The 56,214-nt window shown below is 68.2% G+C and carries 51 protein-coding genes and 1 tRNA gene (1 of these 52 cut by a window edge); 33 read left to right on the plus strand and 19 right to left on the minus strand.

Annotation, left to right across the window (positions count from 1 at the left end; all coding sequences use genetic code 11):
* Positions 1-44: 44 nt before the first annotated feature.
* A complete protein-coding gene (locus GGQ61_RS05280) occupies positions 45-995 on the plus strand; it encodes a bifunctional helix-turn-helix transcriptional regulator/GNAT family N-acetyltransferase (protein WP_183770325.1) in 951 nt (316 codons plus the stop codon).
* 11 nt (positions 996-1,006) lie between these two features.
* Here the strand turns inward: GGQ61_RS05280 and hrpB are convergent, their stop codons facing one another.
* The gene (gene hrpB / locus GGQ61_RS05285; protein WP_183770328.1) at positions 1,007-3,442 is read right to left on the minus strand and encodes an ATP-dependent helicase HrpB; all 2,436 of its coding nucleotides are present in this window, start codon (positions 3,440-3,442) and stop codon (positions 1,007-1,009) included.
* A 175-nt stretch (positions 3,443-3,617) separates the two neighbouring features.
* On the opposite strand from hrpB, the gene GGQ61_RS05290 reads away from it, so the two are divergent.
* The 5 genes from GGQ61_RS05290 to GGQ61_RS05310 all read left to right on the plus strand — a co-directional run bounded on the left by GGQ61_RS05290 (position 3,618) and on the right by GGQ61_RS05310 (position 8,483).
* Positions 3,618-5,165 (plus strand): amino acid permease, encoded by a 1,548-nt coding sequence (locus GGQ61_RS05290; protein ID WP_183770331.1) that lies wholly within the window; start codon positions 3,618-3,620, stop codon positions 5,163-5,165.
* Between the two features lie 64 nt (positions 5,166-5,229).
* Positions 5,230-5,898, plus strand: coding sequence for an MBL fold metallo-hydrolase (locus tag GGQ61_RS05295; RefSeq protein WP_183770334.1), 669 nt, complete (start codon positions 5,230-5,232; stop codon positions 5,896-5,898).
* 43 nt (positions 5,899-5,941) lie between these two features.
* A complete protein-coding gene (locus tag GGQ61_RS05300) occupies positions 5,942-6,691 on the plus strand; it encodes a response regulator (RefSeq protein ID WP_183770336.1) in 750 nt (249 codons plus the stop codon).
* Positions 6,688-8,037, plus strand: coding sequence for an ATP-binding protein (locus tag GGQ61_RS05305; protein ID WP_183770339.1), 1,350 nt, complete (start codon positions 6,688-6,690; stop codon positions 8,035-8,037). Before GGQ61_RS05300 ends, GGQ61_RS05305 begins: the two co-directional genes overlap by 4 nt.
* A 227-nt stretch (positions 8,038-8,264) precedes the next feature.
* Complete coding sequence (locus GGQ61_RS05310) at positions 8,265-8,483, plus strand: con-10 family general stress protein (RefSeq protein ID WP_056018305.1); 219 nt, start codon at positions 8,265-8,267, stop codon at positions 8,481-8,483.
* Between the two features lie 32 nt (positions 8,484-8,515).
* Here GGQ61_RS05310 and egtB read toward each other — a convergent pair whose 3' ends face one another.
* Entirely contained in the window at positions 8,516-10,732 is a 2,217-nt protein-coding gene (gene egtB, locus GGQ61_RS05315; RefSeq protein WP_183770342.1) for an ergothioneine biosynthesis protein EgtB, read from the minus strand.
* A 212-nt stretch (positions 10,733-10,944) separates the two neighbouring features.
* On the opposite strand from egtB, the gene GGQ61_RS05320 reads away from it, so the two are divergent.
* Positions 10,945-11,481 (plus strand): sigma-70 family RNA polymerase sigma factor, encoded by a 537-nt coding sequence (locus GGQ61_RS05320; RefSeq protein WP_183770346.1) that lies wholly within the window; start codon positions 10,945-10,947, stop codon positions 11,479-11,481.
* Positions 11,482-11,536: 55 nt separating this feature from the next.
* Positions 11,537-12,826, plus strand: a complete 1,290-nt coding sequence (locus GGQ61_RS05325) for a M20/M25/M40 family metallo-hydrolase (protein WP_183770348.1) — start codon at positions 11,537-11,539, stop codon at positions 12,824-12,826.
* Here the strand turns inward: GGQ61_RS05325 and GGQ61_RS05330 are convergent.
* The gene (locus GGQ61_RS05330; protein WP_183770351.1) at positions 12,823-13,446 is read right to left on the minus strand and encodes a hypothetical protein; all 624 of its coding nucleotides are present in this window, start codon (positions 13,444-13,446) and stop codon (positions 12,823-12,825) included. The genes GGQ61_RS05325 and GGQ61_RS05330 overlap by 4 nt on opposite strands.
* A 149-nt stretch (positions 13,447-13,595) precedes the next feature.
* Between GGQ61_RS05330 and GGQ61_RS05335 the strand changes: the two genes are divergently transcribed.
* The 4 genes from GGQ61_RS05335 (at position 13,596) to GGQ61_RS05350 (ending at position 18,748) form a co-directional block, all read left to right on the plus strand.
* Positions 13,596-14,333 carry a hypothetical protein gene (locus GGQ61_RS05335; RefSeq protein ID WP_183770354.1) on the plus strand — a complete coding sequence of 246 codons (738 nt, stop codon included), beginning with the start codon at positions 13,596-13,598 and terminating at the stop codon, positions 14,331-14,333.
* 180 nt (positions 14,334-14,513) lie between these two features.
* On the plus strand, positions 14,514-15,131 hold the full coding sequence (locus GGQ61_RS05340) for a helix-turn-helix transcriptional regulator (protein ID WP_183770356.1): 618 nt from the start codon (positions 14,514-14,516) through the stop codon (positions 15,129-15,131).
* A 145-nt stretch (positions 15,132-15,276) separates the two neighbouring features.
* Positions 15,277-16,818, plus strand: coding sequence for a methyl-accepting chemotaxis protein (locus GGQ61_RS22440; protein ID WP_221220830.1), 1,542 nt, complete (start codon positions 15,277-15,279; stop codon positions 16,816-16,818).
* Positions 16,811-18,748, plus strand: a complete 1,938-nt coding sequence (locus GGQ61_RS05350; RefSeq protein ID WP_183770359.1) for a hybrid sensor histidine kinase/response regulator — start codon at positions 16,811-16,813, stop codon at positions 18,746-18,748. Before GGQ61_RS22440 ends, GGQ61_RS05350 begins: the two co-directional genes overlap by 8 nt.
* Before the next feature lie 41 nt (positions 18,749-18,789).
* On the opposite strand, the gene GGQ61_RS05355 is transcribed toward GGQ61_RS05350, so the two are convergent.
* From GGQ61_RS05355 to GGQ61_RS05370, 4 genes are all read right to left on the minus strand, one after another.
* Positions 18,790-19,887: a DNA methyltransferase gene (locus GGQ61_RS05355; RefSeq protein WP_183770362.1), complete on the minus strand. Its 1,098-nt coding sequence runs from the start codon at positions 19,885-19,887 to the stop codon at positions 18,790-18,792.
* A complete protein-coding gene (locus GGQ61_RS05360) occupies positions 19,887-21,002 on the minus strand; it encodes a hypothetical protein (protein ID WP_183770365.1) in 1,116 nt (371 codons plus the stop codon). Before GGQ61_RS05360 ends, GGQ61_RS05355 begins: the two co-directional genes overlap by 1 nt.
* A complete protein-coding gene (locus tag GGQ61_RS05365; protein ID WP_183770368.1) occupies positions 20,968-22,086 on the minus strand; it encodes a hypothetical protein in 1,119 nt (372 codons plus the stop codon). The genes GGQ61_RS05360 and GGQ61_RS05365 overlap by 35 nt, the downstream gene beginning before the upstream one ends.
* Before the next feature lie 205 nt (positions 22,087-22,291).
* Positions 22,292-22,381 (minus strand) — tRNA-Ser (locus GGQ61_RS05370).
* Positions 22,382-22,572: 191 nt separating this feature from the next.
* On the opposite strand from GGQ61_RS05370, the gene GGQ61_RS05375 reads away from it, so the two are divergent.
* Positions 22,573-22,833, plus strand: coding sequence for a hypothetical protein (locus tag GGQ61_RS05375; RefSeq protein ID WP_183770371.1), 261 nt, complete (start codon positions 22,573-22,575; stop codon positions 22,831-22,833).
* A gap of 160 nt (positions 22,834-22,993) precedes the next feature.
* Here the strand turns inward: GGQ61_RS05375 and GGQ61_RS05380 are convergent, their stop codons facing one another.
* Positions 22,994-23,203 (minus strand): hypothetical protein, encoded by a 210-nt coding sequence (locus GGQ61_RS05380; protein ID WP_183770374.1) that lies wholly within the window; start codon positions 23,201-23,203, stop codon positions 22,994-22,996.
* A gap of 139 nt (positions 23,204-23,342) precedes the next feature.
* Here GGQ61_RS05380 and GGQ61_RS05385 point away from each other — a divergent pair, with 139 nt between their 5' ends.
* The 5 genes from GGQ61_RS05385 (at position 23,343) to hfsH (ending at position 29,339) form a co-directional block, all read left to right on the plus strand.
* A complete protein-coding gene (locus GGQ61_RS05385) occupies positions 23,343-24,329 on the plus strand; it encodes an alpha/beta fold hydrolase (protein ID WP_183770377.1) in 987 nt (328 codons plus the stop codon).
* A 233-nt stretch (positions 24,330-24,562) separates the two neighbouring features.
* Positions 24,563-26,092 carry a polysaccharide biosynthesis protein HfsE gene (gene hfsE / locus GGQ61_RS05390; RefSeq protein ID WP_183770380.1) on the plus strand — a complete coding sequence of 510 codons (1,530 nt, stop codon included), beginning with the start codon at positions 24,563-24,565 and terminating at the stop codon, positions 26,090-26,092.
* Positions 26,093-26,203: 111 nt separating this feature from the next.
* Complete coding sequence (gene hfsF / locus GGQ61_RS05395) at positions 26,204-27,649, plus strand: polysaccharide biosynthesis protein HfsF (protein WP_183770383.1); 1,446 nt, start codon at positions 26,204-26,206, stop codon at positions 27,647-27,649.
* Positions 27,646-28,578 carry a polysaccharide biosynthesis protein HfsG gene (gene hfsG / locus GGQ61_RS05400; protein ID WP_183770387.1) on the plus strand — a complete coding sequence of 311 codons (933 nt, stop codon included), beginning with the start codon at positions 27,646-27,648 and terminating at the stop codon, positions 28,576-28,578. Before hfsF ends, hfsG begins: the two co-directional genes overlap by 4 nt.
* A complete protein-coding gene (gene hfsH, locus GGQ61_RS05405) occupies positions 28,578-29,339 on the plus strand; it encodes an oligosaccharide deacetylase HfsH (protein ID WP_183770390.1) in 762 nt (253 codons plus the stop codon). The genes hfsG and hfsH overlap by 1 nt, the downstream gene beginning before the upstream one ends.
* Positions 29,340-29,403: 64 nt before the next feature.
* Here the strand turns inward: hfsH and GGQ61_RS05410 are convergent, their stop codons facing one another.
* Genes GGQ61_RS05410 through GGQ61_RS05420 form a run of 3 tightly spaced genes read right to left on the minus strand, consistent with a single transcriptional unit; the run spans position 29,404 to position 32,909 of the window.
* Positions 29,404-30,663: an O-antigen ligase family protein gene (locus tag GGQ61_RS05410; RefSeq protein WP_343056039.1), complete on the minus strand. Its 1,260-nt coding sequence runs from the start codon at positions 30,661-30,663 to the stop codon at positions 29,404-29,406.
* Entirely contained in the window at positions 30,660-31,361 is a 702-nt protein-coding gene (locus GGQ61_RS05415) for a P-loop NTPase family protein (RefSeq protein WP_183770393.1), read from the minus strand. The genes GGQ61_RS05410 and GGQ61_RS05415 overlap by 4 nt, the downstream gene beginning before the upstream one ends.
* Before the next feature lie 48 nt (positions 31,362-31,409).
* On the minus strand, positions 31,410-32,909 hold the full coding sequence (locus GGQ61_RS05420; RefSeq protein ID WP_183770396.1) for a GumC family protein: 1,500 nt from the start codon (positions 32,907-32,909) through the stop codon (positions 31,410-31,412).
* An 87-nt stretch (positions 32,910-32,996) separates the two neighbouring features.
* Between GGQ61_RS05420 and GGQ61_RS05425 the strand changes: the two genes are divergently transcribed.
* Positions 32,997-33,752, plus strand: a complete 756-nt coding sequence (locus GGQ61_RS05425) for a polysaccharide biosynthesis/export family protein (protein ID WP_246370450.1) — start codon at positions 32,997-32,999, stop codon at positions 33,750-33,752.
* Positions 33,753-33,777: 25 nt separating this feature from the next.
* On the opposite strand, the gene GGQ61_RS05430 is transcribed toward GGQ61_RS05425, so the two are convergent.
* Positions 33,778-36,642 (minus strand): beta strand repeat-containing protein, encoded by a 2,865-nt coding sequence (locus GGQ61_RS05430; RefSeq protein ID WP_183770399.1) that lies wholly within the window; start codon positions 36,640-36,642, stop codon positions 33,778-33,780.
* Positions 36,643-36,738: 96 nt separating this feature from the next.
* Positions 36,739-37,416: a glutathione S-transferase family protein gene (locus tag GGQ61_RS05435; RefSeq protein ID WP_183770402.1), complete on the minus strand. Its 678-nt coding sequence runs from the start codon at positions 37,414-37,416 to the stop codon at positions 36,739-36,741.
* Positions 37,417-38,296: 880 nt separating this feature from the next.
* Between GGQ61_RS05435 and GGQ61_RS05440 the strand changes: the two genes are divergently transcribed.
* Both GGQ61_RS05440 and GGQ61_RS05445 read left to right on the plus strand, forming a co-directional pair.
* Positions 38,297-39,415, plus strand: a complete 1,119-nt coding sequence (locus GGQ61_RS05440; protein WP_183770404.1) for an acyltransferase family protein — start codon at positions 38,297-38,299, stop codon at positions 39,413-39,415.
* A gap of 26 nt (positions 39,416-39,441) precedes the next feature.
* Positions 39,442-39,831, plus strand: a complete 390-nt coding sequence (locus tag GGQ61_RS05445; protein WP_183770406.1) for a hypothetical protein — start codon at positions 39,442-39,444, stop codon at positions 39,829-39,831.
* Between the two features lie 291 nt (positions 39,832-40,122).
* On the opposite strand, the gene GGQ61_RS05450 is transcribed toward GGQ61_RS05445, so the two are convergent.
* Together GGQ61_RS05450 and GGQ61_RS05455 are read right to left on the minus strand one after the other, a co-directional pair.
* Positions 40,123-40,371: a hypothetical protein gene (locus GGQ61_RS05450; protein ID WP_183770408.1), complete on the minus strand. Its 249-nt coding sequence runs from the start codon at positions 40,369-40,371 to the stop codon at positions 40,123-40,125.
* A 156-nt stretch (positions 40,372-40,527) separates the two neighbouring features.
* Positions 40,528-40,794 (minus strand): sel1 repeat family protein, encoded by a 267-nt coding sequence (locus GGQ61_RS05455; RefSeq protein WP_183770410.1) that lies wholly within the window; start codon positions 40,792-40,794, stop codon positions 40,528-40,530.
* A gap of 380 nt (positions 40,795-41,174) precedes the next feature.
* Between GGQ61_RS05455 and GGQ61_RS05460 the strand changes: the two genes are divergently transcribed.
* Entirely contained in the window at positions 41,175-41,690 is a 516-nt protein-coding gene (locus tag GGQ61_RS05460) for an RcnB family protein (protein WP_183770412.1), read from the plus strand.
* Positions 41,691-41,735: 45 nt separating this feature from the next.
* On the opposite strand, the gene gatB is transcribed toward GGQ61_RS05460, so the two are convergent.
* A complete protein-coding gene (gatB, locus tag GGQ61_RS05465) occupies positions 41,736-43,232 on the minus strand; it encodes an Asp-tRNA(Asn)/Glu-tRNA(Gln) amidotransferase subunit GatB (protein ID WP_183770414.1) in 1,497 nt (498 codons plus the stop codon).
* A 123-nt stretch (positions 43,233-43,355) separates the two neighbouring features.
* Between gatB and GGQ61_RS05470 the strand changes: the two genes are divergently transcribed.
* Positions 43,356-43,670 (plus strand): hypothetical protein, encoded by a 315-nt coding sequence (locus tag GGQ61_RS05470; RefSeq protein WP_183770416.1) that lies wholly within the window; start codon positions 43,356-43,358, stop codon positions 43,668-43,670.
* Between the two features lie 81 nt (positions 43,671-43,751).
* On the opposite strand, the gene gatA is transcribed toward GGQ61_RS05470, so the two are convergent.
* Together gatA and gatC are read right to left on the minus strand one after the other, a co-directional pair.
* A complete protein-coding gene (gatA, locus tag GGQ61_RS05475) occupies positions 43,752-45,224 on the minus strand; it encodes an Asp-tRNA(Asn)/Glu-tRNA(Gln) amidotransferase subunit GatA (RefSeq protein ID WP_183770418.1) in 1,473 nt (490 codons plus the stop codon).
* Positions 45,224-45,511 (minus strand): Asp-tRNA(Asn)/Glu-tRNA(Gln) amidotransferase subunit GatC, encoded by a 288-nt coding sequence (gene gatC, locus GGQ61_RS05480; RefSeq protein WP_183770420.1) that lies wholly within the window; start codon positions 45,509-45,511, stop codon positions 45,224-45,226. The genes gatA and gatC overlap by 1 nt, the downstream gene beginning before the upstream one ends.
* Positions 45,512-45,589: 78 nt before the next feature.
* Here gatC and ruvX point away from each other — a divergent pair, with 78 nt between their 5' ends.
* Complete coding sequence (ruvX, locus tag GGQ61_RS05485) at positions 45,590-46,063, plus strand: Holliday junction resolvase RuvX (protein WP_183770422.1); 474 nt, start codon at positions 45,590-45,592, stop codon at positions 46,061-46,063.
* Here the strand turns inward: ruvX and GGQ61_RS05490 are convergent.
* On the minus strand, positions 46,060-46,434 hold the full coding sequence (locus tag GGQ61_RS05490; protein ID WP_183770424.1) for a PilZ domain-containing protein: 375 nt from the start codon (positions 46,432-46,434) through the stop codon (positions 46,060-46,062). The genes ruvX and GGQ61_RS05490 overlap by 4 nt on opposite strands.
* Positions 46,435-46,549: 115 nt before the next feature.
* Between GGQ61_RS05490 and GGQ61_RS05495 the strand changes: the two genes are divergently transcribed.
* The 9 genes from GGQ61_RS05495 to rnr form a co-directional block, all read left to right on the plus strand.
* Entirely contained in the window at positions 46,550-47,527 is a 978-nt protein-coding gene (locus tag GGQ61_RS05495; RefSeq protein WP_183770426.1) for an aspartate carbamoyltransferase catalytic subunit, read from the plus strand.
* Positions 47,527-48,117 carry an LOG family protein gene (locus GGQ61_RS05500; protein ID WP_183770429.1) on the plus strand — a complete coding sequence of 197 codons (591 nt, stop codon included), beginning with the start codon at positions 47,527-47,529 and terminating at the stop codon, positions 48,115-48,117. Before GGQ61_RS05495 ends, GGQ61_RS05500 begins: the two co-directional genes overlap by 1 nt.
* Complete coding sequence (gene pyrC / locus GGQ61_RS05505; protein WP_183770431.1) at positions 48,114-49,400, plus strand: dihydroorotase; 1,287 nt, start codon at positions 48,114-48,116, stop codon at positions 49,398-49,400. The genes GGQ61_RS05500 and pyrC overlap by 4 nt, the downstream gene beginning before the upstream one ends.
* Positions 49,401-49,465: 65 nt before the next feature.
* Positions 49,466-50,041 carry a hypothetical protein gene (locus tag GGQ61_RS05510; protein WP_183770433.1) on the plus strand — a complete coding sequence of 192 codons (576 nt, stop codon included), beginning with the start codon at positions 49,466-49,468 and terminating at the stop codon, positions 50,039-50,041.
* A gap of 131 nt (positions 50,042-50,172) precedes the next feature.
* A complete protein-coding gene (locus GGQ61_RS05515) occupies positions 50,173-50,772 on the plus strand; it encodes a hypothetical protein (protein WP_183770435.1) in 600 nt (199 codons plus the stop codon).
* 57 nt (positions 50,773-50,829) lie between these two features.
* Positions 50,830-51,468, plus strand: coding sequence for a glycerol-3-phosphate 1-O-acyltransferase PlsY (gene plsY / locus GGQ61_RS05520; RefSeq protein ID WP_183770437.1), 639 nt, complete (start codon positions 50,830-50,832; stop codon positions 51,466-51,468).
* Positions 51,465-52,556, plus strand: a complete 1,092-nt coding sequence (gene dprA / locus GGQ61_RS05525; RefSeq protein WP_183770439.1) for a DNA-processing protein DprA — start codon at positions 51,465-51,467, stop codon at positions 52,554-52,556. Before plsY ends, dprA begins: the two co-directional genes overlap by 4 nt.
* A gap of 88 nt (positions 52,557-52,644) precedes the next feature.
* A complete protein-coding gene (gene topA, locus GGQ61_RS05530; protein WP_183770441.1) occupies positions 52,645-55,308 on the plus strand; it encodes a type I DNA topoisomerase in 2,664 nt (887 codons plus the stop codon).
* Positions 55,309-55,362: 54 nt separating this feature from the next.
* Positions 55,363-56,214 carry the 5' portion of a ribonuclease R gene (rnr, locus tag GGQ61_RS05535; protein ID WP_183770443.1) on the plus strand. The gene runs 1,455 nt beyond the window's last position, so only the first 852 of its 2,307 coding nucleotides appear in the window; its start codon is at positions 55,363-55,365; its stop codon lies off the right edge, out of view.

Below are 56,214 nucleotides of genomic sequence, written 5' to 3' on the forward strand. Positions count from 1 at the left end.
AGCTCGCTATATATCTAGCTATGATATCTCTGGCGGAGCGGCAGATGACCCCCGACACCCTCTCCGATCTCGGCGTCATGTTCCTGGGCAGCCGCCTGAAACGTCTCGGCGACCGACTGCTGACCGAGGCCGCCGCCATCCTGCAGGCCATGGACCTGCCGGTGCAGCCGGCTCAGCAGCCGCTGCTGGCGGTGCTCCGCCGCGAAGGCTCGCTCACCGTCGGCGCCGTCGCCCAGCACCTGCGGCTCAGCCAGCCTACAACCACCCGCGCCCTCCAGGCGCTGATCGAGCAAGGTCTGGTCGAGGTCGCCAAGGACGGCCGCGACCAGCGTCAGAAGCTGCTCTCGCTCACCCCCGCGGGCGAGGCGCTCATGGTTCGGCTCGAAACCGACCTCTGGCCGCGGGTCGAGGCCGCCGCGATCTCGCTCTGCGACGGCCGCCATCAGGAGCTCATGGACGCCATCTCCCTGGTCGAGGCCGCCCTCGACCGGCGGTCGCTGACAGAACGGACCCTGGCGCCCGACATTGCTGTTCGCGACTTCACCGACGAGTTGGCCGACGCCTTCTACGCGATCAACGCCGAGTGGATCGAAGAGATGTTCTCGCTGGAGCCGAACGATATCGACCTGATGTCCAACCCCAGATCGCGCATCGTCGACCAGGGGGGCGCGATCCTGTTCGCCGAGGCCGAGGGCCTGGGGATCGTCGGAACCTGTGCGATCATGAAGGCCAAGGATGGCTGGTACGAACTCACCAAGATGGGCGTCTCCAAGTCCGCCCGCGGCCGCAAGGTCGGCGAGTTCCTGCTGGCCAAGGCGATCGAGCGCGCCCGCGCCATGGGCGCCGCCGATCAGCTCTACCTGCTGACCAACACCAAGTGCGGCCCGGCCATCCACCTCTACGAAAAGCTCGGCTTCGAGCACGACGCCGAGGTGATGGCCCTGTTCGGCGCCCGCTATGAGCGCTGCGACGTCGCCATGCGCTTCCGCGGCTAGGTCCCGCGCGGCTAGGTCCCGCGCGGCTTGGCCCGGGCCGTCGGCGCGGCGTTGGCCGGGTCCTCTGGCCAGACGTGCTTGGGATAACGTCCGCGCATGTCCGACCTGACGTCCTTCCACGACCCGCCCCAGAACCCCGGCAGGTCCTTGGTGGTCTGGATCGGCCCATGCCCCGGCGACAGCAGCGACAGGGTCAGCGGTACGCCGGCGACGCGCGGATGCTCCTTCAGCCCGAACACCTCCTGCACGCGCACGTCGACCCGCGGCCCGCCCTCGGCGGCGTAGTCGATGGAAAAGCTGTTGCCGGTCGGCGCCGTCCAGCGCGCCGGCGCGCTGGCCTCCAGCTTGCGCTGCAGCTCCCAAGGCACCAGCGCCCGCACCGCCCCGTCCAGCGCGTCCGCGCGAACGGCGGCCAAGGAACGCACCCCCAGCAGCAGCGGCGTCAGCCAGTCGTCCATCTGCTCGATCAGGGCCGCGTCGCTCAGGTCGGGCCAGTCCTGCCCCTGGGCGCGCAGGAACGCACCACGCTCGCGGAATGACCGCGCCGCCTCGCCCCAGGGCAGCTTCGAAAGTCCTTCGGCCCGCACCCGCCCCACCAGCGCCGCGGCGATCAACGCCGGGTCGGGGTTCTCGTCGATCTCCTCGCGCACCGTCACGCGGCCAAGCCGCATCAGCCGCTTGGCGCGCAGCCGCCCGCCGCCGCTCTCGTCGAGCCGGTACTCGGTCTCCATCTGATCTTTGAAGGCGGCGACCAGTTCGCCCTCCTCCACCGGCGCGGCCAGCAGGATGCGGTCGCGGCGCTCGCCGCCGCCCATCTCGGCGATCGCCAGCCACTTCTCGCGCGCCAGGGCGTCGGTCGGCTCGACGAACGCGCCGCGGCCGCTGACCAGCTGGAACTCGCCGCTGCCGCCGCGCGCCTTGGCGATCCGCTCCGGATAGGCGAAGGCCAGCAGCAGGCCATCGTCCAGCGGCTCGCCCTTCCCCGGCTTGCCGGCCAGCCGCGCCCAGCGCTCGGCCAGGGCACGCGCGTCGCGGGCTCGCGGCGAGCGGTCCCGTCCCAGCGCCTCGAGCCGGTGGCGCAGGTCGGCGTCTCGGCCGCCCAGGCCGCGCTCGGTCACCAGGGCGGCGATCTGCGCGGCCCGCTCGGCCTGCCCGGTCTCCCCGGCCTTCAGCACCATGTGCGCCAACCGCGGAGCCAGCGGAAACTCGCTCAGCGCCTCGCCATGCGCGGTCAGCACGCCGTCGTCGCTCAGGGCCTCCAGCCGCCGCAGCAGCGTGCGGGCCTCGTTGAACGCGGCGGCCGGCGGCGGATCAAGGAACGCCAGGTCGCTGGGATCGCGCGCGCCCCAGCGCGCCAGGTCCAGCGCCAGCCCCGACAGTTCAGCGTCGAGGATCTCCGGATCGGCGAAGGCCGGCAGGGCCCGGGTCTCGGCCTCGTCCCACAGCCGGTAGCCGACGCCAGGTTCGGTCCGCCCCGCCCGGCCACGCCGCTGGTCGGCGGCCGCGCGGCTGACCCGCACCGTCGCCAGCCGGGTCAGCCCGCTGGCCGGATCGAACCGCGGCACGCGCGCCAGCCCGCAGTCGATCACCACCCGCACGCCCTCGATGGTCAGGCTGGTCTCGGCGATCGAGGTCGCCAGCACCACCTTGCGCACGCCCGCCGGCGCCGGACTGATCGCCGCGTCCTGCTCAGCCGGATCCAGCGCCCCATAGAGCGGCGCAATCCGCACGTCGGGCCGACGCACGCGTTCGGCCAGCAGCTCGGCCGTCCGCCGGATTTCGCCCTGACCCGGCAGGAACACCAGGATGCTGCCGCTCTCCTCGGCCAATGCCCGCTCCACGGCGCGAACCACCCGGTCCTCCAGACGCAGGCGCTCGTCGCGGCCGAGGTAGCGAGTATCCACAGGAAAGCTGCGCCCCTGGCTCTCGATCACCGGCGCTTGATCGAGCAGCCGCCCGACCGCCGCCCCGTCGAGGGTGGCCGACATCACCAGGATGCGCAGGTCCTCGCGCAGCACTCCCTGCGCGTCCCGCGCCAGGGCCAGTCCCAGGTCCGCGTCCAGGCTGCGCTCGTGAAATTCGTCGAAGATCACCGCGCCGACGCCGTCCAGGCTCGGATCGGTCAGGATCATCCGGCTGAAGACGCCCTCGGTGACCACCTCGATGCGGGTGCGGGCCGACACCTTCGACTGCATCCGGACGCGATAACCGACTGTTTCTCCGACCTTTTCACCCAGGGTCTTGGCCATGCGCTCGGCCGCTGCGCGGGCAGCCAGCCGCCGCGGCTCCAGCATCACGATCTTACGGCGCTCCAGCCAGGCGGCGTCCAGCAGGCGCAGGGGGACCAGCGTCGTCTTGCCCGCGCCAGGCGGCGCCACCAGCACCGCCGAGGTCCGCGACTCGAGCGCCGCCTGCAGGGCGGGCAAAATTTCCTCTACCGGAAGCATGCTGTGCTCTAGCCGCGCCTGCGCGCCGGGCCAAGACGGACGCTCATCCTGCGGGTGCCCGCTTTGGCGCAAAGGCAGGCGACGGCTTGGCGCTTGACCGCAAGGTTACGAAGAGGCCACGTAACGCCCAATCAGACCGCGCGGCGGGGGCCGCACGGGTTTTCCTGGAGGAAATATGTGGCGAGTTAAATCGCTCGACGCGATTCTCGCGACCGCGGAGAAAAAGTCTCTGCACCGGTCGCTGGGCGCGTTTCAGCTTACCATGCTTGGCATCGGGGCCATTATCGGCACGGGGATTTTCGTACTGACCGCCGAGGCGGCCCAGAAGGCTGGCCCCGGCATGATCGCCAGCTTTATCATCGCTGGCTTCGTCTGCGCGGTCGCCGCGCTCTGTTACGCCGAAATGTCTTCCATGGTCCCGGTTTCCGGGTCCGCTTACACCTATAGCTACGCCGTCATGGGCGAACTGCTGGCCTGGATGGTCGGCTGGGCGCTGATCCTGGAATACGCCGTCGCCGCGGGCGCGGTGTCGGTCGGCTGGTCCGGCTACGTGGTCGGCCTGATCGAGCACGCCTTCCACATCGACATACCGAACGCGCTTGTGCTGGGGCCTATGGACGGCGGGATCGTGAACCTGCCCGCGGCGCTGATCGCCCTCGCCGTCACCGGCCTGCTGGTCATCGGCACCAAGGAATCGGCCACCGTCAACGCCATCCTGGTGGCGGTGAAGGTCTCGGCGCTCACCCTGTTCATCTTCCTGGCCGTGCCGGTGATGAACATGGAGAACTTCCACCCGTTCGCCCCGCTCGGCATGGCCGGGATCTCGGCGGCGGCGGCTTCGATCTTCTTCGCCTATGTCGGCTTCGATGCGGTCTCCACCGCCGCCGAAGAGACCAAGAACCCGCAGCGCAACATGCCCATCGGCCTCATCGGCTCGCTCGGCATCTGCACCATCTTCTACATTCTGGTCGCCTCGGGCGTGATCGGCACCGTCGGCGCCCAGCCGATGACCGACGCCAGCGGCGCGGGCCTGCGCCCGGGCAGCCCCGAGCTCACCGCTGCCTGTAAGGCCGCTGGCGACGCCGCCGTGGTCTGCTCGAAGGAAGCCCTCGCCTGGACCCTGCGCTCGATCGGCTGGCCCCAGGTCGGCAACCTGATCGGCCTCGCGGCCGGCCTGGCCCTGCCCTCGGTCATCCTGATGATGATGTTCGGCCAGACCCGCATCTTCTTCGTGATGAGCCGCGACGGCCTGCTTCCGGCGGTGCTGTCCAAGGTCCACCCGAAGTACCACACCCCGCACGTGATCACCGTGATCACCGGCGTGTTCGTGTCGCTGTTCGCCGCCTTCTTCCCGGTCGGCGTGCTGGCGGACATCTCGAACTCCGGCACCCTGTTCGCGTTCGCGATGGTGGCGATCGCCGTGCTGGTGCTGCGCAAGACCGATCCGAACCGCAAGCGCCCGTTCCGCGCGCCGGCGATCATGATCGTCGCGCCGCTGGCCGCGGTCGGCTGCGTCTATCTGTTCTTCAGCCTGTCGACCGAGACCAAGCTGCTGTTCCTGGGCTGGGCGCTGGTCGGCCTGGTCGTCTACTACCTCTACGGCTACCGCAAGAGCCACGTGGGCCGGGGCATCATCGATGTCCCCGAACTGTCGCCCGACGCGCCTCCCGGACCCGTCGCGCCGATGCCCGGCGCGCCGGCGCCGGGCGATCGCCAGCACTAAGATGGAAAGGCCCGGGTTCGTCCCGGGCCTTTTCTTATGGCGCGACAGGCCCGATGTTAGGGCCATGAACGCCGAGCCCGCCATCCGCGCCCTGATCGCCCCGGTCACCCCGCTGCAGCAGAACTGCACCATCGTCTGGTGCGCAAAGACCCTGAAGGCCGCCATCATCGATCCGGGCGGCGAGGTTCCGCGCCTGCTCGAAGCGCTGAAGGCGCATGGACTGACGCTGGAAAAGATCTGGATCACCCACGGCCACCTCGACCACGCTGGCGGAACCGCCGCCCTGCAGGAGGCGACGGGCGCGCCGATCGAAGGCCCGCACCCCGACGACTCGTTCTGGATCGACGAGATCACTGCTTCGGGCGCCAAGTGGGGCATGCCAGACGCCCGCTCCTTCACCCCTGACCGCTGGCTTTCGGACGGCGACACGGTGACGCTCGGCGAGACGCAGTTCGAGGTCTACCACTGCCCCGGCCACACCCCCGGCCATGTGGTGTTCTTCCATCGCCAGGCGCGCTTCGCCCAGGTCGGCGACGTGCTGTTCCAGGGCTCGATCGGCCGCACCGACTTCCCGCGCGGCGACCATCAGCAGTTGATCGACTCGATCACCGGCAAGCTCTGGCCGCTGGGCGACGACGTCGCCTTCGTGCCCGGTCACGGCCCGATGTCGACCTTCGGACAGGAGCGGCGCACCAACCCGTTCGTCGCCGACGAGGTCCTGGCCGGCGCCTAATGCTTTCAGTGATGAAATCTGCGCGTTACGCGGGCGCGTGAAAATGCCGGGGATGGATACACGCAGCGAACAGTCCGGGGCGGGCTCCAGCGCCCGCATTCTGATGGTCGACGACGATCCGGGCATCCGGGACGTCGTGTCCGACTTCCTGGGCAGGCACGGCTATCAGGTCGAAACCGCTGGCGATTCCCGCGAGATGGAGCAGGCGCTGGAACGCGGCCCCATCGACCTGATCGTGCTCGACGTCATGCTGCCGGGCGAAGACGGCCTGGCCATCTGCCGCCGGCTGGCGGTCGGCGAGGGCCCGCCGATCATCATGCTCTCGGCCATGGGCGAGGACACCGACCGCATCGTCGGCCTGGAGCTCGGCGCCGACGACTACCTCTCCAAGCCGTGCAACCCGCGCGAACTGCTGGCCCGCGTCCGCGCGGTGCTGCGCCGCGCCGAGCTGCGCGGCCAGGCCTCGACCGCCAGCGCCGGCTGCGAGTTCGCCGGCTGGCGCTTCGATCTGGTCCGCCGCGAGCTGCGCTCGCCGCAGGGCGTGGTGGTCAACCTCTCCTCGGGCGAGTTCTCGCTGCTGCGCACCTTCGTCGAGCGCCCCCAACGCGTGCTGACCCGCGACCAGTTGCTGGAATTCGCCCGCGGCCCGGATTCCGACGCCTTCGACCGTGCGATCGACGTCCAGATCAGTCGCCTGCGCCGCAAGCTCGACGACGGCGGGGGCGGCCAGGACCTGATCCGCACGATCCGTAACGAGGGCTATATGTTCACCGCCAAGGTGAAGCGTCTGTGACCGCCCCCTGGGCCGGGCGGCCGACCGCATCTCTGTTCGGTCAACTGCTGGCCCTCATCGGGCTCAGCCTGGTCGCCGCCCAGGCGATCAGCCTGTTTCTGCTGTTCAACCTGCCGCCGCCGGCCCCGGACTTCTACCGGATCGGCGAAATCGTCCAGACCCTGCGCGGGTCTCCGCCGACCTTCACCGAACGCCACCCCCTGTCGGTCACCATCGCCAAGGCCCCGCCGCACCTGGTGATGGAAGGGCGGATGACGCCGAAGATCCGCGCCCAGATCGCCCAGGGGCTTGGCGTGCCGGTCGAGCGGGTGCTGGTGGCCTCGACCTCGCGCTTCCCGTTCTCCGACCGTCGCGTCTTCCGGGTCATCCGTGATCGGATGGCGCGCGAGGGCGGCGAGGTCGAAGACCACTTCATGATCGCCCCCTTCCAGGTCGCCGTGCAGCAGGCCGACGGGCGCTGGAAGGTGCTGGAGCCCGAGCGCGGCATCGGCCTGGACGCATGGCAGCAGCGGATCGTCCTGCTGTTCCTGCTCTCGGCCCTGGCCATGACCCCGGTCGCCTTTGTCTTCGCCCGGCGGCTCTCCGCGCCCATCAGGCTTTTCACCGACGCCGCCGAACGGCTCGGCCGCGACCCGCGCGCTCCGCCGCTCTCGCTCAAGGGCTCGGCCGAGATCAGCGTCGCAGTGAAGGCCTTCAACGACATGCAGGAGCGCTTGCGGCGCTATGTGGAAGACCGCACCGCAATGGTCGGCGCCATCGCGCACGACCTGCGCACGCCCCTGACCCGCCTTCGGTTCCGCATCGAGAACGTGCCTGAGGACGTGCGCGTGAAGATGGCCGCCGACATCGACCAGATGGAGGAGATGATCTCGGCCGCCCTAACCTTCGTGCGCGACACCAGCCGCCCCGGCGAGCGGACCCTGCTTGAGCTCTCCTCGCTCCTGGAAAGCGTCTGCGACGAGATGGCCGACACCGGCGCCGACACTCAGGTCGAACGGGGGGAGAAGGTGGTCCTGGAGGGCGATCCCCTGGCCTTGCGCCGGCTGTTCGCCAACCTGCTCGAAAATGCGATGAAGTTCGGCGACCGCGCACGGGCCCGCGTCTATCGCGACGGCGCCAGCGCCATCGTCGAGATCGAGGACGACGGCCCTGGCATCCCGCCCGAGGAGTTCGAGCGGGTGTTCGAGCCCTTCTACCGGCGTGAGCCGTCGCGCAGCCGCCAGACCGGCGGCATCGGCCTGGGGCTGGCGGTGGTCCGCTCGGTCGCGCGCGGCCACGGCGGCGACGTGGTGCTGGTCAATCGCCCCGCCGGCGGCCTCACCGCCCGCGTCCAGTTGCCGATCTGACCGCTCCGTAAAAATTTAACGCCGGCGGCGCGGCGCGCAGCCGTCCCGCTATCCCCTGCCAGTGCACGGACCCCGTGTGCGGGCAAAGCTTTGCGGTACGAAACGTCGCAGGCGCCAAACGCATTTTGCGCGCAACCTCCTTCGCCCTTGGCGAGTTTGCTTGACCGTAAGGACAGCGAGGCGTCGACCGCCCTCCCCCCGACGGTCGCCGCGCAGAGGAGCCGCTCATGGATCTTGAACCCACCGCCAAGCCGAAATCCCGCCGCGGATTTGCAGCAATGAATCCCGAACGCCGCCGCGAGATCGCGCGCAAGGGCGGCGCGAGCGTGCCGGGCGAGAAACGCAGTTTCGCCAAGGACCGCGACCTGGCCGCCTCCGCGGGGCGCAAGGGTGGTGAGTCCTCGCGCGGCGGCGGCCGCAGCCGCGGCGACCGACTCGAAAGCTGAAAGCCTGAGGCGCCTGCCGGGTCCAAGCTCGGTCAGGCCCTCAGCAGCACCACTGCGAAGCTCGGAGCGGAGCTGACCCAGGTCCGCTCCAGCTTCCAGCCGGCTTCCGCAGCCAGGCGCGCAAATCCCTCAAGGGTGAACTTGTAAGAGTTCTCGGTGTGGATGCTCTCTCCCGCCGCAAAGCGGAATGAACGCCCCGCGGCCGTGACGAACTGGTCGCGCTGGCTCACCAGATGCATCTCCATCCGGCCTTGCTCGGCATTCCACACCGCCTGATGGCGGAAAGCGGCCAGGTCGAAATCGCCTCCAAGCTCGCGGTTGATCCGCGTCAGCAGGTTCAGGTTGAACGCCGCCGTCACGCCCTGCGCGTCGTCATAGGCCGCCGTCAGCGTGGCCTCATCCTTGGCCAGGTCGATGCCGACCAGGAAACGGGCGTCGTCCCCCAGCAGCCGCCGCGCCCCTGACAGGAAGGCGACCACCTCGTCCGGCGTGAAGTTGCCGATCGTCGAGCCCGGGAAGTACCCCACCCGCGGGTGCGTCGCCGCAGCTGGCAGATCCAGCGCCTTGGTGAAGTCCTCGACCAGCGGCGCGACCTTCAACTTCGGATAGTCCTGGCTGATCGCCGCGGCCGCGGCGTCCAGCGCCGAGGCGCTGATGTCGATGGGGGCGTAGACCGCCAGTTGCGGGGCCGCGTCCAGCAGCAGCCGGGTCTTGGTGCTCGCCCCGCTGCCGAACTCGACCAGGGTGGCGCCTGCCGGTATCGCCGTCGCCATCTCGCCCGCCTTCGCGCGCATCAGCGCCAGTTCGGTGCGGGTCGGATAGTACTCGGGCAGTTCGGTGATCGCCTCGAACAGGTCCGATCCGGTCGCATCATAGAAGTACTTGGCCGGCAGCGCCTTCTGCGGCTTGGACAGCCCCGCGACCACGTCGCGCGCGAACTCGCCGTCCTGCGCAGGCTGGGCCGGGCCGTCCCACGCGAGCCGCACGCCGGAGAACATCCACCGCTGATGCGGATAGAAGAAGTTGCGGTAGCTCGCCCGCACATGCCCGGTCGGCGTCGCGCAGCAGCCGCCGCGCAGCACCATCTGGCCGATCATGAACTTGCCGTTGTACTCGCCGACCGCCCCGCCCGCGGGATGGAAACCCGGATAGGGCGAATACGCGCTGCGGGTCCATTCCCAGACGTCGCCGAACATCTGGCGCAGGCCCGGCGCGGACTTCGCCGCCGCCGGCCCAAACTGCAGTTGCTCGCGCATGTTGCCGTTCGCCGCCAGCCCCTGCGCGGCGTGCTCCCACTCCGCTTCGGTCGGCAGCCTCGCTCCGGCCCAGGTCGCATAGGCGTCGGCTTCGTAGAAGCTGACATGCGTGACCGGCGCGTGCGGCGCGATCGCCCGCAGCCCCTGCAGGGTCATGGCGAGCCAGCCGCGGTCGCCCTGCTCCCAGTAGAGCGGCGCCTCCCAGCCTTCGGCCTGGACCTGCGCCCAGCCTTCCGACAGCCACAGCTCCGGGCGCCGATAGCCGCCGTCGGCCATGAAGGCCAGCCACTCGCCATTGGTCACCAGCCGGTCGGCCAGCCGGTAGGGCTGCAGGTAGACCTTGTGCCGCGGGCCTTCGTTGTCGAAGGCGAACCCCTCGCCGTTGTGACCGATCTCGACCACTCCGCCGTCGAAGCCGATCTCGCCCGCCGGCCCGGGATCGCGTCCGACCGGCAGGGCCGGCGCCGGCACATAGGCCGGCTTCAGCGGCGATTGGGCGAACAGGTGCAGCACATCCATCAGGATCAGCTCCTGATGTTGCTCCTCATGCGCCAGGCCCAGTTCCACCAGTTCGGCCATGCCCTCGAACGGCGCGGCCAGCAGCCGGCCCATCGCCTCGTCCACGTGGGCCCGGTAGGCCAGCACTTGGGCCAGCGAGGGACGGGTCAGCAGCCCACGCTGCGGGCGCGGCTGCCGCGGGCCCAACGCCTCATAGTACGAGTTGAACAGGTAGCCGAAGGCCGGATCGAATGCCCGGTAGCCCGGCAGATGCGGGATCAACAGGAACGTCTCGAAGAACCACGTCGTATGCGCCAAGTGCCATTTCACCGGGCTCGCATCGGGCATCGACTGGGCGACCTGGTCCTCGGCCGACAGGTGCGCGGTGAGCGCCAGACTGGCGTCGCGCACCTTGCGATAGGGGTCGGGGGCGCCCTTCGCCCGCGCGGCCCGGGCTGGCGCGGGGGCGAGTCTAGCCTTGTCGAATGACGCCATCGTCCCGCTCCACCCTGCCTTAGATTGTGCCGGAAATCGCTGAGGCCCGGCGAAGCCGTGCTCGCCTCGCCAAACGTCGGACCTGCAACGCAGTTCCTTGCATTTGGGGCCTCCGGGCGATCCCGCAACCCGGAACGGTTGCCAGAAGGAGGCGTTGAGTTGCCACGAAAGTGCGATGCCCAAGGAGGGGCGCCGGGCGTTCCGAGGACAGCATGGGCGGTGACACCGAGTGGCGCAACGAGGTGGTGGCGATGATCCCCGCTCTGCGCGCTTTCGCTTGGTCGCTCAGCCACAACGGGTCCGACGCCGACGACCTGGTGCAGGACACCCTGATCAAGGCATGGTCAAATCGCGACAAGTTCGAGCCCGGCACCAACCTGCGAGCCTGGCTGTTCACGATCCTGCGCAACACCTACTACACCCAGGTCATCCGTCGCCGGCGCGAGGTCCGCGACGAGACCGGCGAGTACGCCAACAACATGCGCACCCCGCCGACCCAGGACTGGAGCATCGCGATGCGCGCGCTCCAGGCCGGCCTGGCTCAGTTGCCCGACGAGCACCGCGAGGCGCTGATCCTGGTGGGGGCCGCCGGCCTTTCCTACGAGGAAGCCGCCGAGATCTGCGGCTGCGCGCTCGGCACCATCAAGAGCCGCGTCAACCGTGCCCGCGCCCGCCTGCTCAAGATCATGGACGCCCAGGAGGCCGCCGACGTCATGGCCCTCGACCACGTCGAGGCCAGCCGGGCCTAGCCGCAAGGCAAGCCGCCGCTACTATGCCGGGCGACTCGTTCCGCCTGGAGTATCCATGTCCCGTCCCCTGCCCGCCGCCGCGTTCGCGCTGTCCGTCCTGATCGCCGCGCCGGCGCTCGCCGCGCCCCAGGGCGCCGCGCCAAAGGACGATGCGGCCAGGATCGTCGCGAGTCCGGCCTTCAGGGCCGCGACCGCGGTCCTCGACCGGGAGCATGACCGCACCGTGCAGGACATCATCACCCTGACCGAAATCCCGGCCCCGCCCTTCAAGGAAGAGGCGCGCGGCAAGGCCTACAAGGCGATGTTGGAGGCCCACGGTCTGACCGACGTGGAGGTCGACGCCGAGGGCAACGTAATGGGCCTGCGCAAGGGGACGAGGCCCGGTCCGCTGGTCGTGGTCTCGGCCCACCTCGACACGGTCTTCCCGGAAGGCACCGACGTGAAGGTTCGCCGCGAGGGGACCAAGCTGTTCGCTCCCGGGGTCGCCGACGACACCCACAACCTCGCGGTCCTGCTGGCCTGGATCCGCGCCCTCGACGCGGCCAAGATCAAGACCCAGAGCGACATTCTCTTCGTCGGCACCGTCGGCGAAGAAGGCGCTGGCGACCTGCGCGGCGTCCGCTACTTCTTCAATCAAGGCAAGTACAAGGACCGCACCAAGGCGTTCTTCTCGGTCGACGGCCTGGACCCCAGCGGCATCACCCATGTCGGGGTCGGCTCCAAGCGCTACCGAGTCACCTTCAACGGTCCAGGCGGCCACAGCTACGGCTCTTTCGGCATCGTCAATCCGATAGCCGCCATGGGCAAGGCGATCGCCGACTTCTACGAGGTCCAGGTCCCGACCAGCCCGAAAGTCACCTATTCGGCCTCGGTCACCGGAGGCGGCACCTCGGTCAACGCCATTCCTAACAAGGTCTTCACCGAGTTCGACATGCGCTCGGCCGACGCCGGCGAGCTCGCCAAGCTCGACACGCGCTTCAAGGAGATCATGCAGGCCGCCGTCGAGCACGAGAACAAGGCCCGCTCGACTCGCGTCGGGCAGGTCAGCATCGAGATCAAGCCGATCGGCGACCGCCCGGCTGGCCAGACCGCCAAGGACACGCCCCTGGTCGCCGGGACCGCTGCGGCGATCACCGCCCTCGGCTACACGCCGCAGTACGACGCATCCTCGACCGACGCCAACGCGCCGATGGCGCTCGGCATCCCGGCCATCACCATCGGCGGCGGCGGCTCGGGCGGCCGCGCCCACTCGCTCGACGAATGGATCGATGTCGAGAAATCCAACAGCGTCCGCGGCATGAGCGTCGGCCTCGCCGCCGTCCTCGTCGCCGCCGGCGTGAACTAGCGGCCGAACACGGCGAACAGACTCTTTAGCCAGTCCACGAGCCCCTGCCAGAGCCCGGCCAGCCATGATGTCGGCGTGGCCGGCTTCTCCGGAACGAACCAGCTCGGCGCGGCCGGCGGGGCGCAGTTCATGTTCATGCCCACGCCTTTCAGATAGCCGCGCCGCACCCCGCCGGCCTTGATCGCCGCCTCCACCGCCTTGCGGTGGCGATCGGCCCCGCTCAGCTTGCGCACCCAGCCGCGGAACGGCAGCAGATCCTGGGTCTCGCCACGCACCTCGGCCACGGCCGCAGCCTTGGCCTGGGCCCCCAGCTTCTGCATCCGCGTACGTTCGTCGGGCGCAGGCGCCTCGTCCAGATCGGGCCCCAGCACCGCGTCCAGCCGGCCGACCTCGGCGGCGATGGCTTCGCAACGGCTCGGCTCGATCGCCTCATAGGGGTCGGCGACCGCCCGTAGCAGCACGTCCGGAATCTGCGCCTGCTTGAGGTTCAGGTCCTCGAGCGGCGCCGTCACCGCCCCGCGGAAACCTTCGTCCACCTGGGTGGTGCCGCGGTCGACCGCCGCTGCGGGGCTCGCCGCCAGCATCGCCGCAGCCGCCAGCCAGATCAGTCTCGTGGTCATCGCCCCAACCTAGTCCTTGCGCGCGTTTTCGCGCTGCGACGTTTCGCGCGCCGCTGGGCGCAGCCATCGCCCGAGTCGACCTCGGCGGCGACGGAACGCCCCTCCGGCCCCGTCGTTTTCAAACGAGGGAGCCACGAAGGAGCAGGCACATGCCCAATCGCCAGACCCCGCCTGAGCAACCTCACGCGCCCCGTCGTCGCCGCGCCGAGGCTCCGCAAGGCGGACCCGAGCCGCGCAGCTTCGGCGAGGAGGGCCGTTACTCCTCAGATCAGGCCCGCTATTACGGCGCCGACACCCGTTCCTTCGACGCCTTCGGGTCCCACCGTCCCAGCGATGCGCGCCCCGAATGGCGACGCGGCCGCTACGAAGCCGGCCGCGACAGCGCCCCCCACGCGCCCTTCGACGAAGCCGACGCCCTGGCCCGGGGCTACTACAGCCTCGACGCCCCTCACGGCGGTCAGGAGTACGGGATCGAGCCGCACGGCTATCGGGAGTCCATCGTCCGCCGCCGCGCCCGGCCGGCCGGCGCGCCGCTCACTGAGGCCGAACGCGCCCCGTACGGCGACCAACCGCTCAACCCGCGCGACCCGGGCGTCCGCGAGTTCGGCCCGCCCGCAGACTATGCCTATCACCCCAGCGCCGAAACCGAGTTCGAGCTGGAATACCTCGACTGGCGAGAAGCCCGGCTCGCCTCCCACGACCGCGACTACGCCGCCTGGCGCGAGGAGCAGCAGCGCAAGTATGACGCTGAGTACCGCGCCTTTCGCGGCGAGTGGCAGGCGCGCTTCGACCGAAGCTTCGCGGAGTGGCGCAACTTGCAGGATGCTCAGGACCCTCTTAGCGCCCCGGTCAGCGAGGGAGCGGCCCCGCCCGACGATCGCGTCTGAACTCGCCCTATGGGCGATCACTTCGCGGCTTGCGCGAAACAATGTTCACAGAACGCAAATTGCGCTCCCTCAACGACCCTGAATAGTCCTATCGGCCAGATGACTCGCCTGCCTGAAGCCCATACTAGCGCTAGGGAGATTTGATCGGGCGGCGGGCGGCGGCCGCCAGGGGGTGTGAACATGCGTGTGGTCGTGGTGAGCAGACAGCCGCTTTGGCGGGACGCGCTGAGCGCCCTGGTGGCGGCCGAGCTCACCGCCGACCCCGTGGTGTCGCTCGACGACGTCTCGCAGCTGGCGGCCCTTCATCCGGTCGCCGACGACCTGATCCTTCTGGACCCCCCGGGCCAGACCGACCCCGGCGAATGGATCGAGCGCAACGTCGAGCACCTCAAAACCGGACGCCTCGTGCTGCTGCCGCCGCACAAGAACGTCCGCTGGGCCAAGATCGCCTACGCCCACGGCTTCCGCGCTTTGGCGCCCAAGGACACCGCTTCGGACCTGATGGTCGCGGTGCTTCGGCTGGTCGTGGTCGGCGGCGAGTACTTCCCCTGCTTCGAAGAACTCGGCGCCATCCCCGATCCGGCGCCAGGCCATGGGCCGCGCCTCTCGCCGCGCCAGGTGGAGGTGCTGCGCGAGTTGGAACGCGGGCGCACCAACAAGGAGATCGCCGAACAGCTCGGCATCGCGATCGCAACGGTGAAGCTGCACGTCCAGGCGATCCTCAGCGCCACCGGCGCGCGCAACCGCACCGAGGTGGTCAGCCGCATGGCCTCCGGCCAGACCCGGCCGCCGAACTAACCCATCAGCCAGATGAGTATAGTTCCTGCGAACTATTTAGATTAGGCACGACGATATACTTATAAGATACTTTTGATATTTGTCATTTTAGGACATCGTTAATAACGACTCGTCCAGCGTCAGGCCAATATAACGGGGGCCTGACATGTCTACATCTGCGCAACTCGGTGAACGACTAAGCTTCATGCGTATGGACGACCTCGCCTGCGAGAGTCTCCGCGACATCAAACCCATCATCATGAGCGCCCTGCCCGGCGCCCTCGACACCTTCTACGGTCAGGTCGCCCAGCGGCCCGAGACCAGGGCCTTCTTCTCCGGCTCCAGCCACATGGGCTCGGCCAAGCGCCGGCAGATCGACCACTGGGAGACGATCTCCAGCGGCCGGTTCGACGACGGATACGTCTCCGCCGTCACCACCGTCGGCGAGACCCACGCCCGCATCGGCCTGGAGCCGCGCTGGTACATCGGCGGCTACGCCCTGGTGCTCGAGGCGCTGATCGCGTCGGTCACCGCCGCCCGCTGGCCGCGCGGCGGCGTGCTGCGCCGCGGCCCGTCGCCCGAGAAGGTCGCCGCCGAGCTCGGCGCCCTGGCCAAGGCGACCCTGCTCGACATGGACTATGCGATCTCGGTCTATCTGGCCGCCGCCGACGCCGCACGGCGCGAGGCCGAAACCCAGGTGCTGGCGGTCGAGCGCGCGGCCATCGTCCAGACCATCGGCGCGGGCATGACCGCCCTGGCCGATGGCGACCTTGGCTACCGGATCGAGACCGAACTCGCCGCCGAGTACGCCCAGATGCGCGAGGACTTCAACGCCGCCCTGGTCCGCCTGGAAGACGCCATCGCCTCGGTGGCCGGAAACGCCGCCGGGGTCGAGGCCGGGGCCGACGAACTGGCCCGCGCCTCCGACGACCTCTCGCGCCGCACCGAGCGCCAGGCCGCCGCCCTGGAAGAGACCGCCGCAGCGCTCGACCAGATCACCGCCACGGTGAAGGCCACCGCCGATGGCGCGCGTCAGGCGGGCGAAGTGGTCGCCGTCGCCAAGGCCCAGGCCGAGCTTTCCACCACCGTGGTCGAGCGCGCCGTCGGGGCCATGGGCCAGATCGAGCAGTCGTCCGGCCAGATCGGCCGCATCATCGGCGTCATCGACGAGATCGCCTTCCAGACCAACCTGCTGGCGCTCAACGCCGGGGTCGAGGCGGCGCGCGCAGGCGAGGCCGGTCGCGGCTTCGCCGTCGTCGCCTCCGAGGTCCGGGCCCTAGCTCAACGCTCGGCCGACGCCGCCAAGGAGATCAAGGAACTGATCGGCGCTTCGGCCGGCCATGTCGACGAAGGGGTCGGGCTGGTGCGCGAAACCGGCGCAGCGCTGCAGGCCATCGCCGCCAAGGTCGGCGAGATCGACGAAGTGGTCGCCGGCATCGCCGCCTCCACCCAGGAACAGGCCTCGGGCCTGGCCCAGATCAACACCGCGGTGAACCAGATGGACCAGGGCCTGCAGCAGAACGCGGCCATGGTCGAGCAGGCCGCCGCCGCGACCCGCTCCCTGCGCGGCGAGGCCGCCGAACTCACGGCCCTGGTCGCCCGCTTCCGGCTGTCGGGCCAGGCCCAGCACGGCGAGACCGGGCCGGTCGGGGCGATGACGCGGGCCCTGGCCTCCGCGGTCTCGGGCGGCCGGCTCGCCCATGGTTGAGGACCGCCTCGAGCGCGTGCAGCGCCTGGCCAACGCCGGCGCCTGGGAGTGGACCGCCGCCGACGACGCCCTGTCGTGCAGCGAACCGGCCCTGCGCCTGCTCGGCCTGCCGCCGGGGCCCTGCACGGCGGACGAGGCGTTGGCCCGCATCCCCTCCGACGATCGCCGGCGGGTCGAGGACGCCGTCCAGCGCGCGCTCGACACCGGCTGCGCCTACGCTCTCGACCATCGGATCAAGCTTCCCGACGGCGCGGTGCGGGTCCTGCGCCACCAGGGCGCGCCGCGCTTCTCCCCCAGCGGCGCGGCCATCGGCCTGGCCGGCGCGCTGCAGGACGTCACGCCACTGCGCGCCGCCGAGGCCGCCTCCCACCGCAGCCAGCAGATGCTGGCCGGCATGCTGAAGATCTCGCCCGAGGCGATCGTCGTCGCCGACTCCCAGGCCCGCATCATCCTGTTCAGCGCCGGGGCCGAGGCGATGTTCGGCTACAGCGCCGAGGAGGCGCTCGGCCGCAGCGTCGAGGACCTGATGCCGGCCCGCTTCCGTGAGCGTCACCAGCAGGCCGTCCACCGCTTCGCCTCCGGTACGCGGCCCAGCCTGCGGATGCACGAGCGGGCCGAGATCCTCGGCCTGCGCCGCAACGGCGAGGAGTTCCCGGCCGAGGCCTCCCTCGCCCGGCTCGAAACGCCATCCGGCACGGCCTTCACCACCATCGTCCGCAACCTCTCGGAGCGGAAGGCGGCCGAGGCGCGCCTCGTCCAGGCGCGAGAGGAAGCCGAAGAGGCCAGCCGCGCCAAGTCCACCTTCCTCGCCAATATGAGCCACGAGATCCGCACCCCGCTGAACGGCGTGCTCGGCGTGGCCGGCGCCCTGGCCCGCACCGATCTCGACGCCCCCCAGCGCGAGATGGTCCAGTTGATCGAGACCTCCGGCCGCGCCCTGCAGGCCCTCCTCAGCGACATCCTCGATCTCGCCAAGGTCGACGCCGGCCGCCTGTGCATCCGCGACGAGCCCTTCGACCTGGCCGGCATGGTCCGCGCGGTCTTCGCCCTCTTCCAGGCCAGCGCCGCCGAGAAGGCCATCGGCTTCAGCCTGGAGATGGACCGCGAGGTCTGCGACCGCTTCCATGGCGATGACCTGCGCATCCGCCAGGTGCTCTCCAACCTGCTCTCCAACGCCGTGAAGTTCACCGCCCACGGCGAGGTGCGCCTCAGGGTGTTGTCGCGCGGGCTGGCCGGCGACGTCCGCCGCGTGCGCTTCGTGGTCGAGGACACCGGCGTCGGCTTCCCGACAGAGGCCGCCGAGGCGCTCTTCGACCGTTTCGAACAAGCCGACAGCTCCATCACCCGCCAGTTCGGCGGCACCGGCCTCGGCCTGGCGATCTCCAAGTCTCTGGTCGACCTGATGGGCGGCGAGATCGTCGCGTCTTCCAGCCCCGGCGAAGGCGCGACCTTCGCCTTCGAACTGCCGTTGCGCCGGCTCGTGCGCGAGCCCTCCTCACCGCCCCCCGCGCCGATCCATGCGCCCAAGCCCTCCGACCGGCCCGTCCGCGTCCTGCTGGCCGAGGACCACCCGACCAACCGGCGCGTCGTCGAGCTGATCCTCGGCGGCCTGCCGGTCGACCTGACCTGCGTCGAGAACGGCCAGCAGGCGGTCGAGGCCGCCGCCGAGCAGACCTACGACCTGATCCTCATGGACATGCAGATGCCGATCATGGACGGCGTGACCGCTGTCAGCCGAATCCGCGCGGCCCGGCCGCTGCGCCTAGGCCCTCGGATCTGCATGCTGACCGCCAACGCCATGCCCGAGCACCGCGAGGCCTCCCAGCGCGCCGGCGCCGACGCCTTCCTGGTCAAGCCCCTCGACGCCGCCGAACTGATCGCCGAAGTCATGGAGGCCCGCGACGCGCCGCCCGAACCGGGGACGATCTAACTATACTGAGGGTTTCAAGGAAAGGTTGTCTTAGCGGCGGTCTACGCTGTGATCGCGAAGGCGAAGTCGTGTTCCATCTTCTCGTTGGACGTGCCGGGCCGGAATGAGTTGGTCTGGCGTTTCCTGATCGTGCTCGACTCGCCTTGGTGCAACGGCGTCACGCTACGGCCGCTGAGTCCAGTTTCGAGAGACGCGGTGAGGCCCTCGAACAGGCCCTCTTTGTCCAGCATGGTGCCGCCAATCCGCACCACTAGATGCGCCTCGCCTTTCAGCAGGCCCGCGCAGCCCTGCCAAACCTCAGATAGGAAGGTCCAATACTCCTCCTTACGAGTGTGCCGGTCGTCCTTGTGCAGACGCGCAGACGGTCGGTCGGGGCCACCAAGGAACCAAAGCCGTAGCCATTGGTCCTCGGCATAATCGGTCGTGTCCAGATACGGCGGTGATGTGACGATCAGCGAAACGGTTTCCGTGTGTTCGCTAAGCATGTCACCTGCCGTCCGGGCGTCCCCGAGAACGACTTGTCCAGTGCGCTTTGGCACTTCACCGGCAAGTCGAAACTTCGCTGTCTTGCGAAGAATGTCGAAGGCGTCACGTTCCGGAGGAAGGAGATCGCGCGCCTTCCACCACCTCACCGAATACTCCGGTTTGGTGCTGATGGTGCGCGGCATCCGATTGCTTAGACACAGTTCGGTCTTATGGGACTCTCCATGGAGCACCCCCAGCACCATAGCCGCAATAAATCGGTCCGCCCGATCAGTCTGCCAGCGCAGTGCGCGTTTGAGGAACAGCACCTGTTGCAGCGTCAAGGTGCTGAAGCACACTCGAAAGAACTCATGGTCGGGTGCTGCCTCCTCAGCCGCCGTGGCGAACTCTCCCTGAAGCTCGTCGATCCGCACTGCCACCTCATCGGGGGTGGGGACGTTTGCCTTGGCACCCGCGACGCAAGCAGCAACCGGATTTATGTCAGACCCGATTGTGCGACGGTCGTTGAGAAGGCCTTCGAGAATGGTGGTGCCTCGTCCGCAGAACGGGTCGAACACCTGATCGCCCGGACGGGAATAGGCGAGCAACTGCTTCTGAACGAAGCTCTCCGGGAACATCGCGAAATAGGGACAGATCGAGTGAAGAGGATTTCGCACTAAGCAGCCTCTTCGAGGTGTTCGAGGGTAGTGGTCACCCATTCCTCGACGCGGTCGAACTGGTCGATCCCATCGACCCGCGCGCGAGAATCGGCATCGGCGGCAAGGATCGCTGCTGCACATGCGGCGACGCGCTCGCGGTCGAGAACGATACCAAACTGACGTTCCTCGAACTCGAACACAGCGGCGCGCATGTTTACAGGGCCACGTTGTATCGTGGTGCGGGCATCGGTGACATTAAACGGCATGACCATTGCGGGTAATGAGTGCTGGTAGCTCGGGCCGTCAAACCAACTACGCAGAGCGTTGGCGTAGTCTACCACTGATTTTCCTGTCCAGTTCTTACCAGAGGCCACTTGCCCGAACACCAGAACCTTGGAGCCGTTAGCGTCAGGGAAGTTGATCCATCCGATTAGATCAATGCCTGCGTCGTTCTCCTGATTTGGTGCCCCAAAGGGAACTGTGTTGACTGTCTTGTATGCTCCGAAGCGTGTCCAAGCACGCTTGAGTGCCTCTAAGAAACCGGTTTGATCGGGACGGGGATAGCCGAACCATACAACGTCACCACCCAAGTAGCCCCCGAGTGCAATCGCGGCGCAGACCTGCAAGAGCAGCCCATACATAAACTCGGAGTGCAGCTTCCGCCCATCGCTTGTCTCGTGCTCAGTATCGGCTTCGTCGAGTTCCAACAGGCCCAACCTCCGCGCGGATATGAGGAGGCAGAAGAGATAGACCACAGCCCCCGGTTCACGAGGGCTGGCGTCCTGCCATTGGATACGCCTACGAGCGGAAGCTCCGTGCCCGACTGTCGTCACGACGAACGGGTAGCTGGTGCCGAGAATGCGTGCGCGGTGCTCGAACTCGTCGAACACATCACTGATGATCTGTTCGTTTTCGACGGCGACGATTTCGCCTTCTTCATACTCACCAGACACCTCGTCGTAGACCAGACGGGTGCTGCGATCCTCCGCCTCCATGCGGACGATCTTCTGAAGCTCTCCACCGCCGAACGCGCGCTCTCTCTGAGCTAGGCAGAGGAGTTCGAGCCAATCGGCTAACCGGCTTGCTGGGGCTTCTTGGTCAGGTCTTTGGAGGAGCATCAGCGAACGCGGCAAGCGGGTCTTGTTGAGTGGATTGCATCGCTTGGCGCAGCGCGAGGATCGTCTTCCCCATGTTGTTGACGATCTCAAGAAGCGTAGGCGTTCCGTCGTAGTCCTTGGATGCCGCCAACGCCTCCTCACAGCCTCGGGCAGCCTGCCGCAGCACGATCTCGAACCGCTCGTGAGATGGCGTCAGAAGTTCTTCCGCCGCATCGAGATTTCGGTTTGCGATAAGCTCGTCTCTGGCGGCCGGATGCGCGATTACCCGGACCAGCGTCCCAAGGTCGGGGTTTTGCGTGCGGATGACAGAGGGTTCGTTTTTGCTGCGCTGGCCATAGAGCCAGTTCATCAGTTGGAGGAGTTCGCCGACCTTCTCGGACTTGATCGTCTCCGGGGTGATGACCTCCCTGTTCGGAGTTTCAATCCCGAGATACGTCCGGATGTCCGGGCGCGTCAGCGCAGTGTAGAGGTGCGAGATGGGGAACGGCGCACTCGTCGTAGCGTCCGCCGGATCGTAGCCCTCATCACGTGCCCGTTGGAGCACGTTCCAGCCGTTGATTAAGCGCAAGACGGTGTTGTGGCTATCACCGAGAGTGCGACTCACGACCTCGACATCGTGACCCTTAGCTACCCACTCGGCAGCGAACTTCGCCTTCGCCAACGCATCCCACTTGAACGGGCCGTTGATGTGCTTGAAGCCGATGAAAACGTAGGCCGCTTCCCGATTGTCCGCATAGCGCACGCTCACTGTTTCGGGGTGGGCGTTCTCGTGCTCCACTTCAATGGAAGGGAGCTTATAGCCCACTGCCTTGCGAAGCTTCTCATCCGCGATAAGACGAAGCGCAGCAAGGCGCCGGTTGCCCTCCACGACGGTGTTGTCTCGCTCGGCGATCAGAGGTTCATAGTCGAGCCATCCAGCCGTCAGGATCGACAGGACCAGTTCGTCCACGTCGTATTCCTCGACGAGATGGGCGACGACTTCTTCCTCACTTCCGAACTCGATTTCGGCCATGCGCGGGTTGTGCATGTCGAACTTCAAGTCGGCCGGGCGCACCGGTGTGATTTGCGGGTCCAAGCCCGGTGCAGCAGAGTCCGCCATGAGAGTTCCTAGTCGCGGCGCGTAAGCCTATCAGTTCGATTCGTCGCGCCCTACCATAGACCAACTCGCGGCGGCACGGGCAGGAGGGACCGTGCCAAGGGTGTGCCATGGTGTGCCAGAGCGTCGTTCAAGGGCGCAGCGATAGCTACGCCACTGGCGCGCCGTGCCAGATGTCATCTAACCATCTGATCCATAAGGAAGATGGTGGCGGTGACGGAGGGATTCGAACCCTCGATACCCTTTCGAGTATGACGATTTAGCAAACCGTTGCCTTCAGCCACTCGGCCACGTCACCAGCCCGGCCGGGCGCGCTCGGGGCGCGCTCCAAATCGGGTCGCACTCCATAGCCGAAACCGGGCGCCGGGAGCAACGGGGGCGCGGAAAAGAAAAACATCGCGGCGGCAGATCGCGCGCCGCTCGCCAAAATGTGCGGCGCGCGGCCCGTTTCATCGCTTAAGGTTAAGCGACGGGAGGCTGGCGGCGAGCGTGAGCGGTCAACTGCACGAGCGACTGGACGCCAAGATCGGCGAGCTGCGGGCCGCCGGCGTGGCGATCACGCGAATCGACGCCAGCCCTCAGGCCATCGAGCAGCTGTTCATCGGCAAGGGCGAGAGCGCCATCCTCTTCGACGCCGATCCGTCCCGCGACACCGCCTGGTACGGAGACGTCGAGCTGCAGGCCTGCGCCGAGCCGGGCGCCCGGCTCCTCGTGGTCGGCGCCGACGGCCCGCAGAATATCGAAATCTAGAACATCGAGATCTGACGGCACGAGGCTTGCTGCGCGGTCCTCAAGTGGAACACCCGCGCACCAAAACGAGCCCATCGTCCTAGTGCGCGCGCCGGCGCTCCATGCGCCGGCAAGGCGGGGGAGCGCGTCATCGCCGACGCGCTCCCCTAGCCTCCTGCTCTCAGGACAGCGTCTTGGCGTAGCGGCGAGCGCCGCGGGCGGCGTCCAGGCACTCCGCATAGGTGTCGAGCAGCCACTTCCGGCTGGCCAGCTTGTCTTGGCCGCCGCGCGCCAGAGCCACGCCCTCCAGGTCGGCGATCCGTTCCAGCAGCAGATAGGCGACGTGTTCAGGTGTGTTCTCGCTCGCCGTCGACACCGGTAAATCGGCCATGGCGTTTTCGGACTTCCTGACGGACATTGGGCGCGCCCTTTCGGCCAAGCTCGATCTGCGGCTCAACGCCGTGGCGGCGGGCCCGTTGCATTACCCTTTCGTCACGATCGCAGAGGCCCCGAGGCGGGGCGAGACATCCATGCGCCTGCTCCTGCCGCTGCTTCTCCTGGCCCTCGCCGCGGCCCCGCGTCCCGCCGCCGCCGACCCCAGCGCCAGGCCCGACCTGGCGGCGCGGCTGCCCGACGGGCGAAAGCTGAACTTTCGCTGCGCAGGGGCCGGCGCGCCCACCGTCCTGCTCGAGGGCGGCTACGCCGCGGACTCGCTCGGCTGGGGCAAGGTCAAGGCCGCGCTCGCGAAGACCTACCGCGTCTGCACCTACGACCGCGCCGGAGCGGGCTTCTCCGATCCTGGCCGCCTGCCTCGCGACGGCGCCGCCATCGCCCGCGACCTCGACCGCGGCCTGGCCGCCGCGCGTATCGGCGGCCCTTACATTGTCGTCGGGCACTCGGCCGGAGCGCTCTACGTTCGGCTGTTCTCCAACCGCCGGCCGCAGGACGTCGTCGGCATGGTGCTGGTCGATCCGTCGATCGAGCATCAGGACCGCCGCTTCGCGGCGATGTTCGGCGAGGGCGCGGCCGGTGTCGGACCGTTGCGGGCGCGCGCCGCCCAGTGCCTGGCCGCCGCCGAGGCCGGAAGCTTGCCCGCGACCGAACCGCCGCTCGACCGATGCGTTCCGGCCGCGCGCCCCGGTCAGGATCCGGCCGCGGCCGCCGCACGCCGCGCCGAGGCGATGCGCCCATCGACCTGGCGCGCGCGGATCTCCGAGCTCGACACCCTTTGGGGGGCCACGTCCAATCAACTCAGCGCCGCGCGACAGAGCTACGGCGACCTGCCGCTGGTGGTGCTGACCGCCGACGGGACCTACGCCGCCGCGCCCGAGGCTGCGCGACAGCCGCTCGCGAACCTGTGGTGGGGTCTGCACCGCGAACTGGCCCGCCGTTCGACGCGGGGCGTCAGCCGTGTCGTGAAGGGCAGCTCGCACATGATGATGACCGACCGCCCTGACGCCATCATCGACGCCGTCGATGAAGTCGCTTCCCAGGCGAATATGCTTAAGCGCAGGTGAACAATTCACCCACAGGTTGTTCGCTCTTATCAAGCATCTTGTAGTGTGAATGACAGTTGTCGGCGTGCTGTCGCAGCCCCGAGATTGATTCAGTCCTCAGTCTGGTCGCAATTGGGGTGCGTGACGGATGCGAATAGTTTACAGATGTCGTTATAGAACGCGTGTACGTTAACTGCTCACACAGAGGCCGTGTGGCAGTGTGCTTCCCCGTTATCGCGATAAACCGGTCCCTGATGTCTTTCGCCGCCCCGTTCAAGCCCAGCTCGTTGGCTGACCGCCGCGCACGCCGGCAGGCTGAAGCCGACGCCGCCGCGGCCGCGTGGGCCGATCCCGGCCGCGATCGCCGCGGCCCGCTGCGCCCGGACAAGTTGACCCCGACCCGCCTGCGGATGTCGGGCCGGCTGCTCACCCGCTCCTTCCAGGCCGGCGACGCGCTGGCGCTGATTCTCGGCAGCCTGATCGCCGTGGCTCTGACGCATGGCGCCAGCGTGCTGCTGATCTACGGGGCGGCCACGGTCGCCACCTTCGCCAGTCTGCGCCTGTTCGACTGCTATAAGTTCGGCCGCCGCGAAGACCTGGCCATGCACCTGATGCGGGTCACCGTGGCGTTCGCCGTCGCGGTCGCGATGTGCTTCGCCATCCTCACCCATTTCGTCGGCGCGATCATGCTGACCGCCTCGCTCGGGGTCTGGACGCCGATGGCGTTCCTCTGCGCGGCTGCGGCGCACGGCCTCTGGTGGGCCAACGTCAAGCGTTGGCGCTCGAACGGCCGTCTGACGCCCAATCTGGTGATCGTCGGGGCCACCGGCGCGGCCGACCGCCTGATCGCCGCCATTCTGGAAACCCGCGAGGCCCACGTCCTCGGCGTGTTCGACGACCGCGCCGAGCGCACGCCCGCCGGTCTGCACCGCGTGCCGCTGCTGGGCGGCACCGACGAACTGCTGGCCCACCGGATCATGCCGTACGTTGATCGCATCGTGATCACCGTGCCGGCCCATGCGCGAGAGCGCGTGCACGCCCTGCTCGAGCGCCTGAAGGTGCTCCCCAACGAGATCACCCTGCTGCTGGACCGCGAAGGCCAGGCCGAGGAGGCCGAGGCCATCGACCGGATCGCCAGCATCCCGCTGGCCCGCGTCTCGGGCGCCGAGATCGACCAGGGCAAGGCGCTGGCCAAGCGCGCCCAGGACATCATCATCGGGGCGCTGGCGCTGTTCGTGACCACCCCGATCATGCTGCTGGTCGCCTTGGCCATCAAGCTGGACAGCCCCGGCCCGGTGTTCTTCCGCCAGCGCCGCCACGGTTTCAACAACGAAGAGATCGTGGTCTGGAAGTTCCGCTCGATGCGCACCGAGGCGGCCGACGCCAAGGCCACGCGCCAGATCAGCGCTGACGACGACCGCGTCACCAAGGTCGGCAAGTTCATCCGCAAGACCGGCCTCGACGAACTGCCGCAGCTGTTCAACGTGCTGACCGGCGAGATGTCCCTGGTCGGTCCGCGCCCCCACGCCATCGGCATGAAGACCGGCGCCGTGGAAAGCTCGCGCCTGGTGGCCGAGTACGCGCATCGCCACCGCATGAAGCCGGGCATGACCGGCTGGGCCGCCATCAACGGCTCGCGCGGGGCGGTCGACACCCCAGAACTGGTCCGCCGCCGCGTGGCGCTGGACGTGGAGTACATCGAGCGCCAGTCGTTCTGGCTCGACCTCTACATCATGTTCATGACCATCCCCTGCCTGCTGGGCGACTCCGAGACCGTCCGTTAACCGGGTCGCGAAAAAACGCTGCGCGTTTAACGGTTTGCAACCGGTCCTTGGGCCATTCTGAGCCTGAAGGCGGCGACCTGCCGCCAGGTGCGCTTGGGAAGGAACGGCCGGATGTTCTGGCGTGGCGTGGTCGGCTACCTGCCGGTCAATATCGTTCAGGGGCTGGTCGGCCTGCTGACGATCGTCACCTTCACGCGCCTGCTCTCCCCCAGCCAGTTCGGCGATTACGCCCTCGGCTTTACGGTGATGAGCCTCGTCCACACCGCGGTCTTCACCTGGAACGAGGCGGCGCTGGCCCGCTACTGGGCCGGAGAATCTGATCGCGACGGCGGCCGCGACCTGGCCGCCACGGTCTACCGCACCTGGTTGGTCCTGCTCTGCGCCCTGCCGCTCGCCGGCGCCCTGGCGCTGCTGATGCCGCTCAATCCGGGCCTGAAGTTCGCCACCCTCTGCGGCCTGCTCGCCGTCGTGCCCCGCACCTTCGCGCGCCTGGCCCAAGAGCGCCGCCGCGCCGCCGGCGAGGTCGCCGGCGCCGCCAACATCGATCTGGTCCAGACCCTCGGCGCCTTCGCGCTCGGCGCGGCCCTGGCCTTCGCGGGCTTTGGCGGCGCAGCGCCGCTGATCGGCATCGGCGTCGCCGCCGCGGTCTGCGCGGCCTGGTGCTTCGCCTCGGAGTTCAGCAAGGGATCGGGCGGCCGCTTCGAACCGGCCCGCCTGCGCCGCCACGCCGGCTACGGCGTTCCGGTCGCGCTGTCGCTGATCCTGGCCCTGGTGCTCTCCAGCACCGACCGCTTCCTGCTGGCGGCTTTCCTCGACGAGGCGGCGGTCGGCGTCTACCACGCCGGCTACAGCCTCGCGAACCGCACTCTGGACGTGGTGTTCATCTGGCTGGGCGCCGCCGGCGGCCCGGCCCTGATCATGGCCCTGGAGCGCGGCGGCAGGCAGGCCCTGATCCCCGCCGCGCGTGAACAGGCCTCGCTGATGCTGCTGCTCACCGTGCCGGCCGCCGTCGGCCTGGCCCTGGTCGCGGCCCCGCTCTCCCAGCTGATGGTCGGCCCGGCCCTGGCCCAGGGCGCGGCCCAGGTCACCCCGTGGATCGCCGCCAGCGGCCTGCTGGCGGGCCTGACCACCTACTACTTCCACCAGGCGTTCACGCTGGGCCAGCGCACGGTCTTCCTGCTGGCCGCCATGGCCCTGCCGGCGCTCGCTAATCTGATCCTCAACCTGCTGCTGATCCCGAAGCTGGGCCTCCAGGGCGCATTGATCGCGACCCTGGCCAGCTACGCCCTGGGCCTGGCCGCCTCGGCCCTGCTCGGCCGCCGGCTGATGGCTCTGCCGGTTCCCTGGCTGACACTGGTCCAGGCCGCGGGCGCCAGCGCCCTGATGGCGCTCGCCGTCAGCCGCATCCCCGCCCTCGGCGGCCTGCCCGAGCTCGCCACCAAGGCCGGTGTCGGCGCCCTCGTCTACGGCCTGGCCGTCTACCTGATCGACGCTGGCGGCCTGCGCAGCCGCGCCGGCCAGGCCCTTCGCACCCTCCGCGCCCGGAACGCCGCATGACCCAGGACAGCGCCTTCACCGTCGACAACGCCGCCTGGTATCGCGGCGGCGCCAAGCTCTCGGTGCTGATCCCGTTCAAGGGCGACGACCCGATCCCGCTGCTCGCCGCCCTGTCGCACGAAGCCGCCGCCTGCGCCGAGATCGTCATCCTCGACGACGGCAGCGAGGATCAGAACCTCTCCTTTGAGGTCGAGGCCGCCGTCGGTCTCCTGCCGTTGCCCGCCCGTTTCATCCGCCTGGCCCGCAACGAGGGCCGCTCCAAGGGCCGCAACCGCCTGGTCAGCCACGCCCGCGCCGGCCACTTCCTGTTCCTTGACAGCGACATGCTGCCCGACGACCCGCATTTCCTCGGCCGCTGGCTGGAGTTGATCGCGCGCGAGAACACCCCCGTCGCCTTCGGCGGCTTCTCGCTGAAGCAGGCGCCGCCGCGCCGCGACCAGGCCCTCCACCGCAGCATGGCCGCCCACAGCGACTGCCTGGACGCCGCCGCCCGCAGTCAGCACCCCGAGAAGCACGTCTTCACCTCCAACCTGCTAGTCCGCCGCGACGTCTTCGAGACCGAGGCCTTCGACGAAGGCTTCGCCGGCTGGGGCTGGGAGGATGTCGAATGGGGCATGCGCGTCGCCCGCCGCTGGCCGATCCTGCACCTCGACAACACCGCCACGCACCTCGGCCTCGACACCGCCCGGACCATGGCCGCCAAGTACGAGCAGTCCGCCGCCAACTTCGCCCGCGTCGTCGCCGCCCATCCGGCCGTGGTCAGCGGCTATCCCAGCTACCGGGTCGCCAAGGCGCTGAAGCGCGCCCCGCTGCGCGGCCTCTGGCGACCGATGCTCAAGCTGTACGCCCTGACCGAGGCCGCCCCGCTCGCCAGCCGCGCCCTGGCCATGCGGCTCTACCGCGCCGCGCTGTACGCTGAGGCGGTCTGATGTCCTACGAGAGCGCCTACAAGGCGGACTCTTCGCTGAAAGGCAAGCTGCGCCGCCGGCTCGCGCGCCTCGCCCATCGCCGCCCGCTGGCCGCGGCGCCGGGCCGCCCGATGCTGTCGATCAGCTTCGACGACGCCCCGCTCACCGCCTGCGCGGCGGGCGCGCAGATCCTCGAGGCCCGCGGCCTGCGCGGAACCTACTACGTCTCGGCGGGCCTCGCCGGTCAGGAGGCCCCGATGGGCGTCTGCGGCCAGGAGGCCGACTATCGCCGCCTCGCCGCCGCCGGCCACGAACTCGGATGCCACACCTTCTCCCACCTCGACTGCGGCGGCGCCTCGGGCGAAGCCGCCGCCGCCGAGGCCGACCATAACGCGCAAATCCTGGCCGCCTGGGGCGCCGGCCCGCTGGAAAGCTTCGCCTATCCCTATGGCGACGTCGCCGCCGGCCCCAAGCAGGCGCTGGCCCATCGCTATTCCACCCTGCGCGGGCTGCACCACGGGCTCATCGACAAGGGCGTCGATCTCAACCAGGCCCCCGCCGTCGGCATCGAAGGCCCGGACGGCGAGGCGCTCGCTCGCCGCTGGCTGCACGAAGCCAAGGCCCGCAAGGCCTGGCTGATCCTCTACACCCACGACGTCGCGGACGATCCTTCGCCCTGGGGCTGCACGCCCGGCGCCCTAGCCGCGCTCATCGACGAAGCCCAGGCCTCCGGCTTCGAGATCGACACCGTCGGCGCGGTGGCGCGCAAGCTCGCCGCCTAGGCGCCAGCGCGAGTCATCCCGGTCTTGCTTCGCAAACCGGGATGACGGCTGTGCCCGCAGCCCCCTACTCCCGCACTTCCCGGTCGGGCCAGACCAGCTTGGTCGCCACCATCACGAACATCATCCAGCGGAAGTCGTGGAACGTCACCGCGATGCTCTCGGTCAGGGTCATCAGCGTGTAGACGATCAGGAACGGCACCGCGAAGTACGCGCCCTTGTCGCGGAACAGCGCCACCACCGCCAGCATCAGCGTCTGCACGTACATCAGCGCGAACGCCGCCAGCCCGAACACCCCCAGCCCGATCCACTGCTCGATCCAGGCGCTGTGGGCGTGGATCGGGGTGAAGCCGGCGCTCTTGACGATGTGGGACATCGGGCTCCAGGCGCCCTTGGACTCCCAGATCACCCCATAGCCGTAGCCGGTCCACGGCCGCAGCCGGATCTGCGCCATGGCCGCGTCCCAGATCTTGGTCCGACCGGTCAGGGTCGCGTCCTTGCCCAGCACCTCGAAGAACAGGTCGGCCGCGAACAGGAACAGCCCGGCGACCATCGCCACGGCCAGCGCCGCCAGCCAGATCGTCGCCACCCCCGAGGCCGGATGCCGGCGGATCAGCGCCACGAAGGCGATCCCGCCCAGCCCCAGCATCAGCGAGACCAGCGAGGTCTTCGAGGTCGACATCAGCACCAGCAGCAGCGCCAGGCCCGCGAACGGCAGCCAAACCACCGCCCTGCGCGGGTTCAGCACCGCTGCGGCGGTCAGCACGATGAAGCCCAGCGCCATGATCCCGCCCAGGGCGTTCTTCTCCGGCCACACCCCGCGCCAGGCGCCGGGGAACAGCTCGCTCATCACCCCGATCGACGGGAACGCCACCGAGACGGCGATCGCTGTCAGGGTCAGGAAAGCGAAAGAGGCCGCCAGGATCTCCAGCAGGCTCGCCCATCGATAGCGCGCGGCCAGCGCCACCCCGCCCAGGGTCGTGAAGCCCAGCGCCACCACCCGGGTCAGCGTCTTGTCGGGCGCGATCGACCACAGGGTCGAGGCCAGGCAGATCGCCAGCAGGAACGGCTGGCGCAACAGGGCCAGCAGCGTCGCCCGCGGGCTCAGCAGCAGCAGTAGCGCCGCGGCCCCATAGGCCGGCAGGTAGAGCGCCCGGATCAGCCCGCTGGCGGCCGGATTGCCGGCGTCGCCCAGCAGCGGAAACACCCAGAATTGGCTGTAGATCAGGAAGATCCCGGCCGAAGCGACCAGGGTCAGCAGCCGCCATGCGGTCAGGCGCGGCGCCGCCGGAGCCATCGCCCCGCCGCCGGCCAGGGCCTGGGTCACGGCAGCAGCGCCTTCATGAACTTCGGAACCTCGACCACGCCGCGGTTGAAGAACAGGCCCGTCACCTGCCCGCCGGCCCCAATGATGGCGTCGCGCAGCTGGGCCGGGGCGCGCACGTCGGCCTGGTCGGCCGAGACCACCAGCACCGTCTGGTCCATGAACGGGGCCAGCGCCAGCGCCGCGCGCGAGCGGTCGGGCGCGGGCCCGTCGACGATGATCACCTCGGCGAAGCGGCGCAGCGCGTTCCAGTAGTCGGCGGTCGGGACCAGCCGCACGCTCTGGCGGCCGACCAGCCGCTCGCGCTGGAACCGCGTCACCCACCAGCGGGCCGAGCCGACACGGTGCGCGGCCAGATACCCGCCGTCCGGCCAGATCTCCCCGTCGGCGGTCTGGGCCGGCGGCTCGACGGTGAAGAAGGCCGATCCGTCGGGGCTGGCCTGCACCGGGCCGCTGAGCTCGCCATAGCGGCCGCTCTGCGCCGATAGCGCCGCGTGCTGGGCGGCGGTCACCAGGTCCAGGTCGACCAGCCACACTGAGCGACCGGCCTTGCGCGCCGCATAGTGGGCCAGCTCGCGGGCGACGGTGGAGGCGCCCTCCCCGGTCCGCGCGGCGGTGATCTGGATGACGCGCGAGCGGCCGGCCGCGGGCGACCCAAGGGACGCCCACAGATCGGCCATCTCGGAACTCAGATCGACCATGCTCGAATCGCGCCGCCCAATTGAGCGCAGGCTAGCGCAATCCGCGCTTCACTGCGCCTTCAAGGGCGCAGCGCCCAGCACCGGCAGGTCCAGGGTGCGCGAGGCCGACTGCGGGGTCGGCAGTCCGGGGCGCAGGAACATCGCCAGCAGCCCGGCGCAGAGGGCCGTGAAGCCCGCGAACAGGAAGGCCAGCACCACCACCGGCTTGCGCAGGCTCTTGCCCTTGATCGGCGGGATGGCGCGCTGGACGATGCGGATGTTGTCGTTCGAGCGGGCCGCGATCTCCTGGGCCGCGCGGTTCTGTTCTTCCTTGACGGTGAACTCGCGGACGTTGGTCTGCAGCACGTCGCGGTTCAGCGACAGCTCCTGGAACCGCGGCTCCAGCGCCGTCAGCTTCAGCCGCCGCTCGGTCAGCCGGTTGATCTGGTCGGCCAGCTCGGCCTGCGAGCGGCGCAGCGCCCCAACCTCCGACGTCAGCTGGATCTTCTCGGTCTGCAGGGTCTGGAAGACGGGATTGACCCCGATCCGCTTGGCTCCCTCGCCCAGGGTCCGGCCCGCGGCCATCCCCGCTTCCAGCTGGGCGATCTGCGCGTCCAGCTCCTGCACCGGCCGCGCGTCGGCGCGATAGCGCGACAGCAGCTCCTCGCGTTGGACCTTCAGGCCCACCAGCTTCTCGCCCGGGGCGCTCGAGATGTCGCGATAGATCCCGACCTCGCGCGACACCTGGCCGAGCTGGGCGTTCAGGCTGGCCAGCCGGCCGATGCGGTCCTGCAGCTGGGCGTCGGTCTGGTACTTCTGCTGCTCGATCTGAGCCTGCAGCTGCGACAGCGAGGCCTTCTCGGCGACGAAGTCCCCGATCCGGTTGCTGGTCAGGAACTCCTCATAGGCGGCGTCAGCGTCGGCCAGCCGCGTCTCGAACAGCTGGCGCTGCTGCTCCAGCGCCGGAGCGCTCGGGTCGACCAGCACCGTACGGCGATAGATCAGGTACTCTTCGAGCAGGGTGTTGAGGATCAGCGCCGCCGCCTGCGGGTCCTTGTGGCTGAACCCGATCCGCACGATCGGCGTGTCCGGCGCAGTCTCGATCTTCAGGTTCTGCTCGATGGCCCGGATGGCCATGCTCATGATGGTCTTCTTCTCGGCCGGCGTCGCCTTGGCGTACTTCTCGGCCAGGTCCGGATAGGTTCGCGACAGGCCCAGCCGCTCGATCACCCGCAGCTTCAGCGGCGCGGCGCCGAGGATCTCGATTTCAGACTGGATGACCGCGTCGGAGTCGAGCACCGCCCCGCGTCCGGCGTCGCCGGCCCGCGGCTCGTAGACGTACTCCTGGCCCAGCCGCACCAGCACGCTCGAATAGGCTTCGTAGCTGGTCTTCATGGTCAGCGCCGCGGCGACGCCCAGCACGAACAGGATCAGGAAGATCGCCGCCATCAGGTAGCGCTCCCGCCACAGCAGCACCGGGAAGTCGCTCAGCGCATAGCGCGGCCGCCCGGCCCAGGCGAACCCCGGCCCGGCGTCTTGCGTCGTTGCTGTCCACGCGGCCTGCGTCACTGAAAGAATCTCGGTCCCCGAACTCCTGCCGACCGTGCGAGGGCGCGATTAACACTCCGTTACCCATTCTCCTTAACCTTTGCGGCCATGCTTCAGAGGCGCCGCCGCACTGTCCCGATGATCGCCGCCTGCGCGGGCTTAGCCCTGACGGGCTGCTCGACGCCGCGGACCTACGACGTCATGGGCCGCTGGCATCCGCCCGAGCCCGCGCCGGCCGAGCAGGCGTTCAGCAACATTCCCTACGCCACCTGGACCGACTACGAGCCGGACTACCGCTTCTATCCCGGCGACGAGATCGAAGTGGCCGTGCCCTCGGCCCCTGAGCTGACCAAGACCCTGGTGGTCCAACCGGATGGACGGATCACCCTGCCCCTGGTCGGCCCGGTCATGGCCGCCGACCGCACGATCCCCGAGCTCGAAGGCGTCGTCGCCCAGGCCTATTCGACCCAACTGCTGCGCCCGCACGTCGAGGTCTCGGCCAAGGCCGCGCCGCTCAAGGTGTTCGTCGGCGGCGAGGTCGGCAATCCTGGCGTCATCGACCTCAACGGCGACGCCGACGCCCTGCGTGCGATCATCCAGGCCGGCGGCTTCCGCTCCAGCGCCGACGCCAGCGCCGTCTTCATCATCCGCCGCGGGCCCGACGGCCGCGGCATGATCCGCCGCGCGGACCTGCTCCGCGGTCTGCGTCACGCCGAGACCGACCTCGTGCCCCTGCGCCGCTTCGACGTGATCTACGTCCCGCGTACGGGCGCAGCCAATGCCGGGCTCTTCATGCAGCAGTACTTCCGCGACCTGCTGCCGGTGTCGTTCAGCTACGCCCTCGGCGCCCAGGCCGTCCAATAGACGGCCATTCAGCGATCGGGCGTCGTCAGACTATGATCCAGTCCCCGGTCAGGCTGCCGAGTTCCACGCCGGCCAGGATCAGACGACCGCCGCCCGTCATGTCGATGTGCACATCGCTTCCCGCCTGGCTGACCGTATAGCGGGTTCCGGACTCGAGCATGATGCGATCGCCTTCCGCCAGGCTGAAGTCGGTGATGAGGTCGATCCCCGCCGCCCCGAAACCGTAGAAAATGTCGGCCCCTGCGCCGCCCGTCAGGGTGTCGGAGCCCAGGTCGCCGAACAGCGTATCGTTCCCGTCGCGGCCGAACAGGATGTCGTTCCCCTGGCCCCCGCGCGCGACATCGTCACCGAGGTCGCCGGAGATGTAGTCGTCTCCCTGTCCGCCCTGGATCGTGTCGTCACCCTGGCCGCCGACCACGACGTCGTCGCCCAGGTCGCCGAACAACAGGTCGCCGCCGGTGTTGCCCTGCAGGATGTCGTTGCCCTGCCCGCCATAGACCAGGTCGTCACCAGCGCCGGAGGCCAGACTGTCAGGTCCTGCATTGCCGTGCAGCAGGTCGCCATGCACGCCTCCCATCACGGTGTCGGCCCCGCCGCCCGCCGAAACAGTGTCGGAGCCGCCCGAAGCGAGGATCAGATTGTTGTCGGCGTTCCCGGTCACGATGGTTCCGCCATCGACCGTCGTGATGACAACCGATGGGGGCGGGTCGTCTACGGTCACCACGGGGGCGTTGGCGACCGTGATGGTCGACGCCTGGTAGCTGACATTGCCCGCCGCATCGGTGGCGGCCAAGTAGATATGGTAGGTTCCCGCCGAGAGAGCGGCGCCGCCTGCCCTCAGCGACGCGCCCGAGATGCTGAAGCTGCCGTTGTCGGCGTCGTTGGAGCCGTTGCCGGTCGCCAGGCTGTAGGTGACGCTGCTGGCGTCGGTGGCCGAAAGCGTCGCCAGCGTCGAGCCTGCCGTCGCGGCGCTGGTCGATATCGATGTGGCGCTCAAGCCAAGACCGGTCGGCGCTGCGGTGTCTACGGTGATCGCCAGTCCGTTGCTCGCCGCAGAGACGTTGCCCGCCGTGTCGGTCGCCTTAGCGGTGAGCGTGTGGCTGCCGGCGCTCAGCGTCGAACTTGTGATGGACCAGGTCCCGCCAGCCGCCGTGGTCGTGCCGAGCACGGTCGTCCCGTCAGTGTCGTAGAGGCTGACGGCGGAGCCCGCCTCGGCCGTTCCGGTGAGGGTCGGCGTCGTGACGTTGGTGATGTTGTCAGTGTTCGATGCGCCGCTGTCGCTGGCGCTCGCCAGGTCCGGCGTCGAAGGCGTGGCCGGCGCGGTATGGTCGAGGGTGTAGGGCTGGCCGGACGTGTAACCGCCGGCGACAGAGAGGCTCGCCCCGTTCAGGATGCCCGTGCCGCTGGAATTGAGGTCGAGCCTCAGCGTGCCGTCGCCGGACAGGCTGTTCACGGTCACGGTGTAGGTCGCGCCGCTGCCGGAGACGCTGGCGATCGAGCCCGACGCCGTGCCGGTGGCGGTCAGGGTGAAATCCGATCCATCGACGCCGGTGACGGCCTCGTTGAACGTCACCGTGTAGTTGACCGACGAGGCGGCGGCTGGCGCTGTGGTGGACGCGCCGCCCGCCCGCACGATGGAACTGACCGCGGGGGCGTTGGCGACCGTCATGGTCGACGCCTGGTAGCTGACATTGCCCGCCGCATCGGTGGCGGCCAAGTAGATATGGTAGGTTCCCGCCGAGAGAGCGGCGCCGCCTGCCCTCAGCGACGCGCCCGAGATGCTGAAGCTGCCGTTGTCGGCGTCGTTGGAGCCGTTGCCGGTCGCCAGGCTGTAGGTGACGCTGCTGGCGTCGGTGGCCGAAAGCGTCGCCAGCGTCGAGCCTGCCGTCGCGGCGCTGGTCGATATCGATGTGGCGCTCAAGCCAAGACCGGTCGGCGCTGCGGTGTCTACGGTGATCGCCAGTGCGGCGCTCGCCGCAGAGACGTTGCCCGCCGTGTCGGTCGCCTTAGCGGTGAGCGTGTGGCTGCCGGCGCTCAGCGTCGAACTTGTGATGGACCAGGTCCCGCCAGCCGCCGTGGTCGTGCCGAGCATGGTCGTCCCGTCGGTGTCGTAGAGGGTGACCGTGGAGCCCGCCTCGGCCGTTCCCGAGAGGGTCGGCGTCGTGACGTTCGTGACGTTGTCGCTGTTCGATACGCCGCTGTCGCTGGCGCTGGCCAGGTCCGGCGTCGAAGGCGTGCTCGGGGCGGTGGTGTCGATGGTGATCGTCAGTCCGGCCGAAAGGGGGCTGGTTTGATTGCTGCCGTCGGTCTGAGCGGCCCTGAGTGTGTGCGCGCCTTGTGAAAGGGCGGGCAAGGTGATGCTCCAGGCGCCGGCCCCGTTGGCGGTCGCCGTGCCGAGAAGCGTCGTTCCATCGGTGTCGTAGAGCTTGACGGTGTTGCCCGCACCCGCGGTCCCCGTGAGGGTGGGCGTGGCGATCTTGGTGATGTTGTCGGTGTTGGATGCGCCGCTGTCGCTGGCGCTCGTCAGGTCCGGCGCTGACGGCGCGGCCGGGCCGGGCCGGGTGATGGCGACGACGAACGAGTCGCTGAAGCTCGCGGCGTCCGCCCCGTCGAGGCCCTGAATGGCGAACGCATCGTTACCGCCAGTGGGGTCGGTGTAGATGACGTCGACAATGTCTCCGGGCAACAGGGAGCCGGACCAGCCCAATGTCACGGTCTTTGCGGCGCTGTCGATCGCGACGCTGGTGACCGAGATGCCGCTGCCGTTGATCTGGACGTCGAAAGCTCCCGCCGGCGGCGGAGATGCGGCGTCCAACGCCGTGTCAAAATGTATCGTGAAGAAGTTTTCGCCGATGTAGCCGTCGGCGCTGGAAAAGCTAGGCGTGCTCAAGACTCGATGTCCGTACTGTTGGGCCGCAACCTGCTGTCCTGCGACGTTGTCCAGGGCTAGGAGGTGCTGGTTAACAAAACGGATCGGTCCCCGGATCTAGTCCACCGCCCAAAGGAGTTTGTCCTCCACGTTGAGGCGCTGGAACATCTCGAACACCCCGCTCATCGGGCTCTTGGCGTAGCTGGGTCGGGCCTGCATTCGGGAGAGCCATTCCGAGGCGGCGGATGACCGCGCGAGCAGAGCCGATCCCTCCGGCGTTCGGGTGAAGAAGAGAAGTTGCGGCAGCAGGAAGCTGTCCGCCAGGGTCATCTCGGAGCCCACCAGAAACCCGCCAACGGCGACGGCCTCATCGATCAGGCGCATCTGCAGAAGCAGGCCGGCGCGAGCTTCGGCGAGAAAGGCTTCGTCGGGGTCAAAGCCGAATGCGGGGCGAACCAGGCGCTCCTTCATGAAGCGGTTCATTGTCGGGAAGACATAGGAATTGATGACGCTGATCCAGCGCAGGACCTCGGCCTGGCCAAGGGCGTCAACGGGTTGCAGGGGTCGACCGGCGAATGCGCGATCGATGTAGTGCGCAATCGCTAGAGTTTCGTAGAGAAACACCGCCCCATGCTGAAACGCGGGCATCTTTCCGAATGGATGAAGCGCCAAGTGCTCGTGCGAACCCGGCGTCAGCGGCGCCACCTCGTAGTCAACGCCCTTTTCGTCGGCGACATGTATCGCCGTCCAGAGGTAGGCGCTCTCGGCCAGCGAATGGAACCTTATTGTCGCCATGGGCGCGCTTCCTGTTCAAAGAGAATTTGCGCCGTCTCGCCGAAAGCCGCCTTGCGGTCCATCAAAGCGACTTCCGGAGCCCTACCGGACGTCTGCTAAGGGTCGATTTCGGTCACAGGCTTCGCTCCCCACAGGGGACATTGCCCTCGCCCGAGAGCAGACGTCTCCCAAGTCTGCGAGGGGTGGAGAGTGGACATTGGTTCTATGCGGGGCGACCATCCGGTATGCTCAAGCCTGAACGCATAGTTGTCCTCGGCTGCTCGGGGTCCGGGAAGTCAACGCTTGCTGCGCAACTCGCGGACCAGTTCGGTCTGCCGTTCTTCCCGACTGACAATGTCTACTGGCGCGCTGACTGGACCCCTGTGCCGGAGGGAGAAGTTAGAGCTTGGCTCGATGCGACCACTTCGTCAGCACGCTGGGTGTTGGACGGCAATTTCGATGCGCAGAGGGATTTGCTTTGGTCACGGGCTCAATTGGCCGTTTGGTTAGATCTGCCGTGGACGACTACGGTGCTGAGCGCGTCGCGCCGTAATCTACAATGGTGGATGACCGGTGAGATGATTTGGGGCGGCGTCCGCATGACGCTCGCACGGGCAGTGAGCGGGGTTAGGCACGCGGTCAGGAGCCACGCGCTCAAACGCAGCACTTACCCTAGCGCGCTCGCGGGTTTTCCTGAGCTTTCAGTGATCCGCATCCGATCACGACGGGAACTGGCCCGCTGGACGGCGGGGTTAGCCCAAAGGGCCGCTTAGGGTCGATTTCGGTCATAGACTTCGGCGTGACCAACGGACATTGGCCCGCGCCGCAGAGCGGACGCCTTGGCCGAGCAACCTACCGCGGGTAGTCTTCCCGCAAATTAGGGTTGAATCGACAGGCAGCAATGACCGCAAACCAGTTCCCGGCTTCGCGTCCCCATCTGGGCGGCGTCGAATCGCTGCGCGCCTATGCAGCCCTCGCGGTCATCGTTTTCCACATCATCCACTTGGCCCAGTTCGATCCGCCGCAGAGCCTCATGGCCCTGAAGTGGCATCTTGGACGCGGGGTGCCTCTGTTCTTCGCGGTCAGCGCCTTCAGCCTGGCCTACGGCTATTTCGGCCGGCTCGGCGATCGCGCCCAGCAGCGGGAGTTCTATCTGCGGCGCGTGTTCCGGATCGCCCCGCTCTACTATTTGGCGACCTTCTTCCAGCTGGGGCTGAACTATCCGCCGCTGTGGGCGCTGCATAACCCCATCGACATGCTGCTCAACCTGACCTTCCTGTTCGGGCTTTCGCCGAACCACGTGGAAGGCATCGCCCTGGCGTCGTGGCCGATCGGCGTCGAGATGCTGTTCTATGCGATCCTGCCCCTGGTGCTGTTCCTGGTCCGCGGCCTGCGCAGCGCGATCGTCTTCACGGTGCTGAGCTCGCTGGCCGCCGTGGCCTATTTCGTCGTGCTGTCCGGCGTCCCCGGCGTGCCGTTCGCCTTCCTCCAGCACGGCTTCGTCTTCAACCTGCCCTACTTCGCCTTCGGCCTGCTGGCCTTCTTCGTCTGGAAGGCGGCTACGCCGCGCGGCTTCTGGCCGTCGCTCGCCGCCGCCCTCGCCGGGATCGCCGCGCTGCTTTGGCTGGCCGAGGCGTTCGGGGCGCTCGTGAACACGCCGCTGGGCAGCGCGGTCTACCAGACCCTTTGGGGCGCGCCGCTGGCGCTGCTGTGCCTGGCCCTGGCCTGGCGCGACGGCCCGCCCGTCTCCTGGCCGGTCACCCGGTTCCTCGGCAAGATCAGCTTCAGCCTCTACCTTGCACATCCGCACGTGCTGGCGCTGCTGGGCTCGACCGGCGTCTACGACCGCGTCCGGGCCCTGCCGGGCGGCTCGGGCGTGCACCTCCCGACGGCCTGCCTGGTCACCCTGGTGGTGCTGGTCCCGATCTCCTACGTCCTCTACCGGCTGGTCGAAGCCCCAGGCATGACCCTGGGCCGCGCCACCGTCGCCCGCCTGCGCCCGGCGCCGTCGGGGGCCTGACCGGGCGCGAGCATCGCCGCTGAAGAATGGAATTCGATCCGCCACGAGCCGGCGAGTTGGAAGGCTCGCGAATCGAAGAGCGTCGCGGCTATCACTCGGACATGAAGCAGCACACGGGCGAGGAAATTCGGTCGATCATGACGGACATGCCGGCTGAGCTCGTTGAGAGTCTGCAGGCGGCCCATGCTGAACACGGGATCACCGAGTACGAGGCCCGCTGGTGGGGGTATCTCATGTTCGCGCGCACAGGCGCCTACGAAGGGACCGCCTACACCATCAAGGTTATGGGCGCCGGCGGCGAAGTGACCCAGGATTTCCTCAGCTATGTGCTGGCCGAACGCGAGGGCAACAGGCGTCATGGCCTTGTCCGGAAGCCCTGGCCTGAGAGCGGCTTCGACCGGGTTTCACTCAGCTAGGATCGCTGCGATCCAGACGCTGCGCAGCGGCGTCTCGGCCGCGGCCAGCGCGGCGCGATCGTCTCCGTGTCTTTCGGATCGTCCCCCTCGAATGTCCCCGCTCCGGCTGGGGGGCTCGCTGCGGAGCGGGGCGCTTTCGGGGATCGCCGGGAGGGACATCCCAGCGTGGTTCAAACTCGCGCCGCCGCGTGTCGTTCCCTCGCGATCGCGAGCAGCGCGCTCGTCGTTGGCTCAGTCCAGCTAGCGTGGATGGGCTAAGCCCGCTCCCAGATTAGGGAGCGAGCCCTTCCGTCAGGCCATTTCAAGCGCCATCACGTCTTCAAGCCGCTTGATCGACGGCACCGTGAAGCGCCGCGCCAGCGAGCCGTCGCGAAGGTAGATTTGCACATCCGAATGCTCGCCGGCATCGGCAAGGCCCTGCGCCAACCGGATCGCAGCGCTCTCCGCGGAAGCCCCGCTCTTGAAGAACAGATCGTTCTCGACGGCGTCGCTGCGCACCATCCAGCCACCCTCGGCTGGGACGATTTCAATGGTTCTCATTGATACCTCCAAGCTGAACGGCTGAAGGATTTAGAAGCCGATTGATCGTCGTCAAGTGAGGCCGTTGACCGAAAAACGCCCGCCGGCGGATCGACGCCGGCCGCCGCGTGGCTGGCCGGACTGAACGCCGGCCCGGCGCGCAGACTGCGCTCGGCCTCAGCCGTGGGCGAGCCACTCGCGGGCCTGGCGCTGGGCCTCGGCGACGTCTTCCGACGCCATCTCCTGGCTCAGTTCCTTGCGGTAGACCTTGGCCTCGACCGAGCCGCGCATCGCAGCCAGGTTGAACAGCATGTGCGCCGAGACATAGTCCAGCGGCGCTCCGCCCTGGCCGGTCGAGTAGAGCAGGCCCATTTTGAACAGCTCGTCCCCCGTCGACTCGGCGGTCGGCAGCGGCATTCCATCGTTTTGCACGCTCGTAAGCATGTCTTCGTTTCCCTAGCCCCGTCGGCCCGTCCCCGTTCTGGGTACCGATCCCGACGTTCCTGAGCCTAGGTAAGTCGATGCTCGCTGAAGATAGGGTTAACCCGAAAAACGCCGTGATTTTTCTGAGCGGATTTTGACTATTCGCAGTTTTTACTGATCGGAAAGCTCCGTATCCGGTTTCTTAATGCCGCGCGCATCCCCTCGCCTGCGGCCGGCGGCACGTTTCTGGCAGGCCGTGCGGAAAACTTGCCGATCGCGCCCCAAATACGAAGCTATCGGCGCCCAATGCGAAGCTGACAGGCCCGTTCAGGTCAAGTTCAGCCGTCTACCGTCAGGTTTGGCGATATCGAGTACGAAAGATTGGAGCCAGGAGGCCCGCCATGAAACGCCTGATCTTGAGCCTTGCCGCTGCCGCCGCGGTCGCCGGCCCGATGGCGTTCGCCGCCACTGCTGCCCAGGCCGACGATGATCGCGGCCGCGGCCGCGACCGTCACGAGCAGCGTTGGGACAGGCATGACGACCGTCGTGACTGGGACCGCCGCGGCGGCTACGATCGCCGCGACTGGGATCGCCGCGGCGAACGCTGGGACCGCCACGACAACGGCCGCCACGCCGGTTGGGATCGCGGCCGCCACAACGGCTATTACTACAACAACCGCTGGTACTACGGCCCTCCGCCGCAAGCCTATTACGGCAATCCGTACTACCGCCCGGGCTACGCCGCCTGGCGCCGCGGGGCGCATCTGCCGCCCTATTATCGGGGCTATGTCGTGAACGACTACCACCGCTACCACCTGCGCCAGCCGCCGCGCGGCTACGCCTGGTACCGGGTCGGTGATGACTACCTGCTGGCCGCCCTGGCCACGGGCATCATCTTCGACATCATCAACAACTAACTGATCTGAAAAGAAAAACGCCCCGGATCTCTCCGGGGCGTTTTGCTATTCGATGCCCAGCTTGGCCTTGAGCAGGCCGTTGACGGCGCCGGGGTTGGCCTTGCCGCCGGTCGCCTTCATGACCTGGCCGACGAACCATCCGATCGCCTGCGGCTTTTCCTTCACCGAGGCCGCCTGCCCCGGATTGGCGGCGATCAGCTCCTCGATGATCTTCTCGAGCGCGCCGGTGTCGGAGACCTGCTGCAGGCCCTGCTTCTCGACGATCTCACGCGGGCGGCCTTCGCCGGCCCACATGCGTTCGAAGACGTCCTTGGCGATCTTCGAGGAGATCACGCCCTCTTCGATCAGCGCCACCAGCTCGGCGATGGCGTCGGGCTTCAGCGGGCTGTTTTCGATGTCCAGGCTGCCGGCCGTCAGCTTGGCGGCCAGCTCGTTGGTCACCCAGTTGGCGGTCAGCTTCGCGTCGCGGCCCTTGGCGGCTTCCTCGAAGTAATCGGCGCGGGCCTGCTCGGTGATCAGCACGCCGGCGTCATAGGCCGACAGGCCGTACTGCGACTGCAGGCGCGCCTTCTTGGCGTCCGGCAGTTCGGGCAGCTCAGCCTCGATGGCTTTGACCCAGGCCGGATCCAACTCCAGCGGCAGCAGGTCCGGATCGGGGAAGTAGCGGTAGTCGTGCGCTTCTTCCTTCGACCGCATCGAGCGGGTCTCGCCCTTGTTCGGGTCGAACAGCCGGGTTTCCTGGTCGATCTTGCCGCCGTCCTCGAGAATCTCGATCTGGCGGCGGGCCTCATACTCAATCGCCTGCTGGATGAAGCGATACGAGTTGACGTTCTTGATCTCGCAGCGCGTGCCCAGGTGGCTGAAGTCCCCGGTCTCACGGAACTTCTCGTAGTCGCCGGGACGGCAGACCGAGACGTTCACGTCGGCGCGAAGGTTGCCCTTCTCCATGTCGCCGTCGCAGGTGCCCAGATAGACAAGTATCGTCCGCAGCTTCTTCACATAGGCCGCGGCCTCGGCGGCCGTCCGCATGTGCGGCCGCGAGACGATTTCCATCAGCGCGGTGCCGGCGCGGTTCAGGTCGACATAGGTCGAGTTCGGATCCTGGTCGTGCAGGCTCTTGCCGGCGTCCTGCTCCAGGTGCAGGCGCTCGATGCCGACCGTGAAGGTCGTGCCGTCGTCATGTTCAACGACGACCTCGCCCTCGCCGACGATCGGGTCCTTGAACTGGCTGATCTGATAGCCCTGCGGCAGGTCCGGATAGAAGTAGTTCTTCCGGTCGAAGTGGCTCTTCAGGTTGATCTGCGCCTTGAGGCCGAGGCCCGTCTTCACCGCCTGCTCGACGCAGTGCTTATTGATGACCGGCAGCATGCCCGGCATGGCCGCGTCGACCAGCGAAACCTGCTGGTTGGGACCGGCGCCGAAACCGACCGCCGCGCCCGAGAACAGCTTGGCGTTCGAGGCGACCTGAGCATGAACCTCCAGGCCCAGAACCATTTCCCATTGGCCGGTGCGGCCGGCGATCTGCTTCGACGTATCAGTCATGGCCGCTTCCTAGCGCCCCTCGCGCGCGAGCGAAAGCGGGACCCTCGAAATCCCTTGCGCAAAAGGCGGAACTGGCGCTGAAATCCGCGCCGCAAACCTGGGGATGAGGAAACACCCACCATGATGAAAACGTTTACTGCCGGCCTCGTCGGTCTGTCGCTTTCGCTCGGCGCCATGGCCGCCCCGGCCCTCGCCCAGGACGCCCACGCTGGCCACGCCGCGGCCCTGTCGGCCGCCGACACACCGATCGAGACGATCGCCGCGACCGCTGAGGGCAAGGCCGCGCTGGACAAGAACCTCCCGGGTCTGACCACCCATGAGGCCTACGAACAGTTCAAGGGCATGAGCCTTAAGCAGGTCCAGCCGATGAGCGGCGGCGCGATCAGCGACGACGCGCTGACCGCTCTGCAGGCCGACCTGGACAAGCTGAAGAAGTAAGGTTCCGCGCCTGACGAAGAGGCCCCCGCCCTTGTACAGGACGGGGGCCTTTTTCGTGCCCGCTGGCGTGGCCTGAGGGCCCTACCACCACTTGGCGGGCTTGGCCTTGAAGTCGGCGGCTTTCTCGATCGCCCCCCCGATCGAGAACAGCGTGCCCTCGTCGAGCGCCTTGCCGATCAACTGCAGGCCGAGCGGCAGGCCGTTGGCGTCGACGCCGGCCGGGATGCTCATGCCCGGCAGGCCGGCTAGGTTCACTGTCACGGTGAAGATGTCGTTCAGGTACATCGCCACCGGATCGTCGGCGTTTTCGCCCAACCCAAACGCCGCCGAGGGCGCGGTCGGGGTCAGCAGAGCATCAACTTTCTGGAAGGCCTGGTCGAAGTCGTCGGCGATCCGGCGACGAACCTTCAGCGCCTTGACGTAGTACGCGTCGTAATAGCCGGCCGACAGCACGTAGGTGCCGATCAGGATCCGGCGCTTCACCTCGGCCCCGAAGCCCGCAGCGCGAGTGTTCTCGTAGGTCTCGGTCAGATTGGCCCCGGCCTCGCGCAGGCCGTAGCGCATGCCGTCATAGCGCGCGAGGTTCGATGACGCCTCGGCCGGTGCGACGATGTAGTAGGCCGGCAGGGCGTATTTCGTGTGCGGCAGAGAGACCTCGACGATCTCGCAGCCGGCTTCCTTGAGCCAGGCGATCCCCTGCTCCCACAGCTTCTCGATCTCGGGCGGCATGCCGTCGACGCGATATTCCTTCGGAATGCCGATCCGCAGGCCCTTGACCGACTTGCCGACGAAGCTCGGGAAGTCGGGGGTCTTGATGTCCAGGCTCGTCGAGTCCTTCGGATCGTGGCCCGACATCGACTTCAGCAGGATCGCCGCATCCTCGACGGTCTTGGCGATCGGGCCCGCCTGATCGAGCGACGAGGCGAAGGCCACCACGCCCCAGCGCGAGCAGCGGCCGTAGGTCGGCTTGATGCCGACCGTGCCGGTGAAGGCGGCCGGCTGGCGGATCGAACCGCCGGTGTCGGTCGCCGTCGCGCCAAGGCAGAGATCGGCCGCCACTGCGGCGGCCGAACCGCCGGACGAGCCGCCTGGGGTCAGATTGGCGTTGGAGCCTTCCGACCGCCAGGGATTGATCACCGGCCCAAAGGCCGAGGTCTCGTTCGACGAGCCCATGGCGAATTCGTCAAGGTTCAGCTTGCCGAGCATCACCGCGCCGTCACGCCACAGGTTGGCGGTGACCGTCGACTCGTAGGTCGGCACGAAATTGCCCAGAATCTTCGAGCAGGCGGTGGACCGGACGCCCTCAGTGCAGAACAGATCCTTGATTCCCAGCGGCGCGCCGTCCAGGGCGCCGGCCTCGCCCTTCGCCCGGCGGGCGTCGGAGGCCTTGGCCATCTCGATGGCCTTTTCCGGAGTCTCGAGGACGTAGGCGTTCAACGGTTTGGCGGCGGCGACGACTTCGACGTGCGCCTTGGTCAGCTCTTCCGAGGAGAACGACTTGTCCGCCAGGCCATCGAGCGCGGCCTTCAGGGTCAGCGAGGTGAGCGCGCTCATTATTCCACCACCTTCGGCACGACGAAGAAACCATCCACGGTCTTGGGCGCATTCGACAGCACCTTGGCCGGGTCGCCGCCGTCGGTGACCACGTCCTCGCGCATCGGCAGCGACACGGCCACGGCCGAGGTCATCGGCTCGACCCCGTCGGTGTCCACTTCGCCCAGTTGCTCGATCCAGGTCATGATCCCGGTCAGCTCCTTGGCGAGCGTCTCCAGCTTGTCCTCGGGCTCTGCGATCCGCGCGAGCCTCGCGACCTTACGAACGGTCGCGGCGTCGATGGCCATGGGGCCCTCCTAATGGTTCGAGGCAGGGGTTAGCCGCGTGGGCCTCCCTTTGACAAGTAATGACCGCTAAGAAGCGGCATGGCCGTCGTCGATCTGACCGAACTCCCCGCGCTTTTGCCGCGCTATTCCGCCCTGATCGGACTGGATCTGGGCGAAAAAACCATCGGCGTGGCGGTCTCCGACGTCACCCGCATGGTCGCCTCCCCGCTCGAGCTGATCCGCAAGACCAAGTTCACGGCCGAGGCCAACCGCCTGTTCGCGCTCATCGACGAGCGCGAGGTCGGGGCAATCGTCATTGGCCTGCCCGTCAACATGGACGGGACCGAGGGGACGCGCTGCCAGTCCAATCGCGCCTTCGCCCGCAACCTGCTGCGTTTGCGGGACATACCGATCGCGTTCTGGGACGAACGGATGTCGACCATGGCGGTCAACCGCGTGCTGGTAGAAGAGGCCGACGTCACCCGCGCCCGGCGCGCCGAGCTGGTCGACAAGATGGCCGCCGCCTGGATCCTGCAGGGCGCGCTGGACCGGCTGAGCGCGCTGGCCGGCTAGCCCAGGACCGATATCCGGATCTGGCGCAGGACTTCGCCGAGGCCCTCCTGCGGTTGATCGAGATCGTACGTCCGCACCGTCCGCACGCCCAGTTCGGGCGGCCTGCGCCAGGCGACCTGCACCTCGCGTCCCATGCCGGTCACCAAGTCTAGGATACAGAAGCTGTCGGGCGCCGCTTCATCGCCCGGCAGGTTGATCCGCAGTCCGCCCTCGGACCGATCGAGGATCACGCACGGACGTTTGCGACCGTCCTCCTCGATGAGCAGGGCCGGCAGCAGCACCGGCTCGCGCGGCGTGGCCCGCCGCTCGATTCCGCCATTGGCCCGCGACCAGCGTTCGGTGATCGGCGACGTCGCATCAGGTGGTGTCATTGGGAACTCCGCGGAACGAGCCTATCGTGAGTCAGCGCCCAATCCACAGGGCTGCGCTCCACCCAGCGCCTCTCCCCTTGGCGCCTGTCTCCGGCTCCCCTAAGAGGGCGCTTTAATGACCGCAGCACCGACCGGCCTGAACGAAGTCCTTGGCAGGACATTCCCTTTTCCCAAGCGCCACTTCCTGTCCGTGGTCGATCTCAACCCCGTGGAAGTCACCGGGTTGCTTGATCTCGCCGACAGCTTTGTCGCGCTGAACCGCCAAACATCGAAGAAGCTCGACCTGCTCAAGGGCAGGACGCTGATGAACCTGTTCTTCGAGAACTCGACCCGGACCCAGAGCTCGTTCGAGCTGGCCGGAAAGCGGCTGGGCGCGGACGTGGTCAACATGAGTCCGCGCTCCTCCTCGATCTCCAAGGGCGAGACCCTCATCGACACGGCGGTGACGCTGAATGCGATGCAGCCAGACCTGCTGGTCGTTCGTCACTCGTCTTCCGGTGCGGCCTCGCTGCTGTCGCAGAAGGTCACCTGCTCGGTGATCAACGCCGGCGACGGCCAGCACGAACATCCGACCCAGGCGCTGCTGGACATGCTGTCGATGCGCCGCGCGTTCGGCCGCGTCGCCGGCCTGCGCATCGCCATCTGCGGCGACGTGCTGCACAGCCGCGTGGCGCGGTCCAATGTCGGCCTGCTGCAGATGATGGGCGCCGAGGTGCGGCTGGTCGGTCCGCCGACCCTAATGCCGACCGACGTCGACCGCTGGAACGTCCAGGTCTTCCACGACATGCGCAAGGGTGTCGCCGGCTGCGACGTGGTGATGATGCTGCGCCTGCAACTCGAGCGCATGGACGGCGTGATGGCTCCGTCGCAGCGCGAGTACTTCCGCTTCTTCGGCCTCGATCGCGAGAAGCTGGCCTTCGCCTCCGACCATGTCCGGGTCATGCACCCCGGGCCGATGAACCGTGGGGTCGAGATCGACTCCGATGTCGCCGACGACCTCACCGTCTCGCTGATCCAGGACCAGGTGGAGATGGGCGTGGCCGCCCGCATGGCGGTGCTCGCCTCGCTGGCCGCGCGGCTGGACAACGACTGATGAGCGCGCTCGCCTCGGTCTGCATCTTCTGCGGGGCCAGTCCCGGCGGAGACGTCGCCTACCGCGCGGCGGCAGAGGCCATGGGCCGGGCGATCGTCGCGCGCGGACTGAGGCTGGTCTATGGCGGCGCCAAGGTCGGGCTGATGGGCGCGGTGGCCGACGCGGCGCTGGCGGCCGGCGGCGAGGTGATCGGCGTGCTTCCCCACGCCCTGACCGACAAGGAGATCGCCCACACCGGCCTGACCCGCCTGGAGGTCGTCGCCTCGATGCACGAGCGCAAGGCGCGGATGGCGGAGCTGTCGGACGCCTTCGTCGCCCTGCCTGGCGGCGCCGGGACGCTGGAGGAGATCTTCGAGATCTGGACCTGGGGCCAGCTCGGCTTTCACGCCAAGCCGGCCGGCTTCCTTAACGTGCGCGGCTATTACGACGGCCTGCGCGGCTTCGTGGACCATGCGGTGGGCGAGGCGTTCCTGAAGGCGCCCCATCGCGACATGCTGATTTTCCGGGAGGACTGCGACGAGATGCTGGACGCGCTCGCCGCCTACACGCCGCCCGTCGTCGAAAAATGGATCGGACGCCCCGAACTATGACCCAACGCCCGACCGCCTTCGTCAACGCCCGCCTCGTCGATCCCGCCAGCGGCTGGGACGGCCCCGGCGCGCTGCTCGTGCAGGACGGCAAGATCGCCGACGTCGCGCAGGGCCGCGATCTCGGGTCGCTCTCGGCCGACATCGAGGTGATCGACGCGGGCGGCGCGATGCTGGCGCCCGGCCTGGTCGACCTCCGGGTGAAGACCGGCGAGCCCGGCGCCGAGACCAAGGAAACGCTGAAGTCCGCCGGCCTGGCCGCCGCCGCCGGCGGGGTGACCTCCATCGTCCTGCAGCCAGACACCAATCCGGTGGTGGACGAGGCTTCGGTCGTGGACTTCATCCTGCGCCGTAGCCGCGACATCGAACTGGTCCACGTCTATCCGGCCGGCGCCGCCACCAAGGGCGCGAAGGGCGAGCGGATGGCCGAGATCGGCTTGATGCGCGAGGCCGGCTGCGTCTATGTCACCGACGCCGACCGCCCGATCGTCAATTCCAAGGTTCTGCAGCGGGTCCTGGCCTACGCCAAGAGCTTCAACACCCTCGTGGCCCACCGCCCCGCCGATCCCTGGCTGTCGGCTGGCGCGGCCGCCACCGCCGGCGAGTTCGCCGGCCGCATGGGCCTCCCCAGCGTGCCGGCCATCGCCGAGAAGATCATGCTGGAGCGCGATCTGGCGCTGGTCGAGCTGACCCGTGCGCCGTTTCTGGTCGACCAGGTCACCACCGCCGCGGCGCTGGAAAGCCTGGCGCGCGGCAAGGCCAAAGGCCTGCCGGTGACGGCGACGACCTCGATCAACCACCTGTCTTTCAACGAGGTGGACATCGGCGACTACCGGACCTTCCTGAAGTTCGACCCGCCGGTGCGCAGCGAGGACGACCGCCAGGCGACCATCGAGGCGCTGGCCGGCGGCCTGATCGACATCGTCGTCTCGGCCCACGCCCCTGCGCCGGCCGAGGACAAGCGCCTGCCGTTCGATGAGGCCGCGCCCGGCGCGGTGGGCCTGCAAACCCTGCTGCCTGCCCTGCTCTCGTTCCAGGACCGCATCCCGCTGATCGACCTCATGCGGACCGTCACCAGCCGCCCAGCCGACCTGCTGGGCTTGCCGGCCGGAAAGCTCACCAGGGGCGCGGCGGCGGACTTGGTGCTCTGCGACCTAAACGCCCCGATCGTCATCGACCTCGACAAGCTGAAGTCGAAGTCGCGCAACTCGCCTTTCGACGGCCGGCGGCTGTTCGGCGAGGTGAAGATGACCCTGGTCGACGGGCGGCCAGTGTATCGGGCCTAGGCCCCAAGGAAGTTCTCTTTTTGTTCTCTTATTTTGTGCGCTTGTGAGAGACTGTGCGCCGGCGCTTGCGCGCCCCCACCACATTCTCAAGCCAGTACCAAATGGGCAGAAATCCCTTTAGCGCGGCTGATCCAGACGGCCCGGCCTACGATGCGATGATCGCGAAGGACAAACGCCTGCGCGCCGAACGTGAGGCGCAGCAGTACGAAAAGACCGGCGCGACAGCCTCCCTTGCCAGCAAGGTGACCAGCATCGCCGACGCCGTGCTGGGAGCCGGTGACGACGCCGCCCGGCGCGCCGGTAAGCCGGTCGCCAAATCCGCCCTGAAATCCGCTGGCCGGGTGGTCCCCCTGGCCGGTCATGTTCTTGATGGAATTGACGCCTGGACGGGCTACGAGGCCGATCTCAAGCGCGGCTACACCAGGAGGCAGGCCGCAGAGCGAGCCGGCCGCCGGATGGCGCCAGGACTTGCTGGCGCAGCGGCTGGAGGACTGGTCGCTGGTCCCGTCGGCGCAGCCGTCGGCGGCATCGCGGCGCCCTTTATCAAAGATTACGTCATCCCGGCCATTGGAGAGCAGATGACCTACAACTTCGACACGCTTAACGACCCCCGCCGCTGGCCGACGCGACGACTCCCCTAATGGCAGCCGACGCGCCGGTCCGGATCGCTCCCTGCCGATACCCGCTAGACGGGTTGAACCACAAAATGTTCCGCAATTGTTCTTGACCTGGAGCATGCCGCACGCTAACCGCGAACAGAGGCGGGGCGACAATGCAGTCTAGCGAACCGATCGGCGCGTCCAAAGTCATCGCCCGCGCGAACCCAATTATCCTTGGAACCGGATGGATGCTGCTTGGGGCAGGCCTGCTGCTTCATATCCGAGTGCTCGACAAGTACGGCTGGCGCAATCCTGAAGCTTTCGTCGGATTGCCCTCTTCGCGCCATGCTTGGTTTTACGACATCGCATTCATAGGCCACGCCATTGCGGCGAGCCTGGCGCTGCTGCTGGCTGTCGTGACGTTCAAGCTCGCCCTGCCGGCCATCCGCGGCTTCAACGATGTGATCGTCGAGAACGGCCGACTTCACTACGCCAGCCGCCCTTGGATGGGGAAATCCGCGGTATCGGACATCTCTGCGCGGGTCGTCCCCTCCTATCAGGGAGGGCTTCTGTTTCGCTCGGACAACCTCGAGATCGTCCACGTCGTGCGGCGACCATCAGGCCGGAAACCTCGGATCATCCGCCTCAAGTCTCTGTACTATTTCGAAACCGCGCAGCAGATGGCGGCCAACCTGGAAGCTTGCGGCGTGGAGGTTCGGGGTCGCCCGCCGGAACAGTCCGCTCCGATATGGGAACGCAGTGCGGACGGCTAACCAGCTTGGCGAGCGCTGAGCCCACGGCTACCACGGAACGAACAAGGGGGAACGCCGATGTTTGAGACTCTCAGCCCCGTGCTGATCGCCGCCGCCGTAGTGGGCGGGTATCTGCTGGGCTCGATCCCGTTCGGGGTCATCGCCACGAGGCTCGGCGGCGCCGGCGACGTGCGTAACATCGGCTCGGGCAACATCGGCGCGACCAATGTCCTGCGCACCGGGCGCAAGGACCTGGCGGCGATCACCCTGCTGGGCGACGGCGGCAAGGGCGCAGTGGCGGTGTTCATCGCCTGGCTGCTGACGCGCCATTCCGGCCCCCAGGCTCAGGCGACGCTGACCGCGCTGGCCGGCGGCTCGGCGTTCCTCGGTCATCTTTTTCCGGTCTGGCTGAAGTTCAAGGGCGGCAAGGGCGTGGCGACCTTCTTCGGCACCCTGCTGGCGGCCGCTTGGCCGGTCGGGGTCGCGGCCGGCGCGACATGGATCGCCATGGCCTTCCTGTTCCGGATTTCGTCGCTGGCGGCGCTGACCGCAGCGGCCCTGGCGCCGATCTACGTCTTCCTGCTTGATCGCCCTTACCCGATCGCGGTGATGGCGCTGTTCATGGGCGTGCTGATTTACATCCGCCACAAGGACAACATCGGCCGGCTGCTGAAGGGGCAGGAGCCGAAGATCGGCAAGAAAAAAGACACCGCGTGACGTTCACCCCCGCAGCCCGTCGCGACTGGCTGCGGCTGGCGCGCACCGAGAACGTCGGTCCGGTCGCCTTTGCGCAACTGATCGCCCGCTATGGCGAAGCCTCGCTGGCGCTAGCCGCCCTCCCCGACCTCGCCCGCCGCGGCGGGCGGGTCTCGCCGCTTGGCGTGCCGCCCGTCGATGTGGTCATGCGCGAGTTGGAAGCCGGCCACGCCCTGGGCGCGCGCCTGATCGCAGCCTGCGAGCCGGACTTTCCCGCCGCCCTGGCCGCGCTCGACCCGCCGCCGCCCTTGATCTGGGCCCTCGGCGACGCCGCCCTGCTGGGCCGTTCAAGCATCGCTGTCGTCGGGGCGCGCGTCGCATCGGCAGGCGGCCAGCGGTTTGCACGCGGTCTGGCGGCCGAGTTGGGCGCCGCTGGTCATGTTATCGTCTCAGGCATGGCCCGCGGCATCGACGGCGCGGCGCATGAAGGATCACTGCCGACCGGGACCGTAGCAGTGCTCGGCGGCGGTATCGACGACATCTACCCGCACGAGCACCGCGACCTCTACGCGCGCATCGTCGCCGAAGGCTGCGTGGTGTCAGAGAACGCCCCCGGGCGCGCCGCCACAGCGCGCGACTTTCCACGCCGCAATCGCGTCATCGCAGGCCTCTCGCGGGCTGTCGTCGTGGTCGAGGCCGAACTGCGTTCCGGCTCGCTGATCACCGCCCGGCTGGCCGCCGAACAGGGCCGCGAGGTGCTGGCTGTACCAGGCTCGCCGCTCGACCCAAGGGCGCGCGGCAGCAACGACCTGATCAGGCAGGGCGCGGCGCTGTGCGAGGGCGCCGAGGACGTACTGAGGTCGCTGGAGGGCGTCGGCGGCTGGCGCGAGCCCGAGCGTTCATTCGTCCCGCCGCCGGTCAGCGACGCCGAGGTCGACGTCGTGCGCGAGCGGGTTGCTAATCTGCTCTCGCCGACCCCGGTTTCACGCGACGAACTGGTCCGAACCGCCGGCGCCCCTACCCACGTAGTGCTGGCGGCCTTGACAGAACTTGCCCTCGCGGGCCGCGCCGAACTGTTGCCGGGCGGTCTTGTCGCGGGCCTCGGATGAGGCCATTGACAGCGCCTAGGCGCCGCCCCCACCTTTCGCGCCCTTGATTTTCGGGCGATCCGCCCAAGACGCCCCATATAGAGCCACCATGAACCTTCTCGTCGTCGAGAGTCCGGCCAAGGCCAAGACCATCAACAAGTACCTGGGGGCGGACTACACGGTCCTGGCCTCATACGGCCATGTCCGCGATCTTCCGGCCAAGGACGGATCGGTAAAGCCCGACGAGGACTTCGCCATGTCCTGGGACGTCGACGCCAAGGCCGCCAAGCGGCTGAGCGACATCGCCGAGGCGGCCAAGAAGTCCGACCGCATCATCCTGGCCACTGACCCCGACCGTGAGGGCGAGGCGATCTCCTGGCACGTCCTGGAGGTCCTGCAGAAGAAAAAGGTCCTGAAGGACAAGAAGGTCGAGCGGGTGGTGTTCAACGCCATCACCAAGTCGGCCGTGACCGAGGCGATGAAGTCGCCGCGGGCCATCGATATGGAGCTGGTCGAGGCCTATCTGGCCCGCCGGGCGCTGGACTACCTGGTCGGCTTCACCCTTTCGCCGGTGCTCTGGCGCAAGCTGCCGGGCTCTCGCTCGGCCGGCCGCGTGCAGTCGGTGGCGCTGCGCCTGGTCGTGGACCGCGAGCTCGAGATCGAACGCTTCAAGACCCAGGAATACTGGACCGTCGAGGCCGACGTCTCGGCCGGCGCCGAGCCGTTCCTGGCCCGCATGGTGAAGCACGAGGGCAAGCGGCTCTCCAAGTTCGACCTCGGCAACGAGGCCAGCGCCCACGCCGCCAAGGCCGCGGTCGAGGCCGCGACCTTCACGGTCGCCGCGGTCGAGAAGAAGCCGGGCCGGCGCTCGCCTCCCCCGCCGTTCACCACCTCGACCCTGCAGCAGGAAGCGGCCCGCAAGCTCGGCTTCTCGGCCCAGCGCACCATGCAAGCGGCCCAGAAGCTGTACGAAGGCATCGACATCGGCGGCGAGACCGTCGGTCTGATCACCTACATGCGGACCGACGGCGTGCAGGCTGCGCCCGAGGCGCTGGATGAAGCGCGCATCGTGATCGGCGGCGTCTACGGCAAGGAATACGTTCCCGAGACCGCCCGCATCTACAAGACCAAGGCCAAGAACGCTCAGGAGGCGCACGAAGCCATCCGCCCCACCAGCCTGGCCCGCAACCCCGGCTCGCTGCGGCTGGAAAGCGACCTCGGGCGGCTCTACGAGCTGATCTGGAAGCGGATGATCGCCTCGCAGATGGAGTCGGCGCGTATCGAGCGCACGACGATCGAGCTGGAGAGCGACGATAGCAAGACCGGCCTGCGCGCCACCGGCCAGGTCGTGCTCTTCGACGGCTATCTGGCGGTCTACGAGGAAGGCCGCGACGACGCCGACGACGAGGAAGGCGGCCGCCTGCCGCAGGTCAGCGAAGGCGCTTCGGCCCGGGTGATCGCCGCGCGGTCCGACCAGCACTTCACCGAACCGCCCCCGCGCTACTCGGAAGCCAGTCTGGTCAAGAAGATGGAAGAGCTGGGAATCGGCCGCCCCTCCACCTACGCCTCGGTGCTGACCGTGCTGCGCGACCGCGAATACGTGCGCATGGACAAGAACCGGTTCGTACCTGAGGACAAGGGTCGCCTGGTCACCGCGTTCCTTGAGCAGTTCTTCTCGCGCTACGTCGAATATGATTTCACGGCCGCGCTCGAAGAGAAGCTCGACCTCGTCTCATCCGGCGACATGGACTGGAAGGCGCTGCTGCGCGAGTTCTGGCAGGACTTCCACGCGGCCGTCGGCGAGATCGCCGAACTGCGCGTCACCAACGTCCTCGACGCCCTAAACGAAGCCCTGGGCCCGCACATCTTCCCGGCCAAGGAAGACGGCTCCGATCCGCGCGCCTGCCCGACCTGCGGGACCGGCCGCCTGTCGCTGAAGACCGGCAAGTTCGGGGCCTTCATCGGCTGCTCGAACTATCCGGAGTGCCGCTTCACCCGCCAACTCGCCCAGTCGGACGACGAGGCGGCCCAGGAAAGCGGCGACCGCGAGCTGGGCGTCGACCCGGTGACCGGCGAGACGGTGTTCCTGAAGGCCGGCCGCTTCGGCCCCTACGTCCAGCTCGGCGAGACCGACAAGCCCAAGCGCTCCAGCCTGCCCAAGGGCTGGTCGGCAGCGGCCATGGACCTGGAAAAGGCGCTGCGGCTCCTGCGGCTGCCGCGCGAAGTCGGCGCGCACCCGGAGGACGGCGGCATGATCACCGCCGGCATTGGCCGGTTCGGGCCGTTCGTGCTGCACAACGGCACCTACGCCAACTTGCCGAACGTCGATGAGGTGTTCGAGGTCGGCCTGAACCGCGCGGTCGCCCTGCTGGCCGAGAAGCGGGCCGGCGGCGGGCGTCCGGGCCGCGGCGAGGCCGCCGCGCTGAAGGACCTGGGCGCGCACCCGGCCGACGGCGCGCCAGTGAAGGTGCTGGCGGGCCGCTACGGCCCGTACATCAAGCACGGCTCGACCAACGCCAATATCCCGAAGGGCAAGGACCCGCAGGAGATCACCCTTGAAGAAGCGGTCGCCCTGATCGCCGAACGCGAGGCCAAGGGCGGCGGCAAGAAGAAGGGCAAGGCCGCGGCCAAGCCGAAGGCCGAGAAGGCTCCGGCCAAGAAGGCCGCGACGGTGAAAAAAGCCGCAGCCAAAAAGCCGGCTGCGAAGAAAGCCGCCAAGGTTGAGGGCGAGCCCGCTCCAGCCGACGGCGCTGCACCTTGGGACGACGAGTGACGGCGGGGACCAAATCCCCGCCACCGCGAGCTGATTCCTGCGTTACAAGGCGGGATGGCTAAAGCCCGCATTCCGAAGTCCGCCCGTTTCACCGCCAAGTCCGTCCGGCCGCCCCAAGGGCTGCCGGATCGCGAGACCTTGCTGAAGTTCATCCGCGAAGCGGGCGAGACCGACAAGGCCGACATGGCCAAAGCGTTCGGCCTGAAGGGCGCCGACCGCCGCGCCCTTCGCGACATGGTCAAGCAGCTGCAGGCCGAGGGTGCGCTGGGCAAGCGCGGCCGCAAGGGCTTTTCCGAGTCTGGCGCCCTGCCCGAGGTCGGCGTCGTAGACGTGGTCGAGCGCGATCCGGACGGCGAACTGCTGGTCAAGCTGACCAAGGGCGAAGACGCGCCGCTGGTGCGGCTGGCCCCGGACCGCGCCGGCGCGATCGGCGGCGCACCGGGCCTGGGCGACCGGCTGCTGGTGCGCTTCGAAGCCCTCGAGAACGGCGAGACCGAGGCCCGGGTCATCAAGCGCCTGGGCCAGAGCGCTCACCGGATTCTCGGCGTCGTCCGCAAGGCCAACAAGCAGGTCCGGGTCGAGCCTGTCGACCGTCGTTCGAAGGAAAGCCTGACCCTGGTTCCGGCCGAGGCGGCCAACCTGCACGACGGCGACTTGGTGCTGGCGCAAGTGACCGTCGAGGTCCGCTATGGGCCCAAACGCGGCAAGGTGTTGGAGGTGGTCGGCCGCGAGGATCAGCCGCGCGCCGCCTCGCTGATCGCCATCCACAGCCACGGCATTCCGACCGGCTTCAGCCAGGACGCCGAAGCCGAGGCCGAAGCGGCCCAGGAGCCGACGCTGAAGGCCCGAGAGGACCTGCGCGCAGTGCCGCTGATCACCATCGATCCGCCGGACGCCCGAGACCAC

Origin of the sequence: Phenylobacterium haematophilum (assembly GCF_014196295.1) — a bacterium.
Classification (GTDB): Bacteria; Pseudomonadota; Alphaproteobacteria; order Caulobacterales; family Caulobacteraceae; genus Phenylobacterium; species Phenylobacterium haematophilum.

Excerpts from the sequence above, each read along its gene's own strand:
- GGQ61_RS05455 (WP_183770410.1), bottom strand. The coding sequence starts at position 40,794 with ATGCTTACGAGCGTGCAAAACGATGGAATGCCGCTGCCGACCGCCGAG.
- hrpB (WP_183770328.1), bottom strand. The coding sequence starts at position 3,442 with ATGCTTCCGGTAGAGGAAATTTTGCCCGCCCTGCAGGCGGCGCTCGAG.
- GGQ61_RS05365 (WP_183770368.1), bottom strand. The coding sequence starts at position 22,086 with ATGGCGGACTCTGCTGCACCGGGCTTGGACCCGCAAATCACACCGGTG.
- GGQ61_RS05460 (WP_183770412.1), top strand. The coding sequence starts at position 41,175 with ATGAAACGCCTGATCTTGAGCCTTGCCGCTGCCGCCGCGGTCGCCGGC.
- GGQ61_RS05320 (WP_183770346.1), top strand. The coding sequence starts at position 10,945 with ATGGGCGGTGACACCGAGTGGCGCAACGAGGTGGTGGCGATGATCCCC.
- hfsF (WP_183770383.1), top strand. The coding sequence starts at position 26,204 with ATGTTCTGGCGTGGCGTGGTCGGCTACCTGCCGGTCAATATCGTTCAG.
- GGQ61_RS05300 (WP_183770336.1), top strand. The coding sequence starts at position 5,942 with ATGCCGGGGATGGATACACGCAGCGAACAGTCCGGGGCGGGCTCCAGC.
- plsY (WP_183770437.1), top strand. The coding sequence starts at position 50,830 with ATGTTTGAGACTCTCAGCCCCGTGCTGATCGCCGCCGCCGTAGTGGGC.
- GGQ61_RS05290 (WP_183770331.1), top strand. The coding sequence starts at position 3,618 with ATGTGGCGAGTTAAATCGCTCGACGCGATTCTCGCGACCGCGGAGAAA.
- GGQ61_RS05310 (WP_056018305.1), top strand. The coding sequence starts at position 8,265 with ATGGATCTTGAACCCACCGCCAAGCCGAAATCCCGCCGCGGATTTGCA.
- GGQ61_RS05350 (WP_183770359.1), top strand. The coding sequence starts at position 16,811 with ATGGTTGAGGACCGCCTCGAGCGCGTGCAGCGCCTGGCCAACGCCGGC.
- GGQ61_RS05495 (WP_183770426.1), top strand. The coding sequence starts at position 46,550 with ATGACCGCAGCACCGACCGGCCTGAACGAAGTCCTTGGCAGGACATTC.
- GGQ61_RS05425 (WP_246370450.1), top strand. The coding sequence starts at position 32,997 with ATGCTTCAGAGGCGCCGCCGCACTGTCCCGATGATCGCCGCCTGCGCG.
- GGQ61_RS22440 (WP_221220830.1), top strand. The coding sequence starts at position 15,277 with ATGTCTACATCTGCGCAACTCGGTGAACGACTAAGCTTCATGCGTATG.
- GGQ61_RS05325 (WP_183770348.1), top strand. The coding sequence starts at position 11,537 with ATGTCCCGTCCCCTGCCCGCCGCCGCGTTCGCGCTGTCCGTCCTGATC.
- GGQ61_RS05470 (WP_183770416.1), top strand. The coding sequence starts at position 43,356 with ATGAAAACGTTTACTGCCGGCCTCGTCGGTCTGTCGCTTTCGCTCGGC.
- ruvX (WP_183770422.1), top strand. The coding sequence starts at position 45,590 with ATGGCCGTCGTCGATCTGACCGAACTCCCCGCGCTTTTGCCGCGCTAT.
- GGQ61_RS05335 (WP_183770354.1), top strand. The coding sequence starts at position 13,596 with ATGCCCAATCGCCAGACCCCGCCTGAGCAACCTCACGCGCCCCGTCGT.
- pyrC (WP_183770431.1), top strand. The coding sequence starts at position 48,114 with ATGACCCAACGCCCGACCGCCTTCGTCAACGCCCGCCTCGTCGATCCC.
- topA (WP_183770441.1), top strand. The coding sequence starts at position 52,645 with ATGAACCTTCTCGTCGTCGAGAGTCCGGCCAAGGCCAAGACCATCAAC.
- GGQ61_RS05415 (WP_183770393.1), bottom strand. The coding sequence starts at position 31,361 with ATGGTCGATCTGAGTTCCGAGATGGCCGATCTGTGGGCGTCCCTTGGG.
- GGQ61_RS05295 (WP_183770334.1), top strand. The coding sequence starts at position 5,230 with ATGAACGCCGAGCCCGCCATCCGCGCCCTGATCGCCCCGGTCACCCCG.
- GGQ61_RS05330 (WP_183770351.1), bottom strand. The coding sequence starts at position 13,446 with ATGACCACGAGACTGATCTGGCTGGCGGCTGCGGCGATGCTGGCGGCG.
- GGQ61_RS05450 (WP_183770408.1), bottom strand. The coding sequence starts at position 40,371 with ATGAGAACCATTGAAATCGTCCCAGCCGAGGGTGGCTGGATGGTGCGC.
- gatC (WP_183770420.1), bottom strand. The coding sequence starts at position 45,511 with ATGGCCATCGACGCCGCGACCGTTCGTAAGGTCGCGAGGCTCGCGCGG.
- hfsG (WP_183770387.1), top strand. The coding sequence starts at position 27,646 with ATGACCCAGGACAGCGCCTTCACCGTCGACAACGCCGCCTGGTATCGC.
- GGQ61_RS05380 (WP_183770374.1), bottom strand. The coding sequence starts at position 23,203 with ATGGCCGATTTACCGGTGTCGACGGCGAGCGAGAACACACCTGAACAC.
- GGQ61_RS05340 (WP_183770356.1), top strand. The coding sequence starts at position 14,514 with ATGCGTGTGGTCGTGGTGAGCAGACAGCCGCTTTGGCGGGACGCGCTG.
- GGQ61_RS05435 (WP_183770402.1), bottom strand. The coding sequence starts at position 37,416 with ATGGCGACAATAAGGTTCCATTCGCTGGCCGAGAGCGCCTACCTCTGG.
- GGQ61_RS05515 (WP_183770435.1), top strand. The coding sequence starts at position 50,173 with ATGCAGTCTAGCGAACCGATCGGCGCGTCCAAAGTCATCGCCCGCGCG.
- hfsH (WP_183770390.1), top strand. The coding sequence starts at position 28,578 with ATGTCCTACGAGAGCGCCTACAAGGCGGACTCTTCGCTGAAAGGCAAG.
- egtB (WP_183770342.1), bottom strand. The coding sequence starts at position 10,732 with ATGGCGTCATTCGACAAGGCTAGACTCGCCCCCGCGCCAGCCCGGGCC.
- GGQ61_RS05440 (WP_183770404.1), top strand. The coding sequence starts at position 38,297 with ATGACCGCAAACCAGTTCCCGGCTTCGCGTCCCCATCTGGGCGGCGTC.
- GGQ61_RS05500 (WP_183770429.1), top strand. The coding sequence starts at position 47,527 with ATGAGCGCGCTCGCCTCGGTCTGCATCTTCTGCGGGGCCAGTCCCGGC.
- gatB (WP_183770414.1), bottom strand. The coding sequence starts at position 43,232 with ATGACTGATACGTCGAAGCAGATCGCCGGCCGCACCGGCCAATGGGAA.
- GGQ61_RS05385 (WP_183770377.1), top strand. The coding sequence starts at position 23,343 with ATGCGCCTGCTCCTGCCGCTGCTTCTCCTGGCCCTCGCCGCGGCCCCG.
- hfsE (WP_183770380.1), top strand. The coding sequence starts at position 24,563 with ATGTCTTTCGCCGCCCCGTTCAAGCCCAGCTCGTTGGCTGACCGCCGC.
- gatA (WP_183770418.1), bottom strand. The coding sequence starts at position 45,224 with ATGAGCGCGCTCACCTCGCTGACCCTGAAGGCCGCGCTCGATGGCCTG.
- GGQ61_RS05280 (WP_183770325.1), top strand. The coding sequence starts at position 45 with ATGACCCCCGACACCCTCTCCGATCTCGGCGTCATGTTCCTGGGCAGC.
- GGQ61_RS05490 (WP_183770424.1), bottom strand. The coding sequence starts at position 46,434 with ATGACACCACCTGATGCGACGTCGCCGATCACCGAACGCTGGTCGCGG.
- GGQ61_RS05445 (WP_183770406.1), top strand. The coding sequence starts at position 39,442 with ATGGAATTCGATCCGCCACGAGCCGGCGAGTTGGAAGGCTCGCGAATC.